Genomic DNA, 56,085 nt, shown 5'->3' with positions numbered 1-56,085 from the left:
CGCACGACGCCGTCCAGGGCCTGGTGCCGGGCCTGGCCGGCATGCACGACGTCGACGACTACCCGCAGGCCCGCACCGTCCCCGGCCTGCTCGTCTACCGCTACGACTCCCCGCTGTTCTTCGCCAACGCCGAGGACTTCCGCCGCCGCGCCCTGACCGCCGTCGACCAACAGCCCGACCCGGTCCGCTGGTTCGTCCTCAACACCGAGGCCAATGTGGAGGTCGACATCACGGCCCTGGACGCGATGGACGAACTCCGCCGCGAACTGGAGTCCCGCGGCGTGGTGTTCGCCCTCGCCCGCGTGAAACAGGACCTCCTGGACGACCTGACGGCATACGGATTGACAACCACGATCAGCAACGAACGAATCTTCCCGACCCTGCCGACGGCGGTATCCGCGTACAGGAACTGGTCGAGCGACCGTTAGACGGGAGTTCCGGTCACCGGTACCAGGCACGTGCCGTCCGGCATGACGCGCCGTTCCGCTCTCTCGATCCGCCACGATGAACACCCGCCTCGCAGCGACACCCGACGCATCAGGACCGTCGAGCCCACCGGCTCAGCCGGTAGGTCGTCGGATGCGTCAGGCGGCCGCACAGCATTTCCATGCGGACCGTCGTCCAGTCGATCTGTTCGTCCGATGCTCGCAGACGATGGATGTGAGCACGCCATTCCGACGCGTCCTGGGTCTCGAAGAGCACTTGCCAGTGACCAGCGTCCGGTGCGAAGCGAGCGTCGGCGCGCTGACTCTCCTCACGCTGTCTTCGTTTCCTCTTCCGCTGCCCTGGCATCGGCCCAGCATCGCCGCACCACGCTTCAGCGACAAGGCAATTGCCCGCAGACCGGCAGCAGTAGCGGCAGCGGCTGGACGCAGGCCGTGTCCACGCTCAACCGGCCACCGTCGCGCTCGGTACCGGGCAGTGGTCCGTCGCGGCCCTGGCCCGCCTCATCGATCATCGCTGCTGCCGGACGCCGAATGGTCGTGGTGGATCAGCGGGGCGATGAACAGCCAGAGCGAGGCGACGACGGCCGGTGCCTTCGCCCAGATCTCGTGCCGCTCCCCCACCAGCACCGGCGCCGCCAGCACCGCCGGCAGCGTGTACACGGCGATCCGGTGCGCCGCACTGCGTGGTGTCCAGGAGGCGTCGAGGCTCTTGTCGCGTTGGGGAGGGCAGAGCCAGGTGACGACGCCGGCGAGGACGGCTCCGACGAAGAGGACGGCTCCGGTGACCGGCCACCTCAGTGTCTCCACGCCCTCCGGCGTCGAGGAATGGACGAGGGTCAGCACCAGCGCGCAGGCGGCGAGGTCGGAGCAGAGCAGCACCGCGAACAGCACCGGCGGCCACCAGGTCTCCCCCGGGAACCAGAAACGGGGCCGCAGTCCACGGACCTCGGCCAGCCGTCGTCGCCCGTCCTCGTCGGTGACGATCTCGCGCCGCAGCCACCGGCGGACGCCGACGAGCACCAGCATCCAGGCGATCCCGCCGCCGAACGCCGTGCCGGCCGGCGCGAGCACCGCCGTGCTCACCGGAGCCGACGGACGCCACCAGGCGAGCGCCACCGCCGCCATCGCCGACACCGCCGACACGGTCCCGAACAACCGCGCCAGCCCGATCAGATCCGTCCCGACCCTGCGCGCACGCACCGGGTCCCGATGCAGCCTCTCGACCTCGCGCAAATCCAGCAACACGCACCTGCCCCCTCTCCACCCGGATCATCCGTCGCCCACGACGCCCCTGCCAACCCCCGAGCGGCACCCGCCGCCGCCCGGCCGCACCGCGAAAAAGTCGCACCGCACCGCCGTGAAGTTCGGTGCTCTTGGGGGGACCATGGAAGCCAGGCCGTCTGTCGGGCACAGGGCACCTTCCGGACCGGCACACGGCCGACGCGGCTTCTGCGGCTTCCGGTCGTCGGAAGGAGGGCCTGGGATGAGCGACGCCGAGCGGCCTTCCACCGACACCGGCCGGCACCCGGATCCCCCCGGCCCCACCGGAGACGACCCGCCCACCCTCTCCGCCCCCACCGGCCTCTCCGAGCCCAGCAGCCTCATGGATCTCCTCGGTGTCGCCGCCGTGCTGCTCGACGCCGAGGGGCGGGTCGTCCTGTGGAGTCCGCAGGCCGAGCGGCTGTACGGGTACGCGGCCGAGGAGGCGCTCGGACAGTACGCGGCGCGTCTGCTGGTGCGCGAGGAGCAGTGGGACTGGGTCGCCAAGACGTTCGCCGAGGTGATGGAGACCGGCCAGAGCTGGGCCGGCGCCTTTCCCATCCGCTGCAAGGACGGCAGCACCCGGCTCGTCGAGCTGCGCAACATGCGGCTCTCCGACGAGCAGGGCGACTTCTACGCGCTCGGGCTGGGCGCCGACTCGCCCCGTCTGCGCGAGCTGGAGCGGGACATCGCCCTGTCCACCCGGCTGATCTCGCAGTCCCCCATCGGCATCGCGATCTTCGACACCGAGCTGAGGTACCTGGCCGTCAACCCCACCCTGGAGCGCATACACGCCATCCCGGCGAAGGACCACCTGGGCCGCGCGTACCGCACGATCATGAGCGCGCCGGAGTTCGCACAGGCGGAGTCCATGATGCGGCAGGTCCTCAGGACCGGGTCCCCCCTGGTCAACCAGCCCGCGATCGTCGCCCGCACCCTGGCGGACCCGGAACACAACCGCGCCTGGTCGGTGTCGGTGTACCGGCTGGAGGACGCCCACGGCCGCGTCCTCGGTGTGGCGGAACTGGTGGTGGACGTCACCCGGCCCTACGAGTCGGCGCTCGAAGCCAGTCAGACGAGACGCCGGCTGGCCCTGATCGCCGACGGCTCCGCCCGGATCGGCACCACCCTGGACGTCGACCGCACGGCGCAGGAACTGGCCGGCGTCACCGTCCCCGAACTCGCCGACCTGGCCGCCGTCGACGTCCTCGACTCCGTGCTCGACGAGCACCGCCCCGCGTCCCGGGGCGGGGATCCCGCGGTCTTCCGCGCGCTCGCGGTGAGGGCGGCCTACCCCACCGACGCCGTCCGCGCCGCCGATCCGCCCGGCCACATAGCCGTCTACTCCGCCGACCGGCTGGCCACGCGCTGCGTGCGCACCTCCCGGCCCATCCTGATCCGCCGCACCCACGGCAACGACCTGACGCGCATCGCCCGTGACGACAACGCCGCCACCCTGCTGGCGCGCGCCGGGGTGCACTCCTATCTGGTCGTGCCGCTCGCGGCGCGCGGCTCCGTCCTCGGTTCGCTGAGCCTCGTACGGGCCCGCAATCCGCAGCCCTTCGACGAGGACGACCTCGCCATCGCCGCCGAGCTGGCCTCCCGTGCCGCGGTGTGCATGGACAACGCCCGCACCCACCAGAGCGTGCGCAACGCGGCGGAGACCCTTCAGCGCAGCCTGCTCCCCGATCATCCGCCCCGGCTTCCGGGCGTGCAGGTCGCCTCCCGCTATGTGCCGGCGCAGGCCGCCTACGAGGTCGGCGGCGACTGGTACGACGTGCTTCCGCTCACCGGCGACCGGACGGCGCTGGTCGTGGGCGACGTCATGGGCAGCGGCATCGAGGCGGCCGCCGCGATGGGCCGGCTGCGCACCGCCACCGCCGCCTTCGCCGAGCTGGACCTCGAACCCGCCCGGGTGCTCCAGCACCTGGACACCATCACCTCACGGCTGGAGCGGTACATCGCCACCTGCGTCTACGCCTCCTACGACCCCCGTCGCGGCGAGTGCCGCCTCGCCAACGCCGGTCATCTGCCGCCCGTCCTCCTGCGCGCCGGCAGCCGCCCCCGGCTGCTCGACCTGCCCACCGGCACCCCGCTCGGCGTCGGCGGCGTGCCCTTCGAGACCTCCGGCGTGGAGTTCCGCCCGGGCGACCGGCTCGTCCTCTACACCGACGGGCTGGTCGAGACCCGCCACCACTCCATCGACGAACGTCTCGACAACCTCCTGCACCTCCTCGACACGCCCGACGGCCCGCTGGAGACCACCTGCGACCGGCTCCTTCGCAGTCTGCGCCGCGCCGACGACCACGACGACGTCGCCCTGCTGATCGCGCGCGCGACGCCCTTCACCCCCGATCCGTCCCCCCGGTGACGGGCCTTTCCCGCCCGGTCAGTTGGGAGAGGTGTGGACGGTGGCGAGGTCGGCGAGTCCGGAGATGGTCAGGACGGGGGCCAGGAGCGGGCCGGCGATCAGCCGGAGGCGGTCGGCGTGGGCGAAGAGGAGGGAGAGGCCCGCGCTGTCGAGGTACTCGACCCCGGTCAGGTCGAGGACCAGGGGGCCGGGTGTGTCGTCGAGGGCGGCGGCCAGGGCGTCGGTGTTGCTCATGTCGATCTCGCCGATGGCGGTCAGCAGGGCGGTGCCGTCGGGGTGCCGGCCCTGGGTGAGGGTGAGCGGGGTGGTCATCGGGCGATCCTCGTGTGCATGTCGACAGTGGTGCCGGCGGGGCCGGGGGTGATGGTGACCTGCTGCATCATGGCGCGCATCAACGTGATGCCCCGGCCCCGGTGGGCGTTGATCTCGGGCTGCGGGGTCTTCCAGCGGCCGGTGTCGACGACGGTCAGGCGCAGGTTGTCGACGAAGGCTTCGGCGCGCAGGCAGATGGTGTCGCCGGGGGTGTGGCGGTGTCCGTGCTCGACGGCGTTGGCGCATGCCTCGCCGGCGGCGACGAGGATGTTCTGCGTGGTCTGCGGGGGAAGATGGCACTGGTCGAGCCAGGTGCGGAGGGTCTTGCGGACCGGCGCGAGCTGGGCCGACTCGGCGGGGAAGGTCATCTCCAGGGGCGCGGGGTGCCGGTAGAGGAGGAGGGCGACGTCGTCGTCGTAGCCCTCGGTGGGGGCCAGCCGGGTCATGACGACGGTGGCGAGTTCGTTGACGCCGATGTCACGGCCGTCCTGCACCGCTTCGCCGGCCTGGTCGATGCCGGCGCTCAGCGGGCGGCGACGGCGTTCGACGAGGCCGTCGGTGTAGAGCAGCAGGGTGGCGCGGGCGGGGATGGTGCAGGTGCTCTCGGGGCGCTGCCGGCCGGGGCGGACGGCGAGCGGGAGGGCGCGGCCGTCCTCCAGGAGACGGGTGGTGCCGTCCGGGTGGGCGAGGATGCCCGGTGGGTGGCCGGCGCTCGAATAGGTCAGCTCCCCCGTGCCGGGGTCGAGGACGCCGCAGAAGACGGTGGTGCACAGGGCGCCGGGGACGGTGGAGGCGAAGTGGTCCAGGGCCATGAGGGTGGAGGCCGGGCTCGCGTCCTGGAGGAGCAGGGCGCGGCAGGCGCTGCGCAGTTGTCCCATGACGCTGGCGGCCTGGAGGCCGCGGCCGACGCAGTCGCCGACGACGATGCCGATCCGGCCGTCGGGCAGGGTGATGGTGTCGTACCAGTCGCCGCCGACTTCCAGCGGCCGGGTGGCGGGCTCGTAGCGGACGGCGAAGCCCTCGGGCAGCCGGGAGGGGCCGAGGATGGCGCGTTGCAGGGCGAGGGCGGTCTCGCGCTGCTGGTCGATCTGGTGGACGCGGACGAGTCCCTGGGCGAGGTGTCCGGCCAGCAGGGACAGCAGTAGCTGGTCCTCGCCGGTGAAGGGCCGGCGGCCGCCCAGGTCCACCCAGAGGGCGAGGGGGCCGTCGGGGTGTTCGAGGAGGATGCCGGCGCCGGTGCGGTCGGCCTCCGGGGTGAGCAGGGGGCGCCGGCGCAGTCCGGAGAGCTGACGGCGGTGTGCGTCGGGCAGCCGGTGCCAGGTGAGTGCGGGGTCGGTGGCGGTGAGGGAGGGTTCGTCGCCGTGGTCGAAGACGGCGGCGAGCACGGACTCGGCCCGCCACAGCTCCTTGAGCCGGTCGAGCGTCCCGGACAGGGCGTCGGCGAGGCCGGTGGCCTGGGAGAGACAGGTGCTCAGGGCGGCGAGCGCGCTCTCGCGCTGGACGGCGTAGTGCTCGGCGGTGACGTCGCGGAAGGTGCCGACGATCACGCGGCGGCCGGTGTCGGGGTCCTGGGCCTCATTGAAGGTGGAGTTGATCCAGAGCCGGTGGCCGTCGCGGTGGGTGACGGGGACGGTGTGGTTGCCCCGGCCCTGGCCGAGCAGTCCGGCGAAGGCGTCGGCGACCTGCCGGTGGGCGTCCGGGTCGGTCTCGGCGTCCGGCCACCAGGGGTGGACCGGGGCGTAGGGCAGGTCCTCGGGGCCGTAGCCGAGGATGTCGGTGAAGGCCGTGTTGATCTCGATGACGGCGCCGCGCTCGTCGCAGACGAAGAAGGCCTCCTGGAGCGAGTCCACGAGCGCGGTGCGCCAGCGGGCGTGGTGGGTGCGCAGCCGGGCCAGCTCGACGTTGGCCCGTACGCGGGCGAGGAGTTCGGCGGCGGCGAACGGCTTGACGAGGTAGTCGTCGGCGCCGGCCCGCAGGCCTTCGATAGACGCCTCCTGCCCGGCCCGCGCCGACAGCAGCAGCACCGGCACGGCGGCCGTGCGCGGGTCGGTGCGCAGGGCGGCGACCAGGGCGAGGCCGTCCAGGCGCGGCATCATCACATCGCTGATCACCAGGTCGGGGGCGTCGGCGCGGACGGCTTCCAGGGCGTGCATGCCGTCGCCGACCGTCCGGACCCGGTATCCCGCGCCGGTCAGGATCCGGCTGAGGTACTCCCGCATGTCGGTGTTGTCGTCGGCGATCAGCACGCGCGCCGGGACGCCCGTGGCCCGGTCGCCGGCGTCGCCGGCCGGCGTCGGCTGCTCGTCGTGCTCCGCGCCTGGCAGCCAGCGCAGGGCCTCCTGCACATAGGGGTCGGCGCCGGCGGACACCCCGGTGGCCCGCGCCGCCGGTACGAGGGCGTCGGCGGGCAGATGGGCGGAGCCGAACGGCAGCCGGACGGTGAAGCGGGTGCCCTCGCCCTCGACGCTGTCGGCGGTGATCGTGCCGCCGTGCAGGCCCACCAGTTCGCGGACGAGGGCCAGGCCGATGCCGCTGCCCTCGTCGGAACGCGAGCGGGCGTTCTCGATGCGGTGGAAGCGCTCGAACAGGCGCGGCATCTCGTCGGCGGCGACGCCGATGCCGGTGTCGGCGACGGTGACGACCGCCTCGCCGTCCGCCGCGCGCACGGCCACGGTGATCGAGCCGTCGAAGGTGAACTTCAGGGCGTTGCTGAGGAGGTTGAGGATCACCTTCTCCCACATGCCGCGGTCGATGTGGACCGGTTCGCCGAGCGCGGGGCAGTCCACGGTGAAGGCGAGGCCGGCCTTGTCGACGGCGGAGCGGAAGACGCTGGCGAGTTCGGCGGTGACGCGGGCGAGGTCGACCGGCTCGTAGCGGGCCTGCATCCGGCCCGCCTCGATGCGGGAGAAGTCGAGCAGGGTGTTGACGAGCTTGCCCAGCCTCAGCCCGTTGCGGTGGATGACCTCGACCTCTTCGCGGATCGCCGGGTCGGACTCGGCCAGGTGGCCGCGGAGTTCGTCCAGCGGGCCCATGATCAGCGTGAGGGGGGTGCGGAACTCGTGGCTGATGTTGGAGAAGAAGGCCGTCTTCGCCCGGTCCAGTTCGGTGAGTTCCTCGGCCCGGCGCTGCTGCGCCTGGTAACTGCGGGCGCTGGCGATGCCGGTGGCGAGGTGTCCCGCGGCGAGTTCCAGGAAGCCGCGGTAGCCGTCGTCGAGCGGCCGGTACCGGTTCAGCCCCGCGATGAGGAACCCGTAGGGAGCTGCGCCCTGTTGGAGCAGCGGGAGGACGAGGGCCTGGACGGGGGGTTCCGGCCAGTCTCCGACGGGCAGTTCGGCCGGGGGCAGTTCGGCGAAGGGGCCGCCGTCGAGCGGCACGAGCACCGATTCGCCGCGGGCGGGGGCGGACAGCGGCCACAACTGCTCGGCGACGCCGGCCGACAGGCGCGTCGGGGCGGCCGGGAGGCGTGTCGGGGCGGCCGGGTGGCCGGCGGGGATCCCCGTGGCGTGGGCGAGCCGTGCGCCGCCGTCGTCGTCGTAGAGGTAGGCCAGGCTGAACGGCAGATCCTTGAGGTTGCCGCTCAACTGCCGTCCGGCGAAGGCCAGCATCTCCTGTTCGGTGCGGATGACGCTGGGGTCGGAGCCCAGGTCCCGCAGGGTCGTCATCCGCCGCTCGCCGATGACCCGTTCGGTGTCCTCGCTGACCACGCAGAGCATGCCGACCACACGGCCGTCGTCGTTGCGCAGGGGGCTGTAGGAGAAGGTGTGGTAGCTCTCCTCGGTGAAGCCGGAGCGCTCCAGGAAGAGGAGCAGCCCCTCGTCCCAGGTCGCCTCGCCGGTGGACAGCACGGCGTCGATGCGGGGCCCGATGTCGTCCCAGATCTCGGCCCACACCTCGCCGGCCGGGCGGCCCAGCGCCCACGGGTACTTCTGACCCAAGGTGTCGCGGCGGTAGGCGTCGTTGCAGAAGAACGTCAGCTGGTCCCCCCACGCCATCCACATCGAGAAGCGGGAGGACAGAAGGATGTCGACGGCCGTCTTCAGGCTCTGCGGCCAGCCGTCGGGCGGCCCCAGCGGCGTCGCGGTCCAGTCCACCGCGGCGAGGTCGCCGCCGACCCTCGCGTCGGCGGCGAACACCTCGGCGCCCGCCGCGGGCAGCGGCGTGCGGTCCTCGTCGTCACCGGTCACCGGTCGTCCTTTCCTCACGCCCGTCGCCCCTCGCGCCAGCGCCGGATGCGACGCAGTCCGTAGGATAGGACAGCCGCTCACCCGACCGGGTGCGGCGAGCACGGCCGGTGACGGGCGGGAGGCGGGGATGACGATGACGGTGACGGGCGGGACCCCCCACCACAGACCCCCGTCTCCCCCGTCCCCGTCGCCCTCCTCGGCTCCCCAGCCTCCCCCGACTCCCCCAACTCCCCCGCTCCTGTCGCCTCTTCCGTCTCCCGCTGCCGGGAGCGAGCTTCCGTCTCCCGCCGGGCGCGAGGAAGCTCGTCCGGCGGCGGCCGTGCACCGTTACGAGATCCTGGACACCGCGCCCGACGCCGCCTTCGACAAGATCGCCTCGCTCGCCGCGCGGCTCTTCGACGCGCCCATGGCCTGTGTCTCCTTCATCGACGCCGGCCGCGTCTGGTGCAAGGCCGCCCACGGCCTGGACGGCGTCCTCCGGGCGGGCGGGCACCCTGGCTTGCGCGTCCCGGCCTTACTCGACAGCGTTCCTCGTGTGGTGCGCGACGCGCTCGCCGACCCACGCACGGCGACCGACCCCATGGTCCTCGGCGAACCGGGCGTACGCTTCTGCGCCGCCGCCCCGATCGTCACCGCAGGCGGCGAACTACTGGGCACAGTGCAGGTGTTGGACACCCGCCCCCGGGACGCGACCGATGAACAGGTCGCCGGGCTTGGCGAGTTGGCCGCCCTGGTGATGGACCGGCTGGAGCTGCGGCTTTCGGCGATACGGACCGTCGCGGCCGAGCGCAGGATGCGCACCGGCGCCGAGCGCCTGGCCCGCACCCTCCAACGCACGCTCCTGCCGCCCGCGTTGCCCGAGGTGCCCGGCCTGGAGGCCGCCGCCGCCTACCACACGGCGTCCACCGACGAGGTCGGCGGCGACTTCTACGACCTGTTCCCGCTCGACGACGGCCGCTGGGCGTTCTTCCTGGGCGATGTGTGCGGCAAGGGCGCCGAGGCCGCCGCCCTGACCTCGCTGACCCGCTACACCCTGCGCGCCGCCGCGATCTACGACCCCGACCCCTGCGCCGCGCTGGCCAACCTCGACGCCGTCCTCAAAGGCGAGTACCAGGGCAGCGACCCCCGGTACTGCACCGCCGTCTTCGGAGTCCTCGAACCGCGGTCCGGCGGGTCCTTCCTGCTGACCCTGGCCGGCGGGGGCCATCCGCCGGCCCTGGCGGTGCGTTCGGACGGCCGTGTCGAGCCGATCGCCACCACGGGAGGCCAGCTCGTCGGTCTTCTGCCCGACCCGAAGTTCATCTCGGTCACCACTCGGCTCGCCCCCGGAGACAGCCTGCTGCTCTACACCGACGGCCTCACCGAGGCCCGCACGCCCGACGGGGCGATGCTGGGCGAGGAGGGGCTGGCCGACCGTCTGCCGGCGACCGCCGGCCGGGGCGCCGACGCCGTGCTCGGCGCGGTGACCGAACTTCTCACCGCCGTGGGCAGCGGAGTCAGCGACGACACCGCCCTGCTCGCTCTGTCCGTCCCCGCCCGCCGTCCCGCACAGGAGAACCGGTGACCGAACGCATCCTGACCGTCACCCGCCGGCCCCACCCCAGCGGCACCACCGTGCTGACTGTCGTCGGCGAGATCGACCACCACACCGCTCCGCGCCTGTCCGTCGTGCTGGACGAGGTCCCCTTCGACTCGGGCAAGCCCCTGGTGGTCGACATGGCCGACGTCACCTACTGCGACTCCACCGGCATCACCGTGCTCGTCACCGCCTACCGGCGGGCCCAAGCGGCGGGCTCCGACGTGACGTTGGCGGCGGTGCGCCCCGAACTGATGCACACCTTCCGCACGATCGGGCTGGAGGAGATCTTCGTCTTCCAGCCCACCACCGAACACGCCCTGGAATCCCGGCCGTTCTGAGGCGGCAGAGCCCGCAGCAGGTCGGCCCGCAGCAGGTCGGCGCGGTCCGGACGGCGGCGGGTCACAGCCAGTCCCGGCGCTTGAACACCACGTACAGGCTGACGCAGACCAGGGCCATCAGGGCGATGGCGAACGGGTAGCCGAGCATCCAGTGCAGCTCGGGCATGTGGTCGAAGTTCATGCCGTAGACGGTGCCGATGAGGGTGGGCGCGAAGAGGATGGCCGCCCAACTGGAGATCTTCTTGATCTCGTTGTTCTGCGCGTGGCCGGCCTCCGCGAGCGCCTTCATCTCCTCGTTCTGGGCCTGGGAGACGAGGGTGGCGTTGACGGTGAGGATGTCGCCGAGCATCTGCCGGAAGCCGTCGACGCGTTCGGCGACGGTGGTGGCGTGGTCGGCGACGTCCCGCAGATAGCGCTGTAGTTCCTCGCTGGTGCCGTACTTCACGAAGCCGGCCTCCAGTCCGCGCATGATGGTCAGCAGCGGGCGGGTGGCGCGCTGGAAGTCGACGACCTCACGTGAGAGTTCGTAGATGCGGCGGGAGACGTTCGGGTCGCCGCCGAAGACCTCGGTCTCGATCTCGTCGATGTCGTTCTGGAGGCCGGCCACGACGGGCGCGTAGCCGTCGACGACGGCGTCCAGGATCGCGTACAGCACCGCCTCCGGGCCCAGCGCCAGCAGTTCGGGGTCGTGCTCCAGGCGTTTGCGGACCGCGCCGAGGTCGGGTGCCTGGCTGTGGCGGACCGTGAGCACGAACTCCGGGCCGACGAAGATGTGGATCTCGCCGAAGTCCACTTCCTCGGTCTCGTCGAGGTAACGGGCCGAGCGCAGCACCACGAACAGGGTGGCGCCGTAGCGTTCCAGTTTGGGCCGCTGGTGGGCGACGATGGCGTCCTCCAACGCCAGTTCGTGCAGCCCGAACTGCTCGGCGGCCTGCCACAACTGCTCCGGCGTGGGGCGGTACAGGCCGATCCAGGCCATGGTGCCGGGCTCGGCGGGAAGCCGCTCGTAGATCTCCGCCAGGGACGCGGGCGCCTGGACCCGCCGTCCGGCGCGGTAGACCGCCGCGTCGACCAGACTGCGTTCCAGCGGCACGCGCGGCGACTCGGCCTCCGTCCACGAGTCCATGGAGTGCTCGGGGGCCGGGTCGCTTCCGCCGCGGCCCGGGTGGCCGGACGGGCGCAGCGGCCACTTGCCGGCGCGGGCCGCGCGGGCTCGCCAGTCGGACATGACCGCACCTCCGCGAGGAGTACCTGCACGAGCCTAGGTGCTGTCGCGGGGCCGCGCGACAGCGGCGGTCCCGATACAGCACCTGGAACGCGCCGAAATGCACCCGTTCAGGGCCATTGGTAGCTTCCAGGATGTGACGGTCGTTTTCTCAGACGGTCGTGTTCTCTGACGGTCGTGTTCTCTGACGGTCGTGTTTCAGCCCCGGGAGGACCCAGTGAGCTCCACCGAGACGACGCCCGACCACGCCGACCGGACCGACTTCGAGGACGCCGACCGCGGCCTGGTGGCGCGGCCCGCCTCGGCGACGGTCACCGCGGACGACGGCCGGGTGGTGTGGGACTTCGGTGCGAGCGCGTTCCTGGACGGCGAGTGTCCCGACACGGTCCATCCGAGTCTGTGGCGGCAGTCGCAGCTGTGCGCCCGCGCCGGGCTGTACGAGGTGACCGAGGGCGTCCTCCAGATCCGCGGCTACGACCTGTCCAACATGACCCTGGTCGAGGGCGAGCGCGGGGTGGTCGTGGTCGACCCGCTGGTGTCACGGGAGTGCGCCGCCGCCGGCCTCGCCCTGTACCGGGAGCACCGGGGCGACCGGCCGGTGACCGCCGTGCTGTACACGCACTCGCACATCGACCACTTCGGCGGTGTCCTCGGCGTCGTCGGCCCCGACGACGACGTGCCGATCGTGGCCCCGCGGGGCTTCATGGCGGACTCGGTCTCCGAGAACGTGTACGCCGGCACGGCCATGCTGCGCCGCGGCATGTACCACACCGGCACCGGCCTGCCGCCCGGCCCGACCGGACTGGTCGGCGTGGGCCTCGGCTACGCGGCGTCCCAGGGGCTGCCCAGCCTGCTGCCGCCGACGCTGGAGATCACCCGCACCGGCCAGGAGGAGACCCTCGACGGCGTGCGGTTCCGCTTCCAGATGACGCCGGGCACCGAGGCGCCCTCGGAGATGAACTTCCACCTCCCCGCGCACCGGGCCCTGTGCATGGCGGAGAACGCCACGCACACCCTGCACAACATCCTGACCCTGCGCGGGGCCCTGGTCCGCGACGCCCGCATGTGGTCCCGCTTCCTGTCCGAGGCCGTCGAACTGTTCGGCGACGACTCCGACGTCGTCTTCGCCTCCCACCACTGGCCGACCTGGGGCGCCGACCGGCTGCGGACGTTCCTGACGGACCAGCGCGACCTCTACGCCTATCTGCACGACCAGACGCTGCGCCTGCTCAACGAGGGGTACACCGGGACGGAGATCGCCGAGCTGATCGAACTGCCGCCGCGCCTGGCCGCCGCCTGGCACGCCCGCGGCTACTACGGTTCCGTCAGCCACAACGTCAAGGCCGTCTACCAGCGGTACATGGGCTGGTACGACGGCCACCCGTCCTCGCTGTGGGAGCACCCGCCCGCCGAGAGCGCCGAGCGGTACGTCGACTGCATGGGCGGCCTGGACTCCGTCCTGGCCAAGGCGCGCTCGTACCTGAACGACGGCGACCTGCGCTTCGCCGCCCAGCTGCTCAAGCACGCCACGTTCGCCGCGCCGGAGAGCGCCGAGGCCCAGGACCTGCTGGCGCAGGCCTTCGAACGGCTGGGCTACGGCGCCGAATGCGGGACCTGGCGCAACAACTACCTCATGGCGGCACAGGAGTTGCGCGGCGGGGTGAAGCCCACGTCCATCTCCGCCGGCAGCATGGCGTCCGCGCTCTCCGTGGAGCAGGTCTTCGACTCGCTCGCCATCCGCGTCGACGGCCCCAGGGCATGGGATGTGGACCTCGTCACCTCCTGGTACTTCACCGACCTGGACCGGCGGTACCGCGTGACCCTGCGCAACGGGGCGCTGACCCACACCCTGACGACGAGGCCCGTCGAGGACGCCGCACTCGCCCTCACGCTCACCAAGCCCCGGCTGATGGACATGCTGTCGTCCGGCGAACCCCTGACCGGCGTCGACCACACCGGCGACCCGGGCGTCCTGCGCGCCCTGATGTCGGTGCTGGACGCCCCGGACCCGGATTTCGCGATCGTCACCCCGTGAAGCCGTGTCAGTGGTGGTCGCCGAGCCGGCCGGAAATCGTCGCCCGTCTCAGTCGGGCAGGACGACGTTCCATTCGTGGTCGCCCGCCGCGGTGGCGGTGATCGGGGCCGACGCCTGCGGGTTCTCGGAGTCGAACTCCGAGACCACGCGGTGGACCATCTCCGGGCTGGTCCAGTACGGCTCGTTCTTGGTGAACCGGCCGCCCAGCTTGCGGCGGACCTTCCAGCGGAACTTGACCTCGTAGGAGCTGAGCCAGTAGCCGTCGGTCATCGCCATGCCGCCCGAGAAGCCGGGGTTGTCGATGAAGGAGATGTGGTCCGGCTCGTTGACGATGGTCCCGTCGTCCGTGTTGTAGGCCGGGCGGAAGGGACCGTCCACGGCCCACTGGCGCTTGGACCTCTTGGGACGGTAGTTCACCGCGTTCGGCGCGATCTGATGGTTCTCGTCGGTGACCTCCTGCCAGAAGTCGTACGCGTCCGCCGCCCGCGTCGTCATCCCGTCCGGCCGCAGCAACGTCGCCGTCTGCTCGAAGCCGATCTCCTGACGCCGGGCGAGCGACTGCGTGGCGGGACCCTGGTAGCCGGAGGTGAAGCGGAGGGTGGGATTGCCGATCTCCTCCGGCTCCTCCGCCTTCTCCTTGCCCTTCACCGACGTCCCGGCCCTTCCGCTGCGCGTGGACCTGGTCGGCTGCTCGTCCTTCTCGACCCGCCGCTGTTGCTGCGGCGGGCTCTCGCCCCGCTCGACGCCGGACTCCTCCTGGGTCCGCTTCGTACGCGTCGCCGGCGCGGCCCAGGGAGTCTTCGGTCCCGCTCCCGCGGCCTCGCCGAGCATCCGGCTCACCGCCGCGTTGCCCGCGGTGCGCTGGAGGGCGACCGCCTGAGCGGGTGTCATGGGGCCGGAGCCCGGTTCGAAACGGTGCTCGTGCGCACTGTCCTCGGGCGGCCGAACGATGTGTTCGGCGGCCTCGTCCTTGTCCCGCCCCTCACGCACACGCACAGCAGACGTTCCCCTCGCTTCCGCGGCGCACCTCGCGCCAGGAGGTCCGGCACTTCGTCGGAACACGGTCCACGCGACGGTAGACGGCCGAGGAGCGGGGCTTCAAGAGCGTCCGTACACGCGGCGGGGCAGCGGGGGTGGCCGCCGAGGGCAGCGGTGCCCCGGCGCGCGGGCACTGGGGGCTGAGGGGCTGGGGACTGAGGGGCTGGGGGCTGGGGGCTGGGGGCACGCCCCGTGTAGCCCACCGCACCCCGCGCCCGGCGGCACCCGCCGTCCGTGACTCAGCCGCGCTGGGCGGCGTCGTAGAGGGCCTTCGCCGTCTTGTCGAACGTCGGTCCGTACATCGGGGAGCCGCCCTTGCCCTCACCGTGGCTGTTGACCGAGACGACGGTGCCCTTGCCGGTGGTGGAATTGAAGCCGGCGAGCCAGGGGCCCCCGCTCGCGCCGCCCCCGAGGTCGCACGGGACGCGCTGCTCGCTCTGGGGGGCGCGCTGGTTGGTGCCGGCGCAGTACAGCAGCTGCTCGCCCCGCTGCGGAGTGGTCCCGGGGTAGCCGAAGACGGCGACCCGCTCGCCGACCGCACGGCCGAAGGCGATGTTCTGCGCCCCCACCGCGTCGGTGAGCCGCTTCCCCTTGGCCGGCGTCGCGACGACCATCGCCGCCACGTCGTTGACGGTGTCCTCGGCCCAGGAGCGGGGCGTCATGGTCGCCTTGACGACGTAACGGCCGTACGGGGCCTTGCCCTTGGCGTAGCCGGGGACGAAGACGAGGTCGCTGTAGGTGTTGACGGGCGACGAGCCGAGGCGGGCGCAGTGGGCGGCGGTCATGATGACCGAGCGGTTGGCGCTGGTGACGGCGCTTGCCGTGCACCAGGTGTCCTGGCCCTTGGAGTTGACGAAGAAGAGCCGGCCGATGCTGGGGATGGCTTTGCCGGTCCAGGCCTTGCTGAGCGGTCCGGTCGCGCCCAGGTCGACGGAGCGGCCGACCCGCTGCATGCGCGCGGGCGTCCAGTACGAGAGGGCGGCGGTCTGCTCCGCCGTCGTGTAGGCGACCTTGCTGACCTGCCCGGTTCCGGCGGCTGCCGCCGCGGGCGCGGCCGGGACCGCCAGGGGGCCCGCCAGGGCCAGCAGGGCGGTGGCGAGACCGGTGATGGTGCGGCGCGCACCTCGGGACGGGCTGTGCGACATGGATGTCCTCTCGGATGATCGGGTTCGGGCGATCATCCGGGAGGACGTGATTCCTGCGGGTGAGGTGCATCGGCCGCCGGATCCGGTGACTGTCGGGCAGACCGAGCGGGCGCGACGGGCAGCCGCGTGGGCCTCTCAGCCCTGGGCTCCCGTCTCTCAGCCCTGGGCTTCGATCTCCGCGTCGGCGACGGCGATGGCGATGCCGAGTGCCGTCGCGATGTTGCCCGCTGCCGTCATGACCCGGGCGGTGCCCACGATGGGCGCGATGGCGACGAGGACATCTTGGAGCTGCTCGGCGGTCAGGCCGGTCTGAAGGGCGGGGTCGACATGGGCCACGTAGGAGATGGGCGGGGCGTCCGAGGCGGCGAGTGCCGCGATGCGGGTGAGGACGAGCATGTCCGGCGCCATCCCGCACCGTTCGATCGAGTCGATCGTCATGGCGGCGAGGGTGTCCAGGACAGGGGTTTCCGAAGCAGTGGACATGTCGCATGCCCTCCTGGTGAGTTCGAGTCCGGGTGGCGAGCGTGAGTCGGGCGGGAGGCGGAAGGGATTGAAGTTCCGCAAGGGTGGGCCCGGTATCCCAAGCGTAGAACCCATTCGGTCCACGCGCATGAGCGCATGGGACGAGACGGTCCGCGCCTCCACACCGTCTCACCCGGCGGGCGCCGGAACGGCTGACCGGTCTCAGCCGTCCGTTCGGGGCCGCTGCGCGAGCGTCGCCCCGAGGAGCATGCCCACGGCGATCGCGGTGACGATCGTGACCATCTTCAGCAGATCCGCGAAGCCCTGGATCAGGTGGCCGCCGGCCGGCGTCGTCAGACCGCGCATGCCGAGCGAGCCGACGGTGAGCGCGAAGAAGCCGGGCAGCAGCAGGACCAGGCGGGGCGGCCGGTGCGGGGCACGGTCCAGCACGGTGGCCGTGGCCGCGAGCACCGCCGCGGCCACGAACGTCCCGCCCGTCTCGCCGATGAGCTTGGTGACGAGCGACTGCACGCCGACCGTGAGGTACACGAGGGCCAGCAGGTCGGCGTCCGCGGTGACGTCGAAGAAGGCGGGGGTGGAGGCGCCGGTCGCGAACACGCCCAGCGGCACGCCCAGATAGAGCTGGACGAGCAGGAAACCGGAGTGGACGAGGCGGATCGCGCCGGTCGTGATGTGGCCGGCGGCCAGCTCGGCGGTGGCCGCGCTCAGATAGTCGCCGGGCACGAAGAAGAACAGTGCGGGCAGCATGAGCAGCACGGGGCCGCCGTGGGCGGGGCTGCGGGCGAACACCTCGATCGTGACCACGGAGACGACCGTCGACACGACCAGCGGCAACACCGTGGCCAGGCGGGGGACGCGGTCGGCGGCCACGGCGAGGCACGCCGCGATCGTGCCGAGCGCCGCCGTGCTCGCCACCTCGTACCACGTGGGCTGCATCAAGGGTGCGAACCCCAGCGAGAACAGCACGATGCCGAGGAGTTTGGCCCACCGGGGATACGGCGGTGGGGACGCCTCGATCCGTGTCAGACGCCGCTCGGCCCCCGTCACGTCCAAACGGCCCGCCCTGAGGTCGGCGAGGAGCGGCTTCAGGGCCGTGACCTGGTCGAGCCGGAAGACCTCGGGGAAGCCGCGGACCGTCACCGTCCGGGTGCCGCCGCCGCGGTCGGTGACCGTGAGCGCGGCCCCGTCGGGAACGAGGAGGACACGGGCGTCGCCGCCGAGCGCGCGAGCGGAGCCCGTCACCGCGTCCTCGATGCGCTCGGCCCCCTCGCCGCTGGTGTTCAGCAGCAGCCGGGTCAGCCGGACCAGGAATCCCGTGAGCTCGTCGAGACCGGCCGCACGCATCTCCACGGACGCCCTCCCCCATGGTCCTCGTACCGCAGGTCCAGGCGTCCAGGTCGGACATGTCGAGGACGAAGCGGTAGCGGACGTCGTTGCGCCGGAGACGGTCGAGGGCCTCGTTGACTCGCGCCGACGGGAGCAATTCGATGTCGGCGGTGATGCCGTGCTCGGCGCAGAAGTCCAGCATGGCGGCGGTGGCCGGCCTGCCGCCGCTGCCGGCCGAGCTGAGCTTCTTGCGTCCGACGAGCAGATCGACGGTCTCCACGGTGACGGGTCCCAGGTGTCCGAGGTGGCTGAGCGTCCCGTCCATGGCGACCAGGCTCAGGTACGGGCCGAGATCGTGCGGGGCGGAGACGGTGTCGATGACGACGTCGAACCGGTCACGGGCGTCGGCCATCTGCTCCGGGTCCGTGGAGACGACGAGCCCGTGAGCGCCGAGACGACGGGCGTCGTCGGCCTTGGCCGGTGAGCGGCTGATCACCGAGGTGTCGGCGCCGAGCGCCAGGGCGAACTTGACCGCGAGATGCCCCAGCCCCCCGAGCCCCACCACCGCGACGCTGCTCGACGGCCCCGCTCCGAGGGCACGCAGCGGCTCCCAGACCGTGATCCCGGCACAGAGCAGCGGAGCGACGGCGGCCGGATCGAGGCCGGCGGGAAGAGCGTAGGCGAAACGGTCGCGGACGACGTACTCACGGGCGTAACCCCCCAGCGTGACCGATCCGTCTCGCGGACTGGGCCGTACGCCTCTACGACGAGTACTTGCTCCGCCCCGATCTCATCCGACTGGCCACCTGGGCACGCCTGGAGCGACGCCCGGCCGGCCACCTGGTCGACGATCCCGACCGCCTCGACGACCGCAAACTGCGCGCCATCGCCGAGGCGCAGGCCGCCGGACTGGTGCGTCGGGGCGACCCGTTCGACGTGATGGCCATGGTGATCGCGATGTCGATGGCGTGGTCACCGGTCAGCAATGTCTACGCGACGACGGCCGAGGAGCCCCCCGAACTGCACGAGCAGCGCCGCGCGCTGCTCCGTGAGAGCGTCCGCCGCGCGATGGCGGCCGACTGAGGCTGCGGATGGCCGGTGCCGCGGATGGCCGGTGCCGCGTGTGACCGGTGCCGTGGGTGGCGTCACCGCTTGACGGCCTCCGCGATCTCCAACGCGGCCTGGGCGGGCGTGAGATGCGTGGTGTCGACGACCTCGGCCGCGTCGTGCAGCCATGTGCGGGCCGCCTCCGCGTAGGGCTCGAGGTATCGGAGGCGGAACGGGGAGGGACCGAGGACGGTGTCCCCCTCGATGCGCCCGCGGAGGGTGTCCTGATCGGCATGGAGGACGAAGTGCCGTACGGGGACGGCATGGTGGGCGAGGCCTTCGCTGATCTCACGCCAGTACTGCTCGACCAGGACGGTCATCGGCATCACCAGCGTGCCGCCGGCGTAGTCGAGCACGCGGCGCGCGGTCTCCACGACGAGCGGCCGCCACGGCGGCCAGTGCTGGAAGTTGTCCGTCTCGGGCAGCCCCGGCGTGATGTCCATGAGCGTCTCGCCGACCTTCTCGGCGTCGAACACCCGCGAATCCGGGATCAGTTGCTGCACCAGCGCACTGGTCGTCGTCTTGCCCGCGCCATGGGTGCCGTTCAGCCATACGATCACGGTCCATAGGCTAGTCGGGGCGGGGAGCCGGAGAAGCCAGGAACCGGAAAAGCCCGCCGCGTCAGAGTGTTCAGGGGTGTTCATCGAGACCAAGGTCTGGGTCACGGACTAGGCATCGCCGGCGGCGTGCTGAACACCTCCCGCCAAGTGGGCGGCGCGCCGGCCGTCGCGGTCTCCGGCGCCCTGGTCGCCCAGCACTCCGCCTTCTTCCACGGCCTGCGCACCAGCCTCCTGACCGCGACCGCCCTGCTCCTGCTCACCACCTCCGCGAGCTTGCTGGTCAGGCCGCCCCGCAGCAGTGACCACTCCCGCCGCCGTACAACTGTCCCGGTCGGTCGAGGGTCTGAGCCGGGGCAGGCAGAACGATCGAAGGGAGGGCGGAGCGTGCTCGTGCACCGCGCCGGCCGAGCGGCAGACCGTGACGGGTCTCTCAAGCGTGTCCTGGCCAGATCCCTCGTGGTGGCGACGACGGCCGTGCAGATCGCGCTGGGCACGACGGCGGGCACAGCCGCGCACGCGTCCGAGCCCGGCGGCCCCGACTACGGCGTCGTGTTGAAGGAGACCTACCTCGCCACTGACGTGGGTGGAACGCTCACCGTTCTGCCCGAGGTCTACACCCTGCGGTCGGACGGTTCACGCGCCTACGTGCCGCAGGGAAAGCCTGTCGGGCCGGGCACGGGCATCGAGTACGCGCTGCCGTGGAGCACCTCGCCGGTCGACCTCGACGAGCGTGCGGGCTGCCGCACGGTGGAGGACAAGGGGGACAGCCGCCAGCACGTCCGCTGCGACCGGGTGGCCCCGGTGACGTTCCGCGTCGACAAGGCGTTCGTCGGCTACCGGGGTGAGGTGCGGTTCTTTCCTCAGGTGACCCCGGACGACGGCCGGCGGTGGCAGGACGACATGAGCTCGTTCGTCGTCACGGCCCCCGCGCCGCAGGAGGAGGGCGAGACCAAGGAGAGCCGGGCACGGCGGGAGGCCGTCGGCGTCAAACTGCTCGCTCTGGCCGGCGGTTTCGGTCTCCTCGCCCTGCTTCTCGCGCTGCGCCTCAAGCCCTCCCGCACGCGCCGGACGGCGTGGATCGCCGCGGGCACGGCCGCCGCCGTGTGTGCGGGGCCTGGCGTCTGGAGCATCGCGGAGGGTCCGCTGGTGGGGGCCAAGACCTACACCCGGTACCCCTCCGGTCGGCCTGTCCTCCAGATCCCCCACGGAATGTGGGACAACGCGGTGTTCCTGGAGAAGACGCGGCCGGACTACGTACCGCCCATCGCCACGGCCCCCGACCCTGGCCACGAGGACGTCACGGAGGTCTCCGGCGTCTACCTGCCCGCCCCTCCGCAGGACCCGAAGAACTGGGTGACGGTGAACGGCGCCTACGGCCGGATCGACGACCCCCGTCGGGCCCGCGACCACATGCTGAGGACGGCCGCCGAGGCCCCCGGCGTGAAGGTGTTGCAGGCACCGCGGCTCATCCTCCTGAAGGAGGACAGCGCCACCAGAGCCCTCGTGCTCTGCAAGTGCCAGGCGCTGTCCGTCCGGGGCCGCCCGGTCAGCATGTGCGCCTGGGCCGACGAGGGCGTCCGAGCCCTGGTCACCGTCCCCGGCACTCAACTGCCGGCGAGCTCCACGGTCAGTGTGCGCGACTACGTGCAACTGGGCACCGGCTTCTAGCGCGGCAACACCGAGAATCCCGGACTTACTTCACGTGGCCCGCGTCCGGTCCAGGACGTAGGCCGTGTGCGACGCGGCGAGCGGAACCTGGCGAGCGGGACGCGGCGCAGCTTCTGGAAGACGCCGGCCACACGGCCCGCAAGGCCGTTGCCCGTCCACGCGGACGGGCAACGGCCTTGCGGAATACGGTCACACGGCGGGACACCGCTTCGACGCCCCGCCGCCGGCGCCCGTCAGTCCACCCACCACTTGCCGCACTTGGTGATGCCGTCGAACTCCCCACAGGCGCGCGCGGCGTAGTTGGAGTTGTAGACGGACTGCGTGCGGCTGCCGGTGTAGGGGCCGCACATCTTCCAGCCCTCGCTCTTCGCCTGCTGGTCGGTGACGATGCCCTTGAAGTTGGGGAACGACTGGAAGCTGCGGTCGACCCACAGCCGGTCGCCGGACTTGCGGCCGGACTTGATCTCCGCGCGGCTGTAGCGGTCGAACGCCGACTCGTTCTGCAGCTCGACGCGGCGGCCCCTGAAGTCGAACGACGCTCCGGACTCGACGGCCCTGAAACGGCCGACGATGGCAGTGCCGTCGCAGTCGTCCTCGGTGGCCGAGGCCACCGACGCGGGGACGAAGACAATGGCGCCGCTGCCGATCAGCACGGCCGAGGCCGCGACCACGCGGCCCAGAAGGGGCTTGTTCACATGCGTTCCTTTTTTGGGTGACAGGTGCGGGTGGGAAGCTACCGCTGCGCTGGTCGGACCGAGACTCCGCGCCATGAAGTGCGTCGTCAACTCGGTTCCGCTCAGCGGCGTTCCGCGTTCCCCACCGAACGGTGCGCCACGGACCTTGTGGAAACCTTGCGAACCAGCTGTGAGCCGAGGCGGGCCGGTCCGTTGTCAGTGGGGTGTGCGACGCTCGGCGCATGGGCTTCTTTGATGATCTCGTACTGCTGGAGGAACCGGCCGCGGAACGGCCCGTGTTGGCCCGCCTGGCACCACCGAGCGGGGACGGCGAACGGTATGCGCCGCCCGTCGACAGGTTCGCGCCCGTCCTGCTGCCCCAGCTGGAGACGGTCGGCGTCGGCCCGGAGACCCGGGTGGTGCTGACAGGGTGGTCGGTGTGGCCGCGGTCGGTCACGTTGCACCTTGCGATCTTCCACAAAGCCCGTCGCCAGGACGGAAATACGAGAAGACAGTCCGGGCTGCGCGTGGGCCTGCTGTTCTCCGACGGCCGGCGCGTGACCTCGCTGGACGGCACGGTGACGCGTGGAATCCAGCTTCAGGGTCCGCGGGGACACACGAACTTGGCGACGACGGAGCAGGCGATCGGGCTGATCCCGTTGCGCACGGGCCTGGGCCTGGGACTGCCCGGCGGTTCCCTGTTCAAGACCGATGTCGACCTGTACCTGCCGGAACTGCCTCCCCCAGGCGACGCGCAACTGGTGGTCGAGTGGCCGGACGAGAAGATGACCGAGGTCCGCACGCCGGTCGATGTGACGGCACTCCATGCGGCGTCCAGTCGGGCACTCGAGGTCTGGCCCGGCCTCGAACCGCCGGCTCCACAGACACAGCCGGGTGTCCTCGCGATGGCGGGGACGTTCGGACCGCCGGCGTTCTTGGCGCCGCCGCTGACTCACGAGCAGCGCGAGAGGCTGCGTCGTGAGGAGGAGGCGCGGCAGCGCTATGTGCCGCGGGCCGACTGGGAGCGGATGGACCACGTGGGCTGGGGGGACTTGGCCCTGATCCGGGCCCGGCTGGAGGGAGGAGCGCCGCCCGGCGCGGCCGTCGGATGGCTTGGGGCCACTCCGTTGCACCTGGTGGCGGAGGAAGGCACGGCGGAAGCGGTGCCGGCGCTCCTGTCGCACGGTGTGGACGTGGACGTACGTGACGATGCCGGGCACACGCCTCTGTGGTACGCCGTCCACGGAATGAACGAGGCCGCGGTGCGTACGCTGATCGAGGCCGGGGCGGATGTGTGGGCACCGCAGTCAGGGCCCTGGTCGCCGGGTCGGCTGCTGCTGACCACGCCGCTCGCTCCGCTCGTCCAAGGCCTGCCGGGTGCAGTGGAGTTGACCCCCGAGGAGGTCGCCGCGCAACAGGCGGCGGATGCGCTCATCGCGGCGTTCGGCGAGGAGCCGTTGTGGACCGAGGGGCTCGGTGTCTGCTTCGTACGGGGTCTGAGCGAGGACGAACTGATCCGGCGGCTAGGCTCCGATCCCACGCAGTGCCCGACGGCGGACCTGGAGCACGCGCCCTTCGATGCGGAGGACTACTCGGACTACTCGGGCTACGAGGAGTCCCTGCGCCATGTGGGTGTGCGGACCGCAGAGGGAACGCCCGGCGGCTGCGTGATCGCACAGAACGGATACATGCCCAGTGACAACGCCGTGCTGAGAGCGATATCGGCGGGCACCACCGCCTACGGTGTGTACTTCAACCCCAAGGGCGGAATCTTCGGCGCCCTGGCCCGCGACGGCGAGATCGTCACATCCGAAGAGATCGGCCTCCCACCACACGAATCGGCCCCGCCCGCCCACTGGACCTTCCGCTTCTGGCAACGCAAGCACACCTTCCCCCACGACGCCAACACCCTTGCCTACGCCTGCGCCACAGCCGGCCTGAAAATCAGCGACGGCCGGGATGCGGTCGACCTCCACACCCCACACCGCTGGGTGCCACTGCCGACGCGACTTCAGCGCTGAGAACCTGTCAGTCGTCGTCATCCCTACGACAGTGGATTCCTCGACGCCAGAGACGGCAACCGCGTCTGGTACGAACCGCCCGGCAACCCCGAAGGCAAGCCGGCCCTCAACGTCCACGGCGGTCCAGGGTCCGGCACGCGCCGCCGGTCGACGAGGGCCTGGATCCCGAGCACCACCGCGCCGTCCTCCTCGACCAGCGCAACTGCGGTCGCATCGCAGCACCCCGCACGCCAGTGCCCCGGCGGCGAACATGAGCCTGAACACCACACAGATTCGCACTCCTCTTATTGCGTCATTCATCGATGCACGCTTCCGCCGCGTTCACCACGGCTCCCTCCGCATCCGTAACATCCTGCGTCACCTCCAGCCTGTCCACTGACTGTTCCGCTCAGGGGTCAGCGGCCAACGGCGGGCTGTCCCTGCCGAGGTTGCCAGTCCAGAATGCAGTCGTGACCGAAGACGAACAGAGCGGCACAGAACCGCGTTCATTCCTGATATGCGTGACGGAGATTGCCCGGCAGCTCAGTATCGACAACGTCGCCACGGAGCCGGACGACCGCCCGGCCCGCCACCTCGCCCATGCGGTGCGTCGACCACTGCTCGAACGTGCGCACCTGCCCGAGGAGTTGTTCGCCCCGCTGATGGCGGCAGCCGTGTACGACCCCGATCCCAGCTTCTGCCGCTGGTTCGTCGAGCCGGCGGTCTATGCGTTCGGACGCCGTCGCGTGATGGCGGCATTGGTCGAGTATCTACGGTTCGGCACGGATGCCGAGCGCGCGGGTGCTGTGCGGGCCTGGTACTGCGCCCATGTGCCTTTGCGCCCAGATCGGTCACCAGCGTACGCAGCCGGTGGGGTACGTGATCCTGCCCTGGACGAGTCGCAAGACGTGAAGGAGGCCTGGCTGGAGGCCTCTATGCGGGTGCTCGCCGAGGCAACCGATCTGCGGATGCGCCACCGTGTCCTGCACGGCCTGCCCACCTCCCGAGCGGCCTACCCACGACGCCTGCACAACCTCCTCGACAGCACAGTCGCGTCCGCCCAGGCCCACCCCGACCAGCACATCCGTCGCTGGGCCGCCGCAGCAGCAGACCACGACGCAGTCTGAGCCCGGCCATCACGCACCCCCCGGCAATCACGAGACACCCACGGCAAACCCAAGACTGGCCGGTGGTGCTCTTCAGCCACGGCGACGACGCCTGGACCCGCTTCGACTGCGGCATGACGGAATTCCTGTGCCGGGTGTTGCGGGCCGACGACCGAGCGGAGGCCATGCAGGACTCGTCGCTGTGGGAGCGGGCCTGCGCAGGCCTTGAAGCGGGGGCGGGGTCCGGCACCGTCACGGTGACAGGGAGGTTCTCGCTGCGATCACGTTCGTGGCCACCTCGGGACGCACGTTGCAGCAGCTCCCCACCACATCATTCGCCCCCTCATCAGGAGCCGCACTCCACCGCTCCGGTCACACCGCGGCCCACCCGGCGCCGCCGACACGGCGAGCTCTTGGTTGCGGCTGCGGGCGACAGTCCGGGGCGGTTGCGGCGCGCCTCCTGACGCTATCAGGAGAATGCGGTCATTCCTGCTCTTTTTCAACGCCCTGGGCCCACCTGCGCTGGAGTGCGGAAGCTCGCCTCGGGGAGGATGAACTGCCCCCGCTACAGGAGGACTTGGGTGGTGTCGACGTTGGTGGAGGACGTCGGCGCGAAAGCCGAGGCTGGAGAGCAGGTTGGCGGCAGGGACGCACTGGAAGGCGGTGGGCGTCGACGGGGACGGCAGCGGGCCGGGGAGATTGCCGCGCCGTCGGGGTTGCCGGGGATGTCGGTGAGTGAGTACTGGGCGCTGTCCGGCCGATCACGGTGGAGGGCGGTTCGGCATGATGCTCGGGTGAGCATCATCGTCGAGTTCTTCGCGGCTCCGGATGACGCGTCAGCGGCTCTGGTTCTTCAAACCGGGCCGCGACGCGCATTCAAGTCGCTCTCTTTTCGGCAACTTCGATCCCGAAGAAGCTGTGGTCGAGTGGGAGTGCCTTCTCGCCGGCGGCAGCTTCGAGGAACTCATCGAACGGTCCGAGTTGAAGGGATGCCGCGCAGAGGACGGTGAGGTCATCGACGCCGAGATCGCTTTCGTGATCCTGGGTGATCTGGCTGCTCTCGTCATGGGCGCCCGGTGCCAGGGCCAAGGTGTCTACTGCTGGGTCGCGTAGGGTTTTGGTCAAACATTCGGCCAGGATGCGCCAACTCCCCGGTCAGTCGCCTGCGTTCAGCAGCATGGCCCCCCCTACACGGACCTGCTCCCATGCCCGTCCCAGACCTTCGACCTCCAGGTCGAGATGGAACCGATGGGGCCGAGCGGGGCCCGGTCCGGCCATCGCGGCGGCAGGTGGTCGCCACCCCTTCGGATGCGAGCCCATACCCGCTGCCGCTACGGGAGTTCACCCAGCCGTCGCGCCCGGCGGCCACCGCGGATCCGGTTGGTTCACCACACCGGCCGGCAGCCACTGCGAGAAGCAGGACAGTTCCAGAACGTCGGCACAACCCAGGCACCCACACACTGCAACTCGGCGATCAGGAACGCAGCTTGGAGCAGCACGTCCGGAAAAAAGGATGATCCTTCCCTTTGCCCGGACTATAAGATCGACAAGTTCCTGGCTGCCGAAGTGTGTCGCCAGATGGCCGTCGCTGGTCTTGAAAGGACCTACGTGAGATTCCGCCGTTCCCTTGCCGTCGCCGCCACCGTGACGGTCGCCACCCCCATCGCGCTGCTCACCGCCGCTCCGGCCATAGCCGCCGGGACGTCCGCGGGGTCGACGCAGAACCAGCCGACGTACGCGGAGTTGGTGAAGGCGGCCACCGACGCGAAGAAGACCTTCGATGCGGCCGTCACCGCCGAGGCGGAGGGGCGCAAAGAGGTCGAAGCCGCCCTCGATGCCCTGAACTCGGACACACACCCGCTCAAGGCGGCCGTGATCGCCGCGGGCAAGGCGGCCAAGGAGGCCGCCGCCACGACGGACGCGGCCAAGAAGGCGGTCGCGGACGCCAAGGCCAAGCTCGAAGCGGCTGAAGGCGACACCGACAAGGCCGAGGCCCAGCGGGTCCTCGAGGCTGCCGAGGGCGACCTGACGAAGGCGGTCGCGACCCAGCAGGAGGCTGACGCGGAGGCAAAGCGGGCCGGCACCGCACTCGACGACGCCCGGGTGGCGGCCGTCCGCAAGTACAGCCAGCTCCAGCAGGCCCTGGCCAAGGCCCGGGCGGCCAAGGAGGCCGCCGACAAGGCGCTCGCCACCGCCAAGGAGTGCGTCCGGGAGAACGGGCTGACCTCGCTCGCGGTGGGGCTGCCGGCCAAGGTTGCCGCCGGCAGCACCGTCGACTTCACCTTGCGTATGACCAACGGCACCCAGCGCACGCTGACCGTGGATCGCCTGGTGTTCTTCTACGGGGCCGGGGAAGGCCCCGGTGCGAAGAAGAACCTCCTCAAGGTCGAATGGTCCGACGGCTCTGCCTGGCAGACCCTGACCGGTGAGAGCCCGGAGCACATCGCTCATGTCGATGCCATGAAGCCGGGCGAGCGCAGCGACGTGAAGCTGCGCATGACGGTCGACTCCGCGGCCAAGAACGTCGACGCCTTCGCCCTCCTCGCCGCTGACGCCTCCGACGCGTACAACCCCTGTGTACTGGGCCCGATGAAGCGCTACGACTTCAAGCTCACGCCTGTGGGCAGCAAGCCGGACCCGGCCGACGACGCCGAGCCCAGCCAGCCCGACCAGAACGACGACAAGCGACCTGTTGCGGCGAAGCCCGGCAACAATGCAGGCCTCTCGGCGCAGGGGGGCGCGTCCCAGCAGGTGATCGGTACGACGGCCACGGGAGCCGGTGCCGGAGGCAGCCTCGCCGAGACGGGCTCTTCCTCGGCGATGGGGCCGATCGCCCTGACCAGCGCCGCCACCGTCGCACTCGGTGCCGGAGCGGTCGTCGCCGCGCGCCGACGCAGGTCCACGGGCGACGCCTGACCGTCGGCCGTCAACCACAGGCCTGGCTCCACGGCACCCTCTGCAGACTGATGCGCTGGGAGACCTGTACGACATGCACGACCGAAGCCCCGCCGGAACATCCGGCGGGGCTTCGTCTTTCACGTGCTCTCACACGGCTGTCGCCAACTGCGCCGACCTCCTCGGATCAGGATGCCTTGCCTGCGCACGGGCTCGCGGTGCAGGCTCGTGCTCGCGCTTCGGGAGGAACGGCGCGATCAACCTCCACTGCCTTGAGTGAGTTGCCTGCGCGTCACAATCGCCGTTCCGGCAGAATCCGCCTTCCAGACAGATCCGGACCGGCTTGCCGCGCCCGGCCCGGGCCAACAGCCCCTGCCAGACGGCGCGGACGTCGCGGTCGTGCAGCGCGCAGTTGGCGGCTCCGTCGCACCACTTCACGAACTCCCGGAATAAATCCTCTGCCGTCGCCGCCTCGGACTCCAGGAAGTCACGGGTGCTCGGGACGCTGTGGTCGATGACGCTCTCCAGCACCATCGCGCGCACGCGGCGCGGGTAGGTCTCGGCGTACTGCGCGCCGAGCAGCGTGCCGTACGAGCTGCCGTGGAAGGTCAGTTTCCGCTCGCCGAGGGCGGCCCGGAGTGTGTCCAGGTCCCGGACCGTCTGGGCGGTGTCAAGGTGGTCGAACACCGGGCCGGTACGGGCCCGGCAGTCGGCACGGAGCCGCCTGTTGTACGCCATGATGGCGTCGAAGTCCGCCTGGCTCTTCAGCGCCGGTGACGGCCGCTCAGCAAGGAGGTCGCCGGAACAGGTCACGGGGTTGCTGCCACCCACGCCACGTGGGTCGAAGCTGACGATGTCGAACCTGCGGCGGACCTCGGGGCTGAACCGACTGATACGGCCGACCACCATCTCCACCCCCCGAGTCACCCGGCCCGCCGGGGCCGAACACCATCGAACCGACGCGTGCGCCGGGGTCGGCGGCCTTGCGGCGGGCCACAGCCAGGTTGAGTCTCGGCCCGTCCGGATGGGCCCAATCGACCGGTGCCGATAAGGTGGCGCACTCGGCTCCCGGCTTCTCCGGGGCGTCACACGGAGCCCACGGCAAGGTTCTTGTGGCAGGCGGCGACGCGTGGACCGCGGGAGCGGCGGCTACGCCGGTGATGACGACCATGGCGGCTCCCAGGGCCATGGCCGTGCCCTGCGCGGCGATGCGGCGCAGGGCGGATCTGCCCCTTGACGGCATCGATCCTCCTCGTGAAGAGAACGGGGCTGTGTCAGGCGTGCGGACCCGGCCGGGGCACCCTCGTCACGTTAGGTGCGCTGTCGCTCATGCAGCGCCCCTGTCAGGGGCTTTTCCGGGTCGAGTCGGGGACATATCAGGGTGATCGGGCGCAAGGGCAGAAGGTCAGGGCGGGTCAGGGCAGGGGCTCCATGACAGCCTCGGTCGGCCCGTCAGCCCCGACGCCACCTCTGCAAGGAAGAACACCGTCGAACGGCTGATCAACAAGCTAAAGGCCGCGGTATCGCCACCTACGCATCTCGATGATCTGAATCAAAGTCCTCACCCGGGCCGCCCATTGATCACGACTCAACGCGCCATAGCTGGAGGCCCTACAGATCAAGGATGTCGTCACGCGTCAGCTTGTCGTGCTGATCGTCCGGTGTGGTCAGCCTTCACAGTTGATCAGGAGTCGCTCCCCAGGCTCAGTGGCACCGACGATGTCGGACAGTTGACTCCTGGTCGCAGGTTTCGCAGGAAGGTTGCTCCGCAGGAAGTTCAGGAACATCGGCCTCAGGTGTCCCGTCCTGGAGGTCAATGGCACGCGCGCGCCCGCGTGGTGCTGGCGGCCGCGGCGCACAACGCTCCCCAGGTGGCGGCGGCCCCGGCGGCCTTGGCCCGGCCGGCTCGGTCGGGGAGCGCCGTGCCGAACAGGGCGGCATCGGACAGGTCGGCCGCGACGCGGCATGCCGTCGCGGTACGGAGCGACCGCAGGTCCGGTGCCAGCAGCATGGCCGTGCCGAGGGCCGCGTCGCGGGCGCCGATGGCTCGGATAAGCAGTGCGGTGGGCGCGGGCACCGTGCCGTCGGCGCGTGTGAGTCCGCATGGTCTGGCCAGCCACGCGGGCCGGATCATGATCGCCACGCTGTAGGCGGCGGTTGCCGCGCCCAGCACGCGTAGCAGCGTTGCGGACATGTCGGTGCTCCTTGTCGTTGAGTGCATGGTGCCTGCGCGTCCTGGCCGCATGTACCGGCTGCGGGCGCCTTGCCGGAACCCGGGTGCCGTTGCGACGTCTCGTCGATGGACGGCACCAGGCGGAGCCGCCCGCTGGTGAGGCTGCGTCAGTGTTCGGCGGCCTCGACGGCGCTCTTGATGCCGTGCAGTGCCTCTTCCAAGCCGTGGTCGACCTGGGCTCCCTCGGTGCTCTCGGTGTGCAGTTCCACGGTGAGGCGGGAGTTGGCCGGATCGTCGCCAGGTGCGACGTGGAGGCGGCCGCGGTAGTCGTGGGGGCCGGGTGCGCCCCACTCGAGGCTCTTGCCTTCTTCTACGACGCGGATCCAGGCTTCGCTGGTGACGTCCTGCTCGGGGGCGTCGGGCGGGTCGATGTGGGCGGTGACGGTGACGCGGTCGCCGTCGTGGGGGCGGGCGGAGGTCAGCCGGGGCATGTAGCGGGGCAGGTTCTGCACGTCGGCGAGGTAGGAGAAGAGCCGCTCCGGCGAGACTGCCACGGTGATCGAGTCGTCGTAGTTACCCATGGTGTTCGCTGTGCCCGCACCGGCGGCAGCCCGAAACGGAGTGCGACGTTCATCGCCCGGTAAGCGGCACCCGGTCTGACGGCCACAGGGGGTTTCTGGTCCGCTCGGGTGGTCACCGGCTACGCGTCGCCACGATCCTCAGGGTCTGCGAAGGGACGACTCCGAGTCACCTGTCACCGGGAAAGCAGCATCACCGCACGAACCGCCCCTCGGAATCGGCAGGTGCCCCAGGGGCGGGTCATGAGAGATTCGGTTCGGACCAGCAGAGGGGGAAAATGGGACTGACTTACAGCTACGACATTTACCTGCGTCCCCGGAACGTCGCCAGGACGCTCGCCCATCTGGCCGAGCTGGCGCCGCCGCCCCGTAAGGTGCCGCCGCTCGAACTCAGACTGCCCGGCGGCGAACAGCTCGTCCTCCCATTCACGTCCCACTTCAAGAGCGATCCGGTCGACTGCTCCGCCGACAGCACACTCGAGCTCGACACGTCCATCATGTGCGACGTCGATGACGCACTGCGCGAGTACGCGAAGACGAACGGCCCTGACCCCGAGGCGGACGGGCGCATCCAGATCGGGTACATCTACCTGACGATCCGGTTCCGGTCCTCCCTGCACCCTCATTACGCGTCCATGCGGTTCTGGGCAGCGACGTCGGAAATGAGCCGTATGTTCGCGCGGTCGGTTCACGTCAGGGACGCGTTCACCGGCCTCACCGCCGCCGGCGGCGGAGTGTGCTGCCTGTTCGACATCGGCGACGGCGGCCCCGAGCAAGTGTGCTGGCTCAACGGTGAGACAACGAACGAGATGATCTCCGGCCCCCGCTTTCCAGACCGGCGCGCCCTTGTGGCGACTTGGCCCGACCCTGACCAGTGAGCACCGCCCCCCGAAGAAAGCCATGCCGGCACATGCCGCTGCGCAGTCAGAGACTCGTAGATTCGAGCGTGGCAACATCACCTGCGGCATCCCTACCCTTCGGGCTCCGGCTCGGCCCTCAGGTACCGACCCCAAATCTGGGCCTTGCGATAGGGGCCGCCCCCGTCGCTGTCGTACTGCGGTGTGTCGAAGGTGACCCAGTACAGCAGCTCGCCACTGAACGCCTGTGCATGTTCGTTGGGTTCGGGTGCCCCCATGGCATCGATCGTTCCAGGAAACTCGACCTGCCAAGGACCGTCCCAGTCCGGGGCACGAACGACGGTAACCCGACTGCCGGGTGCCAACGCACCCGCCGGCCACGTCTCACTCAAAGGACGACCGAGGATGTGCTCTATCGCCTGACGGTCATCTGCATCCGCAGAAACAGAGTCGGAGCTGTCTGTCATGCCGCCCACCCTGCCCGCGCCACTTCACAAACGCCAGAAGATAAAAAAACAGGCTGAGCTTGTTCTTCAACCCTCTGGCTGCTGCGAGTATCGTCCGGTGGGACAAATTGCGATGTGCACCGGCGGAATGCCGGTCAAACTTGCTCACATGACTGCGAAGATCACTCGTATCAACCCCGAGCAACTGCACGAAACGCCTGGCTATCACCACATCACCGTGGTGGAGACCGGTCGTACGGCCTACCTGGCCGGGCAGTGCCCGCTCGATCGGAGCGGTTCCCTCGTTGGTTCCGGATCGCTCGAGGCGCAAGTCGACCAGGTCATCGCGAACGCACTCGCCGCCTTGGCTGCGGTGGATGCCGAGCCACAACACGTGGTGCGCTCGGTGATCTACGTGCGGAGCGACGACAGAGACGTTCTGGGTATCGCTTGGCGTCGGCTCACCGACTCGGCTCTCGGCCCGGCGTTCACCACCGCCAGCACGCTGTTGGGTGTTGCGCAACTCGGCTTCACGGGGCAGCTCGTTGAGGTGGACCTCACCGTGGCGCTGCCCGACAGGAGAGGAGCGCGCCGGGACGAGGGTGCCTGTGGCACCGAAGGTGTGGCGTGAACTCACGGCGAGGGCAGAGGAATTCGGCGTCACGCTCCCAGAAGCCGCCTCGTCAGCGTGACGCGGGCTGCCTCTTCCGCGTGACGCAGGGCGAATCGTCCCCGTGGCGCAGGGCGGCTCGCGACTCTTCCGCGTGACGCAGGGCGGCTCGCGACGCGGTCCCCGGCCGGAACCACATCAACGCGGGGTCACGGGGTGGGCGCCAGGCCGAACCGCGGCTCCCGGACCTGAGTGCGCGCTCGAACTCGCGCTGGCCCGTGCCTACTTCGCAGCCGATCCGTTCCGAGGGCCGCCTACGGTGGCCACGAGGTCTCCGGTGTCCGGTTCTTCTTGGTCGATGAACCCGTCCCGGAGACCTCACTCCTTCCCGATCAGGACACGCCGCCGCTCAGCTCCCTCACGACACGCCCTGGTCGCGCTTGGGCCAGATGAGGCCCTGATCGGTCCAGATGACACCCTTGTTGCGGCAGAGGCAGAAGGGGTGGCCGATGGGGTCGGTGTAGACGCGGAACCCGTAGCCGTCGGGGCCGGTGCAGTCCCGTTGCAGGGTCGCGCCGAGGGCCAGGAGGCGGCGCTGTTCGGCCTCGATGTCGTCGACTTCGAAGTCGAGGTGGAACTGCTTGGGGTGCTCGCTGTCGGGCCACTGCGGGGCGCGGTAGTCCTCCACCTGGATGAAGGCCAGTTCGATGTCGCCGAACTGAATACCGGCCCAGTTCTCGTCACTGCCCTCCTTGACCGGGAGCCCCGTCACCTCGGAGTAGAAGGCCGCCAGCTTCATCGTGTCCGGGCAATCGATGATGAAGTCGGTTAGTCGTAGCATCCGGCGATCTTGCCACAGGACCGATGGAGCCGGACCACTCGGCGCGCGCCGGACCGGCGCGGTCGGGTTGAGAGCGGCGGCGAATGCGGCCACGCGGTCGTGCGGGACGCCGCCGCTGAACGACGCCGCCCACAGGCGCGGTGCGCCTGGCGCGAGTGCTGCCCGCGCCTGCCACCCAGCCGGCCTCGCCTCGTTCACTCGGTGCGCAGGCCGTCCGGGCGCATCAGTCACAGCAGTGGTGGCAGGCTGAGTACGGTCACCAGCAGGACGACGACGGTGGCAATGCCGGTCATCGACAGCACGCTCGCCCAGTCCACGCCCACCGGCGTGTCCGTCATTTGCAGCAGCGCCGCGCCCAGTGTCAGTCCGACCGCCGTGGCCAGCGCCAGGCCGAGACCGATCGGGATCGCCGTCTGCCACAGCACGGACAGGCACAGCGTGCGGCGCCGGGTGCCGAAGGCGAGCAGCGACGACAGCAGCTTGCGGCGCTCGCGCAGCTGCTCCAGCTACTCCAGTTGCGACACCAGCAGGCTCGCGCCGATCAGCGCCAGCACGCAGGCGGCGCCGGCGAACAGACCGGTGCGGATGGAGTCGTAGGTCTCCGAGCACCCACGCCGTGATCGGCGCGGCCGAACGCCAGGGGCGCGAGACGACCAGCGCCTTCACCGCTTCCCGCATCAAGTTGCGGGACAGACCGAGGTCCATGGCGAGCTTTTGCTCGGGGGGCAGCTTGGCTCCCGGCGGGAGTTCACCGGACTGGATGAGCTCCCGAATGCGGTCGATGGCCTTGTCCGTGAGTGACATGCGTCGCCGTCCCTCCTTCGTGCGTGCGCAGCGGCACCGTAGCAACACATCCCACGTGTAGAGCCGTTCAGCGAAGTCCGCCGACTTCGCGTTCGTCCTCACCGCCCCGCCGACGACATGAGAGCCGACGTCACCCGCCGGTGACGGCCCGTGCGACCGCCTGGGCGACGGCGTCGGTGACCTCGGCCGTGTGGGACAGGTGCGGGGAGTGCCCGGACGGGATGCGGACGCTGTGGGCGGCGCGCTCGGCCCACTGTTCCTGGACGGCGGGCGGGAGCGCCGGATCCTCGGTGGCCACGATGTACGTCAGCGGAACGTCCGCCGGCGCGGCGCCCAGTTTCTCGGTGAAGGCGCGCATGCCCTGCCAGTTGAGGCGTTCCACTGCTTCCGCGGTCAGGGTGGGGTCGACACCGCTGAAGATGGATTGTTCCGCGTCTCCCGCCTTGACTGCGAGGCCGTCGGCGGAGCGGATCCAGGTGGGTGGGAAGTCGCCGCCCATCCACTCCAGCATCGAGGTGCCGGCTTGGAGTGCGAAGGCGGCGATGTGGACGAGTCCGGCTACCTGGGCGGCTTCGGCGGCGACCCAGGTGGCGGGCACACCGCCGTAGGAGTGGGCGGCGAGCACGACCGGCCCGTCGACGGACTCGACCGCGGCCCGGAGCACCGCGACGTCGTCGGTCAGTCCTCGGGCGGCGGCGCTGTCGGGGGCGCTGCTGGGGAGTTGCACGGCGTACGAGGCGATGCCGCGGGCGGTAAGCCGCTCGCGCAGCGGGTCGAAGATCCACGGAGTGTGCATCGCCCCGTGCACCAGCACGACGGTGGGGTTCATCAGCTGGATCCTCAGGTGGGGGGCCGTGGCCCACGGTGCGGCGCTTCTGTGTCGCGGGTCGCGGCCGGTGGTGCGGGCGGATCAGGCGGTCATCGCGTCGCGGACGTGCGCGGTGTCCACGAACTGCTCGAAGCGGACGATCAGGCCGCCGCGGACGGTGAAGTGGTGAGCGACGCGGACGTCGATCGGCTTGCCGGTGGCTTTGTTGGTCGCGGTGTAGCGGGCGAGGACGACGACGTTCTCGCCGTCGGCGACATAGGTGTCGTCGTGGGCGGTCCAGCCGTCCCACTCCTTGCCCAACTGCTCCATCACACCGGAGGTGACCCCGTCGGGGGTGCGGTAGGTGCCGGCCAGCGGGAAGCCGGCCATCTCCGTCCACTCCACGTCGGGGGCGAGGGTGGCGCGCAGCGCCTCCAGGTCGCCGGCCGCGGAGGCCAGGTACTGGCGGCGCACGACGTCGGCGGGCGCGGTGGAGGTGGCGAACTCGGCCTGGTTCAGCCCCACTTCATCTCTCCCTTGGCGACCTTCGCGCCGATCTGGGCGGCGATCAGCATGCCGTTGTCGGGATAGCGCTCGACCAGCGCCTCGGTCAGCGCCGCACCGTCGGCGGCCTTGCCCAGCTCCTCCTCGAAGGCGACGAGGTAGTCGCGGGTGGCGGTGATGGCGGAGGCGTCGGCAGGGGTGCCGGGCAGGCGGTGGCCGGGCACGACCAGTTCGGGCTGGAGGGCGGCCATCTCGTCGAGGAGGTCGATCCAGGCGGCGCGGTCGCCGGGGGTGGGGGTGTCGGCGACCCAGACGTGCTCCTGCTGGAACAGCAGGACGCCGCCGAGGAGGGCGCGGTGCTCGGCCTGCCACAGGTAGTGGCGGTCGGGCAGACCGGCCGAGCCTCCCCTGAGTTCGAAGCGGTGGCCCTCCAGCGTGAGGTCGCCGGTCAGCGGCTCGAGGTCGACCAGGCGGGTCGGCAGGTTGGGGCCGAGCGCCGCCCACGCCTTGAGCTTGCCCTCGTAGGAGTGCTGGATGTGCTCGATGACGGTCGGGGTGGCGACGAACGTCGCGTCGGGGAAGGCGTCGGCGAGCACTTCGGCCCCGAAGTAGAAGTCGGGGTCGGCGTGGCTGACGAGCACGGTGGTCAGCTTCTTGCCCGAGTCGAGGATCTCGGCGGCGAGACGATGGCCGTCGGCGCGGGTGAAGGCGGCGTCGACCAGCAGGGCGTCGTTCTCGCCGGTGACGAGGGTGGCGGTCTTGTTCTTGCTGCCGGCGGGGAAGTCCAGGTCGAGGACCTTGAAGGACAGGGTGCTCATGGCGGTTCCTTGGAGGGGGGACGGCGGACTGGGGACGGGGGTCGCGTCAGGAGGTACGGGAAGCGGTGAACGCCGCCGGCGGAGCGCTACGCCGGGGTCACCAGCGATAGCGCCCGCTCCACCTCGACGGCGCCGGCGTGGCCGCGAGCCAGGACGGCCGCACGGTCGCCGTCGACGGCGAGGAGGGTGGGGAAGGCGTGGACGCCCAGCTCTGCGGCGCGGACGCGGTCGGCTTCGGCCGCAGCCCGCGCCTTGGGCGCCTCGAAAGCGGCGGCGACGGCGTCGGCGTCCAGGCCGTGCCGCTCGGCGATCTTCCGGTAGGTGGCCGTCTCGGACAGGCTGAGGCCGTCGACGTAGAAGGCGTGCTGCACGGCGGCGGCCAGTTCGGCCGCTCTCGCGGGGGCGGCCTGACGCAGAGCGGCCACACCGCGGGCGGCGGCCTCGGAGTCCATCACGAACGATCCGTCGGCGATCAGCCGCTCGTACGCCGCACCGAACTCGGCGCCGGTCAGCTCCGCGATCTTGGCGTTCGCGCCCTGGACGTATCCGAACTCCCGGATCGGCACCCGGCGTTGACCGGTGAACAGACCGCCGGAGACCACCTCGACCGGGAGTTCCGGGTGCCGGGACACCACCTCGAGCAGTGTCGCGGAGAACCCGTGGGACCAGCCGCAGTAGGCATCGAAAACGTGGACGAGCTTCATGGAGGACCTCGGCGAAAGGTGTGGGACCCGCCTGATGCGGGCGGTTCACCGGACCAACGATACCTGACTAGTCAGATATTCCCATGATCGAACAGAAGGTGTCCCCGCTCGACGCACAGCGACCGCCCGTCAGGGGAGCCGGGGCAGCGTGTTGCGCGCTGTATGACTGAGTACGCGGAGGTTCTCCGCGAACCGGTCGCGTTCCTCGACCGGGAGGGGCGCCAGGAAGTACCGCCTGATGTTCTCCCTGTGCACCCGGGCCGCGGCCACCGTGGTCTCCTCCCCCAGCGCGGTCAGGCGCACCAGCCGCCCGCGCCGGTCGTCGGGATCCTCGACCCGGTCGACCAGACCGGCCGCCGCCATGCGGTCCACCAGCCGGGTCGCCCCTCCCGTGGTCAGCACCTGCTCCTGGGCGATGGCCCGCATCGGCAGCCCCGGCTTTCCCGCCCGCCCCAGGATGAGCAGCACCTCGAACGTCAGATGGCTGATGCCGCACTCCACCTCCAGCGCCCGGCCCAGAATGTACTCCAGCCGGTTCGCCGCGCCTTGCAGCCGCCCGAAGGCCAGGATCAGCGCGTTGTTCGCCGCCTCCGCCGGCGTCGAGATCTCCGCCTGCTCGTCCATGGTCCTGCGCCCCTTCCGCTTCTGCTCGCACCCCGCTCACCGATCATGTTCGCACCGGCACGGGACCGGCCGGTCACCGGTTCACCGCCGGCCCTGGTGAGCCAGCCGGAAGGCGCCGGGCGTCACGCCGGTGTGGCGGGCGAAGAACTTGCCGAAGTTGCTGGGCTCGGGGAAGCCCAGACGGCGGGCGATGGTCGCGACCGGTTCGTCGGTGTGGGCCAGCAGCCGTTGGGCTTCCAGAGCGACCCGTCCGTCGATGACGTGCTTCACGGGTTGCCCGGTCACGGCCAGGCAGGCGCGGGTGAGTGTCTTGACGGTGTATCCGAGACGGTGGGCGTAGTCGGCGGCGCGGCGGGTGACGGCGTAGGAGCGTTCCAGCTCGGCGCGGAAGCGGGCGTAGACCTCCCCGCCGGCGTGCGCGTCGCCGCCGTCCGGGTGGGGCAGCCTGTCGACCTGCAACAGCACCGTGGTGAGCAGGAGTTGGAGGATCTTCGCCGACACCGTGTGCTCCGGTCGGCCGTATTCCGCGCGGAGTCGGCCGAGCAGGGTGGACAGCACCGCGTACTCGGGACGGCCGCCCAGTTGCCAACACGCGGTCCCGTACCACTCGTTGAGCAGCCGGTCGGCGCTGCTGGAGTGGGGCGGGAGTTCGGCGTGAACAGCAGATGCGTGCCGTTCGTGGTGGCCGGTCGCACGAAGCGCTGTACCTGTCCGGGGCGGATCCAGAGCAGGGTGCCGGGGCGGCAGGGGTGGACGACGAAGTCGACGGCGTGTTCGCCGCTGCCCTCGGTGACGAGGGTCAGGGTATGGAAGTCGACCCGATGCACCGCGTCGAGCCGACCGCTTCGGCGTCGGCGGCGCTCGTGCAGGGTGGCCAGGTCGGTGATCTCGAATCCGGGGACGCGTTCCTCGGGGGGATCGAAGTCGAGCCGGGGGTCGCCCCGCCCCGGGAGGGGTCCGCCTCGTCAAGATCCACCGGATGCATCACTGGCTCCAGGATGTCCGCGATTCACCATGCCGGGTCTCCAGCGTATCTCGTCCGCCTGCGCTTTCGCGGCGATGGCGGAGGACATCAAGGCGACGCAAGGCCGCCTCCACCGCAGGGAGCACCCTCATGAACGGCACGGTCACGGTCCTCGACAAGGGCGCGGTCCGCATCCACAGCTACATGCAGACCACACTCTGCCAGTTTCCGAACCGTAATGGTCGGAAACCCCGGCGCCCTCACCTGCACCGCAGTACACCCCGGCATGAGCTAAACACCCGGTGTATACATGCCACGTATACACAGAGTGTAGAGTGCAGGTCATGTCCATCGGTCACACCCTTTTAGGGCTCCTGGAGTCCGGCCCGCGGCACGGATACGACCTGAAGCGGGCCTTCGACGAGAAGTTCGGTCACGACCGGCCGCTGCACTACGGCCAGGTCTACTCGACGATGTCCCGGCTGCTGAAGAACGGCCTCGTCGAAGTCGACGCCGTCGAGACCGGCGGCGGCCCGGAACGCAGGCGCTACGCGATCACCGATGCCGGCGTCACCGACGTCGAGCAGTGGCTCGCGACACCGCAGAAGCCGGAGGAGTACCTCCAGTCGGCCCTCTACGTCAAAGTCGTCCTCGCGCTGCTCACTCACCGGGATGCCGCCGACATCCTGGACACCCAGCGCTCCGAGCATCTGCGCAGCATGCGCGTCCTGGCCGACCGCAAGCGCAACGGCGATCTGGCGGACCAACTGATCTGCGACCACGCCCTGTTCCACCTGGAGGCGGACCTGCGCTGGCTGGAGCTGACCGCCGCCCGACTCGACAAACTCCGTGAGGCGGTAGCCCGATGACCACCTCTCCCCCTCGTTCCCTGCTCACCGCGCAGGACCTGCGCAAGACCTACGGGCACACCCACGCCCTCGACGGCGCCGGGTTCGCCATCCACCCCGGCGAGGTCGTCGCCGTCATGGGCCCCTCCGGGTCCGGCAAGTCCACGCTGCTGCACTGCCTCGCGGGCATCCTGCCTCCCGACTCCGGGTCGATCACCTACGACGGACGCGAGATGGCGACGATGAGCGACGCCCAGCGCAGCGCGTTGCGCCGCTCCGAGTTCGGCTTCGTGTTCCAGTTCGGGCAGCTCGTGCCCGAGTTGACCTGCGTGGAGAACGTCGCCCTTCCCCTGCGGCTGAACGGCACCTCCCGCAAGGAGGCCGAGCGGGCGGCGCTCAGGTGGATGGAACGCCTGGAGGTCGACGACCTGGCGGGCAAGCGGCCCGGCGAGGTCTCCGGCGGCCAGGGCCAACGCGTCGCCGTGGCCCGCGCACTGGTCACCGGCCCCCGGGTGCTGTTCGCCGACGAACCGACCGGCGCGCTCGACTCCCACAACGGCGAGCGCGTGATGCAACTGCTCACCGACGCGGCCCGCTCCACCGACGCCGCCGTCGTCCTCGTCACCCACGAGACACGGGTGGCCTCCTACTCCGACCGCGAGATCGTCGTGCGCGACGGCAAGTCCCGGAACATGGAGCGCGCCGTATGAGCCCGCGCCAGTGGTCTCGTGACCTGGCCATGGGAGCCCGGTTCGCCGTCACCGGCGGCCGCGAGGGCTGGGCCCGCATGACGCTGACAGCGGTCGGCGTCGGCCTCGGCGTGGCCCTGCTCCTGCTGTGCACCGCGATGCCCAACGTGCTCGCCTCCCGCAGCAAGGTGGAGGACGCCCGCTACGCCAACGTGTACTCCCTGACGGTGCCGCCCAAGGCCGACAACACTCTCCTGATCGGCGCGGCCGACACCACCTGGCACGACGACGACATCCGCGGCCGGTTCGTCGAACCCGAGGGCGGGCGGGCACCGCTGCCCCCGGGGGTCGACCGCTTCCCGGGCCAGGGCGAGATGGTGGTCTCCCCCGCGCTCAAGGACCTGCTGGACTCGGGCGACGCGAAACTGCTGCGGGAACGCCTGCCGTACAAGATCACGGGCACGATCGGCGAGAGCGGGCTGATCGGCTCGCACGAACTGGCCTTCTACGCGGGCGCCTCGGGGTTGAAGCTCACGGACTCCTCGCTGGTGACGCGGCTGGCCGCGTTCGGCAAACCGGACGCGACGCCCGAGAAGACCGACCCGGTGCTGCTGCTCATGGTCCTGGTCGTGTTCGTGGTGCTGCTGACGCCGGTCGCCGTGTTCATCGCCGCCGCCGTCCGCTTCGGCGGCGAACGCCGCGACCGCCGCCTGGCCGCGCTGCGCCTGGTCGGCTCCGACCGGGGCATGACCCGGCGGATCGCGGCGGGCGAGGCGCTGGCCGGATCCCTGCTCGGCCTGGCCGTGGGCACCGGCTTCTTCCTGATCAGCCGTCAGAAGCTGGGCAGCGGCGAGTTGCTGGGTGTGAGCGTCTGGCCCAGCTACCTCGACCCCGCTCCCGCGCTCGCCGCGCTGGTCGCGGTGGCGGTGCCGGTCGCCGCGGTGCTGGTCACGCTGCTCGCGATGCGCGGCGTGGTCGTCGAACCCCTCGGTGTCGTGCGCGCGGCCAAGCAGAGCCGCCGCCGGCTGTGGTGGCGGCTGCTGCCGACGGTGGCCGGTCTGGTGATGCTCTACCCGATGATCGGCCAGGGCCGCGAGAACGGAGACTTCAACCAGTACCTCGTCATCGGCGGCGTCCTGCTGCTGCTGATCGGGATCACCGCCCTGCTGCCCTGGGTCGTGGAGTCGGTCGTCGTCCGGCTCGGCAAGGGCCCGCTGTCCTGGCAACTGGCCGTGCGACGGCTGCAATTGAGCAGCGGCACTGCCGCCCGCATGGTCAACGGCATCGCCGTGGCGGTGGCCGGGGCCATCGCGCTCCAGATGCTCTTCACGGGAACGCAGAGCCAGTACACCGAGAACACCGGCCAGGACCCCGACCGGATCCAGATGCAGGTCTCCTTCAGCGACTCCAAGCCGCTGTCCGGCATCGAGCGCGAATTCACCGGCACCAAGGGTGTCCAGGCCGCGGTGGCCCTGGCCAGCTTGCCGTACGGGGACTCACGTCGCGACCCGGAGAACAGCAACGGCCTGACCGTGGGCAACTGCGCCGCCCTGCGCGAACTCGCCACATTGCCCTCCTGCAAGGACGGTGACGTGTTCATCACGCGGACGCGGAGCGGCTACGAGGACCCCAGCAACGCATCCGAGATCGCCCTGGTGAAGCCTGGTCGGCAGCTCTACATCGACCCGTCGTACGACGGCGGCGAACGCGGCATCGAGGTGCCCTGGACCGTTCCGGCGAACGTCCGGGAGGTCGACGCGCGCAAAGACTCACTTCAGGACTACACGAGTCTGCTGGTCACCCCCGCCGCCCTGCCCCGTGAGGCCGCGCCCGCGATGTTCTCGGACGGTGTCTACCTGCGCCTGGATCCCTCGGTGCCGGACTCACGGGAGTACATACGCAACGTCGCCGTCCGCGTCGACCCTCTGGCGCAGACCTTCGGCTGGTCGGCGACCGAGGAGGACGCCAAGTACACCTCCATCCGCACCGGCTTGTTCGTCGGCTCCGCCTTCGTGCTGGCACTGATCGGAGCGAGCCTGCTGGTCTCCCAGCTGGAACAGCTGCGCGAGCGCAGGAAGTTGCTCTCCGCGCTGGTCGCCTTCGGCACCCGCCGCCGCACACTCAGCCTGTCCGTCCTGTGGCAGACGGCCCTCCCGGTCGGACTCGGCCTCGTACTGGCCACGACGGTGGGCGTCACCCTCGGCTCGGTGCTGCTGAAGATGACCCGCACACCGGTGGTCATGGACTGGGCGAGCGTCCTGACCATGACCGGCGTGGGCGCGGCCGTGGTCGGCGCGGTCACCCTGCTCAGCCTGCCGCCGCTGCTGCGGATGATGCGCCCAGCGGGCCTGCGCACCGAATAGCCCCTCACCCATCCCCGAAGGACCAGATGGACAGGCTCGCTCAAGCCCGCGACGCTCTCGCCGACTTTCATTGACGCGGCCGAACGAGCGGGCGCGAGCTGTCCCCCCTTCGCGTCAGGCAGCCGGGTCGATGAGCCGGTAGGGCTCCACGGATCATCCATGGCCACCAGTTCCCCGTCTCGATTCCGCCGGTAGTTCAGTCAACAGGTCGGCGTCGGTGCCCGCGCTGGTACTCCACGATCACCGGCGCCCGGTTTCAGCACGACGTGGCACCTGCGGGTTGTTGGAAGGCCCGGGCGTGGGCGCGGCATCGACTGCGGCTACGGCTACGGCTGCGGCTGCGGCTGCGGCATCGGCATCGGCATCGGCATCGGCTGCGTGATCGCCGGCCCGGGCTTCCCGCTCGGGCCTGCGGCGTGGGCGGAGCCCGCCCAGCAGGCCGAGGATCAGCACTGCTATGCCCAGCCAGACCGATGCGCTCGGCATACCGCCGCCCGAGACGACGCCGATCGCCGCCGCCGCGAGCGGTGCGATGCCGGTGAGCAGTCCGGCCCGCCCGGATCCGACCGCGCCGACCGTCGAGTACCACAGCACGAAGGCGACCGCCGTCACCAGCAGTGCGAGACAGCCGACGGCCGCCCAGTGGGTTCCGGTCAACGACCGTACCGCCGAGGGCCCTTCGGTGGCCGCGCCGAGAACGGTCAGCATCACGCCGGCCAGCCACATCGTGTGCAGAGACACCCCCCACGGGGAGTGCCTTGGCAGGACCGGCACCGCGAGAAGGGTGAACGCCGCCTCACAGCCCAGGGCCACGGCCGCCCAGGCCACCCCCACGGCGTCGGTGCGGCCCGTCCCCTCCACCAGCACCGCGCCCGCCACGACGACAGGCGCCGCCAACAGGACCTGCCGGCTCGGGCTGCGCCGCTCCAGCAGCGGGCCCAGCACGCCGAGGATCACCGGTACACAGGCGACCGCGACGGCGATCGCCGCCGGCTCGGCGTGGGCGACGCCCCGGACCACCGCCACGTTGAACAGCACGAGACCGGTCACCGCGATCCCGGCCAGCCACAGCCACTCCCGTCCCCGTGGCCAGACCAGGCGAGCGCGGGCGAACCGGGCGATGACGAGGAGGATCACGGTCGCGGCGGCGTAGCGGACTGCCTGGGTCGTGAACAGCGGAGCGTCGACGAGCATGCCCGAGACGGGAACGCTGCTGCCCACCAGCGCCATCCCGACCATGCCGGGCACGAGCCGCGCGAGGGAAGCGGAAGGTGTGTTCATATCGCCCACCCTGGCCGCACCATGGACTTCATGGACAGGTCCACGAACACCCCGGCTGAGGGGTCCAAACAACCCGGCGGGTCCGCCGGCGGCTCGGCCCACGGCTCAGCCGTCGGCTCGGACTTCCTCCAGCTGGACATCGGACAGGCGCCGCCCGGCGGGCGTACCGCCTGGCTCGCCGACCGGCTGCGGTCCGCCATCGCCGACGGACGCCTGCCCATCGGAACGCGGCTGCCCGCCAGCCGGGTCCTCGCAGAGGAGCTGCACGTCACGCGGGGCGTGGTCACCGAGGCCTACCGGCGGCTCGCCGAGTCGGGACAGATCGCCGGTCGCGGTCGGCTCGGCACGGTGGTCGTGGCGGCTCCCGCCGCACGCCGCGACCACCGGCCCGACGCGTCGAGGAACGGATCCGGCCCCGAACCCGAAACCGGACCCCGACCCGGACCCCGACCCGGACCCGGACCCGGACCCGGACCCGGACCCACGGTCTTCGACTCCGGTGACCGCGAGGGCGTCGTCGACGTCCTGCGCACCATGCCGTGCGGGATCGACCTCTCCCCTGGCGTCCCCGACCTCGCCGCGTTTCCCCGCACCGGATGGTTGCGCGCCGAGCGCGCCGTCCTCGCGGACGTCACCCCGGCCGACTTCGGCTACGGCGACCCCCGGGGCACCCCCGCCCTGCGCCGGGCCGTCGTCGGCTGGCTCGCGCGCAACCGCGGCATCCGCGCCCACCCGGACGAGATCCTGGTCGTCGCGGGTGTGGCGCAGGCACTGGCTCTGCTCGCCCAGACCCTGCGGGCGGACGGAATCCGCCGTACCGCCGTCGAGGACCCCGGATCGCTCGGCGCGCGCCAGCAGTTGGAGTACTGCGGCCAGACGACCGTTCCCGTCCCCGTGGACGCGGGCGGCCTCGACGTCGGCGCGCTGCGCGCAAGTGACGCCCGGGCGGTGCTCCTCACCCCCGCCCACCAGTTCCCCACCGGCGTCGTCCTGGACGGTGAACGCCGCCGCGACCTGCTGAACTGGGCTGCCGACGGCGGCGTGGTCATCGAGGACGACTACGACGCTGAACACCGCTACGACCGGCCCCCGGTGCCGGCACTGCGCTCGCTGATGCCCGAGGGCGTCTGCTACACGGGCAGCGTCTCCAAGCTGCTCGCGCCCGCGCTCCGGGTCGGCTGGCTCCTGGTGCCCAGGGACCGGCTGGACGCCGTCGTCACCGCCAAGCGGTACGCCGACCTGGGCAACGGCATCCTCACCCAGCTGGTCCTCGCCCGGCTGATGGACTCCGGCGAGTTGGAACGACACCTGCGCCATGTCCGACGGCGCCACCGCCGACGCCGGGACGCGATGCTCGACGCGATCAAGGAGCATCTCCCGGGCGCCCGCGTCCACGGGGCGGCCGCCGGCCTCCATCTCACGGTCACCTTCGGCGACCCGTCCGAAGGCGCCCGCGGCCACGGCCCGCGCGACGTCGACCTCGCCGCAGCCGCCCTCGACCGAGGCGTCAAAGTCCACCCGCTGTCCTGGCACCGGATCGCCCCCGGCCCGCCCGGCCTGGTCCTCGGCTACGCAGCCGGCCCCGCCCACGAGATCGAGACGGGCATCGCCACCATCGGCGCCGCCCTGCGCGGGCTCGTCCCGTGAAGTCTCTTCGTCGGCCGCGTTCCCGCTCTCCACATTCATCCCTGTGAATGCGAATCAGAAACCTGACCATTGACGCGTACGGGGCGAGCATCTTAGGTTCGCCGCCAGAAAGCGCTTTCCCCGGCGCTCTCGCCGCACGCCGCACCGCCGCACCTCCGGTCAGACGAACCGACCCACATGGAGACGAACGATGAAACTGAGGTCAGTCATCGCGTCCGCCGGCCTCTTAGCCGGCGCGCTCGTCGCACTCTCCCCCACCACGGCGCAGGCCGCGTCCACCCGTTACGAAGCCGAGAGCTCACCGGCGGTCTGCACCGGCACCGTCGACTCCGACTGGGCCGGCTACTCAGGCAGCGGGTTCTGCAACGGCGCCAACTCCGTGAGCGGCTACGCCCAGTTCACCGTGAACGCCCCCGCCGCAGGCACGGCGACCCTCAAGATCCGGTTCACGAACGGGACCGGCGCCGCACGGCCGGCCACCGTCACGGTCAACAACGCGGCGGCCACGCCGGTTTCCTTCGAGGGCACCGGGGACTGGACCACGTGGACCACGAAGACGCTCACGGTGCCGGTGAGTTCGGGCAGCAACACGATCCGGCTCACCCCCACCGCCTCCGCGGGACTGCCCAACATCGACTGCCTCGACGTCGAGATGGGCGGGACCACGACACCGCCGCCGTCGAGCTCGGCCCTGTACGTGGCGCCCGGCGGCACCGACGGCGCGGCCGGAACGGAGTCCGCCCCCACGACGCTCACCTCCGCGATCAGCCGCATCACCCCCGGCGGAACGATCTACCTGCGCGGCGGCGTCTACCGCCACGCGCAGACGGTCACCGTGCCGGCCGGCAACAACGGCACCGCCGGCGACCGCACCGAACTGTTCGCCTACCCCGGCGAGACGCCCGTGCTGAACTTCTCCGCCCAGAGCGAGGCCGCGTCGAACCGCGGGCTCGCCGTGAACGGGTCGTACTGGCACGTCAAGGGCATCGTCGTCGAACGGGCCGGCGACAACGGCATCTTCGTCGGCGGCAGCAACAACGTCTTCGAGCGCACGGTGACCCGCTACAACCGTGACACCGGCCTACAGCTCTCGCGCATGCTCTCCAGCACCCCCAAGGACCAGTGGCCGTCCAACAACCTCATCCTCAGTGCCGAGTCCCATGACAACGCCGACTCCGACGGCGAGGACGCGGACGGCTTCGCCGCGAAACTCACCTCCGGACCCGGGAACGTCTTCCGCTACGCCGTGGCCCACAACAACATCGACGACGGCTGGGACCTCTACACCAAGTCGGACACGGGAGCCATCGGCCCGGTGACCATCGAGGACTCCCTCGCCTACGGCAACGGCACCCTCAGCGACGGCTCTCAGGCCGGCAACGGCGACCGCAACGGCTACAAGCTCGGCGGCGAGGACATCCAGGTCAACCACGTCATCCGGCGCAACATCGCCTACAACAACGGCAAGCACGGGTTCACGTACAACCGCAATCCCGGCACGATGACGGTGGCGGACAACGTCAGCATCGACAACACGCAGCGCAACTACACGTTCGAGGCCGGCTCGTCGGTGTTCCGCAACAACACCTCTTGCCGCAGCGGCAGCGGCACGAACGACAAAGTGGTCGGCAACGCCGACAGTTCGAACCAGTTCTGGTCCGGCTCCAACGACTCCCGGTGCTCCTCCTACGCCGGCGCCCTGAAGTGGTCCTTCGCAGCGGACGACCGCCTCGTGGTGACCTTCGGCGGCAACCGGACAGCACCGTAGACGAGGCCCGCCCAGCACATCGCCGTAAGCAACACCTCGCCGTCAGCAACACCTCGCCGGCCCCGTCCAGATCGTCAGGACGGGCCGGCGCGGACGAACACCGGCTTGAGGTGCTTCTCCGGCAGCGCGTCCGGCAGGTCCTCCCAGTCGATGACGTGGGAGACGACCTTCTCGGGGGCGACCGTGCCGGACATGGCGAGTCGGAGGGCGTCAGGGATGTGCGCGCGGACGTTGTCGCGGGCGATGCGCAGGGTGACGCCGGTGAGGTACATGTCGAGCAGGGGCAGCTCGCCGGGCCGGAAGTGGTTGCCCGCGCTCTCGCAGATCCCTTCCGGGGCAAGGGACTTCACGGTCAGGGCGAGCTGGTCGACCCGCCCCGTGGCCTCGACGGCGATGTCGAAGCCCTGCGGGAGCGGCTCCAGGGACTCGGCCGTGGCGGCTCCGAACCCCCGGGCGAGCTCACGGTGTTCGGCGTCGGGATCGACGTAGAGCACTTCGGAGGCGCCGAGCGCGCGGGCGATGTCGCACACGTACAGGCCGATGCTGCCGCGGGCGACGACCAGGACGCGGGCGCCGGGGCGGGTCTTGAGGTGCGGGGCGACCATGCGCCAGGCCAGGGACCAGTTGTCGCTCGCGGAGGCCATGGCGACCGGGTCGAGACCGGCGGGCAGCGGGACGAGCATCGCGTCGGCGTAGGGCACCCGGACCAGTTCGGAGAAGAGCCCGCCCCAGTCGCCGCCGATCGGGGCACCGTACATAGCCATGTACGGGACGGCCTCGCAGTGCGCGGTCAGCCCGGCCCGACAGCGGTCGCAGGTACCGCAGTTGATCGACCAGGGGACGACGACGAGGTCTCCGGGGGCTACGGCGGTGACGGCGTCACCGGTCTCGACGACCCGGGCGACACACTCGTGACCGAGGGCGAACGGCGGCTCGACGCTGTATCCGATCTGCGGCTGCCGCCGCGTGGCGTGCCCGGCGAGAATCGAGGAGTCGACGTCACACGGGGTGGCCGCCACCGGCGCGACGATCGCCTCCTGGTCGGAGCGGAGCTTCGGGTCGGGCGCCTCGCGCCACTCGACGGTGCGCCTGGCGACGTAGGTCAGCTCACGCATCGTTCCTGGCCTCCTTCCCCTGCTGAGCCAGGGCGACGAGGTCGGCGTAGCGGATGACGGAGCCGCCCGCGCCCCATGTTCCGTCGGGCTGTTCGTGCACCAGCACCCACACCCGCAGTGCGCCGTCCGCGCCGAGGCCGGCGGCGGCCAGCACGGTCTGCGTCGCCTCCTCGACCAGACCCGCAATCCGGTGCTCGTCCAGCGCGCCCTGCGGGACGGTGACCTCGACCAGGAAGCGCGGCGCGTCGTCCTCGGCGGTGGTCTGGGCGCCCTCGGGCAGTTCGACGAGGTAACTCCACGCCTGGGCACGGAAGAAGGCCGTGTCGGGAGCACCCTCCCAGCGCAGCAGGACGGCGGCCAGCTCCCGCTGGACGCTGCCGCGGCCCCGCTCGGTCAGGGCGCCGGCCGGGGCGGTGAGGCGGATCATCGGCATGGGCTTGCCTCTCTTCGGGTGCGTACGACGCGCCGGTCTATGACAGTCGTTATAGGCGACGGCCACGCTAGACTATGACGGCCGTCATAGACAATGGGTCCAGAAGGGATCACGTACGTGACCAAGCCCACCCCGACCTCGCGCGAGCGGATCGTCGCCGGAGCCGCCGACATGATCAGCCGGCGGGGGCTGAACGCGACCAGCATCCGCGACACCGCCAAGCACGCCAGGGCGCCGCTCGGCTCGACGTACCACTACTTCCCCGAGGGCAAGCAGCAGTTGGCCACGGAGGCGGTCCGGTACACGGGCGCGTGGACCTCGCGCAGCCTGCGCAAGGAGCTGGCGGCGGGCCCGGTCGCCGGGCTGCGGGCGTTCCTCGCCCTGTGGCGCAAGATCGTCGTGGACAGTGACTTCCGGGCAGGCTGCCCCGTCCTCGCCGTCGCCATCGAGGAGCCCCCGACCGACGAAACGCCCGCGCCCCTGGCGGCCGCCGCCGACGTGTTCACCGAGTGGGAGAGCCTGCTGGCCGGCTCACTGCGCGAGCACGGCGCCGACCCCGAGAAGGCGGCACAAGTCGCGACACTGATCGTCGCGGCCGTCGAGGGAACCGTGGCCATGTGCCGCGCCAAGCGCAGCACTCAGCCGCTCGACCACACCGCAGGACAGCTCCAGGCGATCGTCCTCGCCGCAATCGAGGACCGGAAGTGAGGCCACTCAGGCGCCCAGCGCGGCACGCACCGCCTTGCCCCGCTCCTCCGTGAACACGCCGCTCTCCAGCAGCGGAAGGACGGACAGCACGCCGCCGGACGCCCCCCAGCTGCCCTCGTCGATCACGCGGAAGTTGACCCACCAGGCTGGCGCCGGCTCCGCCAGCCCGCACGCCGCCGCCAGCGCCGCCAACACCCGCTCGATGACCTCGGCCCGCACCTCCGGCTGCCACGCGGCGTCCATGACCGCGACGTCGATGACCATCACGTCGAGTCCCGGCCCGGCGTCCGCCAGCAGCCGTCCGCCGATGGCCATTATGTCCCGCTCGCGCTCGACGAAGTGCACCTGAAAGCCGACCCGCGCAGCCGGAGCGGGCTGCCCCACCTCGGGCACCAGCACCGCATCCGTGAGCGTTTCGGCCAGCTGACGACGCTGCTCCAGACTCAGGCGGCCCTTCGGCGCGTTCACAGTGATGATCGTCACGACACTCTCCTATGACAGTCGTTATAGACGGCATCAGGGTACACCCCGTCTATAACGACCGTCCTAACGGCATGCAGATCCGCGAGACCGAGGGCGAGGTCTCTGACCCTGACGCCGGCGATGCGGGCGTCTCGCACCACCTCCGGGCGTTCAGATTCCCCGCGCGGGTTCGGGGACCGCGACGGTTCCCTGCGCCACCGCGCACAGGGTCTCCGCTCCCGTGCCGTCCACGACCGTCAGGTCGCAGCGGCACACGACCCGGGTACGGCCCGCCCGCACGACCTCCGCGTGGGCGCGCAGCAGGGTGCCGTCGGCGGGGCGCAGGTAGTCGATGGTGAAACCGGCGGTCAGCAGCCTCGGGCCGACGACCGTGCCGGCAGCGAACGTCAGCGTGTTGTCCGCCGCGTAGGCAAGCACGCCGCCGTGCAGGAAGCCGTTCTACTGGCGCAGCTCGTCGCGGAATTCCACCTCCAGCGTCGCCAGCCCTGACCGAAGGCCACAAGGCGGGCGCCGAGCAGGTTGCTGAAGGGCTGGGCGGCCAGCGCCATGCGCGCGAGGGCCAGATCCGGAGCGTCCGTCACATCACACCTGCTCTTCCGTGTTCGCCTGGTGGCCCGGGTCCTGCTCCGCGAGGGCGTCGACCCAGCCCTCGGCCCAGCGGGCGAAAGGGGTCAGGGCGCGGCAGGCGTCCTCGCCGAGGGCGGTGAGGGTGTAGCTGCTGTCGTCCCGCTGCGCGACGAGGCCCGCTTGGGCGAGTTCGACGAGACGCTGGCGCAGGACACTGGAGGACATGCCGTCGCAGCGCTGCCGCAAGGGGCGGAAGCCCGTGGGGTCCTGATGCCGCTCCCACACGATACGCAGGCTCCAGCGCCGCCCGAAGAGGTCGAGCGCCGCCATGATCGGGCGGCCACTGGTGGAGCCCCGGACCGGGCGCCCTGGCCTGGGGGCGACGGGGGTACCGGGGGCATCGCACGACCCTGACCACGGACCGACGGCTCTTCGAGCGGTTCTTCGGCGGAGGCCTGCTCGACCGCGGGCATCTGACGCTCAGGCAACGCGAGATCGTCATCGACCGCGTCACCGCCCGTTGCGGAAGTGAGTACGAGTGGGGCGTGCACGTCAGCGCCTTCGCGGAACAGGCTGGACTGACCCGCGAGCAGATCGCCTCGACACGCGGCGCGGGCCCCGAGGACGACTGCTGGACCGAGGAGGAGAGCTGCCTCCTGCGGCCGTGCGACCGGATCGACGCCGACTGCACACTGGACGACGCGGACCGGGCGGACGGCCTGAGGTTCTCACCCCGCACGCCGTCTTCGAGATCCTCATGCTCTGGGGCTACTACCGCACGGTCTCCCGCATCACCAACGGCCTGGACCTTCCCCTGGAAGCGTGGGCCGCCCGGTTCTCGCAGTACGGCCCGGCACTGGACGGCGCGTAACGGTCCGGGGCCTCACCGTGCTCAGTCGGACTGCTCAACCGTGCTGTGAGGCGGCCTCGCCTCCACGCCGCCACATTTCATAGTTCCCGCATTCCGCCGTGATCTCGGCCGTCGCCTGAGCCGCGGTGATGAAGTCGTCGACCACTGGCGAGGTGTGCGATGCCGCGACGGCGAGGCACACCTGTTCGGGCGCCAGATCCGGGATGGGCACGTAGACGACGTCCGGATGCGAGTAGAACACGGTCGCGGAACGGGCCAGGAACGAGATGCCCCGGCCGGCCGCGACATGCTCGAGCGTCTCGTCCACCCCGCGCGCCAGGTACCCGGAGTCCGGGTGCGGGCGCCTGGTGGGCTGGGTGCTCGGGTCGGCGTGCCAGACCAGCGGTTCGCCGGCCAGGTCGGCCTCGGTGACTTCCTCCTTGCCGGCCAGCCGGTGACCGGCGGGCAGCACCGCTACCCGCGGCTCGGTGTACAGCGGGGTGACACGCAGGCCGACCTCGTCGATGGGCAGCCGCACATAGCCGACGTCTATGCGGCCGTCGAGCAGCATCGCGGCCTGGTCGTCTCCTTCGATCCGCTGGACGTCCACGACCACGTCCGGGTGCCGGGCCTCGAACGCCCGCGCCGCCGGGATGACGGCGACGCCGGCCCGGAAACCGACCATCAGCCGCCGCTTGCCGCTTGCGGCCGCGGACACCCGGCGGCGGACGGCGTGCGCGGAGGCGAGCAGCGGACCGGCGTCGGCCAGCAGTTGCCGGCCCGCGTCGGTCAGCGCCACGCCGTGGCGATCCCTGGTGAACAGCGAGGCGCCGAGATCCTGCTCGAGCGCGCGGATCTGCCGGCTGAGCACCGGCTGCGCGATATGCAGTTCATCGGCGGCGCGGCCGAAGTGCAACCGGTCGGCCACGGCGACGAAATAGCGCAGTTTGCGCAGATCCAGATCCATGGCACGCCTCCCGGGTTCGGTGATGCCTTCAGGGTATCACCGCCACCGAAAGAGGTCTTGGACACCCAGCCGGGCCAATGACAATCTGAACAGGCCGTCATCAACAACTGGGTGGACATTGCGAGCGTCCTTTCCAGTACCAGAAAGCAGGCTCACCAATGAGCAGCATCAGCATTATCGGCCTGGGGAACATGGCCGACGCCCTGGCCGCCCGCGCGCTTGCCGGCGGCAATTCCGTCGAGATCATCGGCCGCGACTCGGCAAAGGCCGAGGAACTGGCCGCCGCGCTCGGCGGCGGTGCCACTGTCGGGACGTTCGGCGCCGCCCCGGCCGGGGACATCGTTGTCCTCGCCGTGCCGTACGCCGGCGCGGCGGCGGTGCTGGGCGAGTACGGGGACGCACTACAGGGCAAGGTCATCATCGATATCACCAACCCCGTCTCCCCCGACTTCCAGGGCTTCGTCACTCCCGACGGCAGTTCCGGCGCGCAGGAGATCGCCGAGGCCGCCCCCGCCGGCGCGCATGTCGTCAAGGCGTTCAACACCCTGTTCTCCCATATTCTCGCGGCCGGTCCGGCCGATGGTCGTCTATTGGACGTATTCATCGCCGGCGACGACGCGCAGGCGAAGACACGCGTGTCGGATTTCATCGAGAGCCTGGGAATGCGGCCGTTGGACACCGGGCAGCTGGCAATGGCGCGGACGCTGGAGAATGTCGCCCTGATGCAATTGGGTCTCGTCACCCACTCCGTCAAGCACACCGATTTCTTCCTGGGCGTCAGCATTCTCAGCTGAAAGCACCCGAACCACCACTCTCGCGCCAATATTCCCACATTCACGCATTCACCCCTTCAGAAGGAGCATCAGCGTGCACGTTTTCGTCACTGGCGGGACCGGCCATTCCGGTTCGTACATCATCCCCGAGCTCATCGCCGCCGGACATGAGGTCACCGGCCTGGCCCGGTCGGACACGGCCGCGGCGGCGGTGTCCGCGCTCGGCGCGAAGGTGCGTCGCGGCAGCCTCGAGGACCTCGACGGGCTCAAGGAGGCGGCCGCGGACGCCGACGGCGTCATCCACGTCGCGCACCGGCAGGACCTGCTTCCCTCCGGCGGGATCGACGCCGTGGCCGCCGCGGAGCTCCCGATCATGCTCGCGTACGGCGAGGCACTGGCGGGAACCGGAAAGCCGTTGGTCGCGGCGGGGAGCATTGGCTCGCCGGGGAACCTGGGCCGGCCGGTCACGGAGGAGGACCCGGCCCTTCCCGGCGGCGATGAGCACAAGGGCACCCTGCGGGTTCGCAACGTCGTGGAAACCGCCGTGATCGGCCTCGCCGAGCGGGGAGTTCGGTCTTCGGTCGTGCGGATCGCCAACATCGCGCACAGCACGACCGACCGTGCCGGCTTCCTCGTGCAGCTGATCGCGCTCGCGAAGGAGAAGGGTTTCGTCGGCTACCCCGGAGACGGCGCGAACCTGTGGAACGCCGTGCACGCTCGCGATGTCGCCTCCGTGTTCCGCTTGGCGCTGGAGAAGGGGCCGGCCGGCAAGTACTGGCACGCGGTCGGGGACGGGGCCATCCCGCTCCGCGAGATCGCCGAGGCCATCGGCAGCCGTCTGGGCCTGCCCGTCGTGAGCGTTCCCGCGGACGTACTGATGGTGCCGGGACACTTCGGGTTCCTCGCGAACATAGTCACGCAGAGCTACCCGGCGTCCAACCTCATCACCCGCCGCACCCTCGGCTGGGAACCCGCTCGGCCCGGTCTGCTCGCCGACTTGGACAACGGCCATTACTTCCCCGCCAGTTGACGGCAGGGATTCGCAGCGCAAGGAATCCGGCAGATGACAAAGGTACGGCTCTTCTGGAGGGGCCCGAGAACATGACGACGACTGTGGGAATCATCGGAAGCGGCAACATCGGCGGTGCCGTCGCGCGGCTCGCCGTCGAGGCCGGGCACCAGGTCGTGCTCAGCAACTCGCGCGGTCCGCAAACGCTCGCGGACACCGTCGCGGAACTGGGGCCGCGGGCGTCCGCGGCAACGAGCGGGGAGGCTGCGGCGGCCGGTGACATCGTCGTGGTCACGGTGCCGCTCAAGGCCTTCCCCGACATGCCCGCCGCGCCACTGGCCGGGAAGACGGTCATCGACACGTGCAACTACGGCCCCGAGCGTGACGGGCACATCCCCGAACTCGACAGCGGATCGCTCACCTCGAGCGAGCTGCTGCTGCGGTACATCCCGGACGCCGTGCTCGTGAAAGCGTTCAACAACATCTTCTTCAAGCACCTGCTGTCGCTCGCCCGCCCGGCAGGGGCGGCCGACCGCTCCTGCCTGCCGATCGCCGGGGACTCCGCGGAGGCGAAGGCGGCGGTGACCGAGTTCATCGAATCCATCGGGTACGGCGTGGTGGACGCGGGACCGCTGGCCGATGGCTGGCGGCAGGCGACGGGCACGCCGGTGTGGGGAACCCCGTACGGGCCGTTCTCGGACGAGAAGGGCCGGCCGGCCGGCGAGGACGCCATCCGCGCGGCATTGGCCACCGCGACGCGGTAACCACGAGTCGGCGCGGGCCACAGCATGGTCCGGCCGTGTCATGGCCCCGTCCGGCAGGCGTGCCGGGCGGAGCCATGACGCGGAACTCCCGCCGGGCCGGCTCGGGCAGCAGCTCGCCACGGCGAGCGACAGGGTTCGATCAGGTTGCCTTGAGTGGGGTCATGTCAGCAAAGGAAACACTTCTCGCCGTTGCCGACGCCCCGGTGGGAGCGGACCGCGGGACCGGTTCGAACAGAGTCGGCGGCACGGGGGGCGTGGCGAGGAGCGCTGCGATCCTCGGGATCTGCGCCGCCACTCTCGCGCTGTGCTCCCTGAACGCCTCGATCGAGGCGAACACTTGAATGACCAGCAGCGGTCCGTCGGTGTCGCCGCGCGCGCGGTGCACCGAGTAGTGCAGGCACCCGGGTTCGGCACGGATCTGCGTGGCGAGTTCGGCCAGCACCTCGACGAGGTCCTGGCCTCGTCCGTCCTCGGCCTGCATCGTGGACACGGCGACGACCGTGCCGATGCCGTCGGGCTCAGCGCTCTGGAACAGTGCCAGTGCCTGGTCCGCATCGGCCCGACTGCGCAGCCGGATCTCCCGGCCGTCCACCGCCGCTGCGGCCGAGGCCGCGACGGCGACCATGCCTACCTGGTCGGCGCTGACCCGCTCCGGATCGCCGGAGTCGGTCACGCGAGTCCTGACCGGCCCGAGCACCAGGGCGAAGACTCGCTGCTGTCCTGCGACCTCGGCCTGGAGGACCTGCCGCATCATCAGCAGGGCGGCCTGCTCCATGCTGACCAGGCTGCTGCCGGGCACCGGTGTGAGCGCGGATTCCCCGATGATCAGCGTGTAGGCGCCGCTCGCGTCCAGCCGGGGCAGGAAGGCCCGCCGTCGTCAAGGGACTGGGCGACGAACGGGTGCGCCAGGCGCTGAACTTCGCCATCGACCGCTCCGCCATCACCAAGCCACCACGCTCAAGAAGCCCACCACCTGGGCGGGACTGTTCCTCCTGGACCGGGAGGGCACGGCCGGCCTGAAGGCCCCGAAGAAGCTGGCCTCCGCGACCTTCGGCGCCGGACCGTCTACGACCAGTCCGCCATCCACTTCAAGAAGATCACCGTCCGGGTCGGCTTCTTCGCCTCCGCGGGCCTCGCCCGGATCATCCGCAGCTCCTGTCTCGCGCGGATCGCCTTGTCGCCCTTGACGGTCGGCGCCACGTCCGGGGTGCCGTACATGAGGTCGATCTGCCCGGATTTCAGTGGTGGTGCTGCCCGCCGGGGTCGGACAGGCCCACGGTGTGTCCGGCCGGGCAGGTCACGACAGCGTCTGCGGTGTCGATGGCGAAGTCGTCGAG

The 56,085-nt window shown here is 70.7% G+C and carries 50 protein-coding genes and 10 pseudogenes (1 of these 60 only partly in view); 25 read left to right on the top strand and 35 right to left on the bottom strand.

The genetic code is table 11. The features are described from left to right. Positions 1-428 carry the 3' portion of a SulP family inorganic anion transporter gene (locus ACFYX4_RS32145; RefSeq protein WP_389340658.1) on the top strand. 1,306 nt of this gene lie to the left of the window's left edge, so the window shows 428 of its 1,734 coding nt (coding positions 1,307-1,734); the start codon falls outside the window, past its left edge; its stop codon occupies positions 426-428. A 519-nt stretch (positions 429-947) separates the two neighbouring features. On the opposite strand, the gene ACFYX4_RS32140 is transcribed toward ACFYX4_RS32145, so the two are convergent. Then, complete coding sequence (locus ACFYX4_RS32140; protein ID WP_389340656.1) at positions 948-1,691, bottom strand: hypothetical protein; 744 nt, start codon at positions 1,689-1,691, stop codon at positions 948-950. A gap of 358 nt (positions 1,692-2,049) precedes the next feature. On the opposite strand from ACFYX4_RS32140, the gene ACFYX4_RS32135 reads away from it, so the two are divergent. Next, positions 2,050-4,077 carry a SpoIIE family protein phosphatase gene (locus ACFYX4_RS32135; RefSeq protein ID WP_389340886.1) on the top strand — a complete coding sequence of 676 codons (2,028 nt, stop codon included), beginning with the start codon at positions 2,050-2,052 and terminating at the stop codon, positions 4,075-4,077. Between the two features lie 18 nt (positions 4,078-4,095). On the opposite strand, the gene ACFYX4_RS32130 is transcribed toward ACFYX4_RS32135, so the two are convergent. After that, positions 4,096-4,389 (bottom strand): STAS domain-containing protein, encoded by a 294-nt coding sequence (locus ACFYX4_RS32130; RefSeq protein WP_389340654.1) that lies wholly within the window; start codon positions 4,387-4,389, stop codon positions 4,096-4,098. Then, complete coding sequence (locus ACFYX4_RS32125) at positions 4,386-8,387, bottom strand: SpoIIE family protein phosphatase (protein WP_389340883.1); 4,002 nt, start codon at positions 8,385-8,387, stop codon at positions 4,386-4,388. The genes ACFYX4_RS32130 and ACFYX4_RS32125 overlap by 4 nt, the downstream gene beginning before the upstream one ends. A 505-nt stretch (positions 8,388-8,892) precedes the next feature. On the opposite strand from ACFYX4_RS32125, the gene ACFYX4_RS32120 reads away from it, so the two are divergent. Both ACFYX4_RS32120 and ACFYX4_RS32115 read left to right on the top strand, forming a co-directional pair. Then, positions 8,893-10,137, top strand: a complete 1,245-nt coding sequence (locus ACFYX4_RS32120; protein WP_389340652.1) for a PP2C family protein-serine/threonine phosphatase — start codon at positions 8,893-8,895, stop codon at positions 10,135-10,137. Continuing rightward, positions 10,134-10,490 carry an STAS domain-containing protein gene (locus ACFYX4_RS32115; RefSeq protein ID WP_389340650.1) on the top strand — a complete coding sequence of 119 codons (357 nt, stop codon included), beginning with the start codon at positions 10,134-10,136 and terminating at the stop codon, positions 10,488-10,490. The genes ACFYX4_RS32120 and ACFYX4_RS32115 overlap by 4 nt, the downstream gene beginning before the upstream one ends. A 61-nt stretch (positions 10,491-10,551) precedes the next feature. On the opposite strand, the gene ACFYX4_RS32110 is transcribed toward ACFYX4_RS32115, so the two are convergent. Continuing rightward, positions 10,552-11,718, bottom strand: a complete 1,167-nt coding sequence (locus ACFYX4_RS32110) for a magnesium and cobalt transport protein CorA (protein WP_389340648.1) — start codon at positions 11,716-11,718, stop codon at positions 10,552-10,554. A 214-nt stretch (positions 11,719-11,932) separates the two neighbouring features. On the opposite strand from ACFYX4_RS32110, the gene ACFYX4_RS32105 reads away from it, so the two are divergent. Next, positions 11,933-13,750, top strand: a complete 1,818-nt coding sequence (locus ACFYX4_RS32105; RefSeq protein ID WP_389340646.1) for an alkyl/aryl-sulfatase — start codon at positions 11,933-11,935, stop codon at positions 13,748-13,750. 48 nt (positions 13,751-13,798) lie between these two features. On the opposite strand, the gene ACFYX4_RS32100 is transcribed toward ACFYX4_RS32105, so the two are convergent. The 5 genes and pseudogenes from ACFYX4_RS32100 to ACFYX4_RS32080 form a co-directional block, all read right to left on the bottom strand. After that, positions 13,799-14,746, bottom strand: coding sequence for a hypothetical protein (locus ACFYX4_RS32100; protein ID WP_389340644.1), 948 nt, complete (start codon positions 14,744-14,746; stop codon positions 13,799-13,801). A 281-nt stretch (positions 14,747-15,027) separates the two neighbouring features. Then, entirely contained in the window at positions 15,028-15,933 is a 906-nt protein-coding gene (locus tag ACFYX4_RS32095) for a trypsin-like serine peptidase (protein ID WP_389340642.1), read from the bottom strand. Between the two features lie 156 nt (positions 15,934-16,089). Further along, positions 16,090-16,416 carry a carboxymuconolactone decarboxylase family protein gene (locus ACFYX4_RS32090; protein ID WP_389340640.1) on the bottom strand — a complete coding sequence of 109 codons (327 nt, stop codon included), beginning with the start codon at positions 16,414-16,416 and terminating at the stop codon, positions 16,090-16,092. Positions 16,417-16,617: 201 nt separating this feature from the next. After that, on the bottom strand, positions 16,618-17,760 hold the full coding sequence (locus tag ACFYX4_RS32085; protein WP_389340880.1) for a threonine/serine exporter family protein: 1,143 nt from the start codon (positions 17,758-17,760) through the stop codon (positions 16,618-16,620). A 46-nt stretch (positions 17,761-17,806) separates the two neighbouring features. Next, a pseudogene (locus tag ACFYX4_RS32080) lies at positions 17,807-18,484 on the bottom strand (NAD(P)-dependent alcohol dehydrogenase); the annotation flags it as partial. Here ACFYX4_RS32080 and ACFYX4_RS32075 point away from each other — a divergent pair. Next, a pseudogene (locus ACFYX4_RS32075) lies at positions 18,481-18,825 on the top strand (TetR/AcrR family transcriptional regulator); the annotation flags it as partial. The pseudogenes ACFYX4_RS32080 and ACFYX4_RS32075 sit on opposite strands and share 4 nt — an antisense overlap. 62 nt (positions 18,826-18,887) lie before the next feature. Here ACFYX4_RS32075 and ACFYX4_RS32070 read toward each other — a convergent pair. Continuing rightward, complete coding sequence (locus ACFYX4_RS32070) at positions 18,888-19,409, bottom strand: AAA family ATPase (protein ID WP_389340638.1); 522 nt, start codon at positions 19,407-19,409, stop codon at positions 18,888-18,890. Between the two features lie 126 nt (positions 19,410-19,535). Here ACFYX4_RS32070 and ACFYX4_RS32065 point away from each other — a divergent pair, with 126 nt between their 5' ends. Further along, positions 19,536-21,077: a hypothetical protein gene (locus ACFYX4_RS32065; RefSeq protein ID WP_389340636.1), complete on the top strand. Its 1,542-nt coding sequence runs from the start codon at positions 19,536-19,538 to the stop codon at positions 21,075-21,077. A gap of 233 nt (positions 21,078-21,310) precedes the next feature. Here ACFYX4_RS32065 and ACFYX4_RS32060 read toward each other — a convergent pair whose 3' ends face one another. Further along, entirely contained in the window at positions 21,311-21,772 is a 462-nt protein-coding gene (locus ACFYX4_RS32060) for a hypothetical protein (RefSeq protein ID WP_389340634.1), read from the bottom strand. Between the two features lie 221 nt (positions 21,773-21,993). On the opposite strand from ACFYX4_RS32060, the gene ACFYX4_RS32055 reads away from it, so the two are divergent. The 5 genes and pseudogenes from ACFYX4_RS32055 (at position 21,994) to ACFYX4_RS32035 (ending at position 27,773) form a co-directional block, all read left to right on the top strand. After that, positions 21,994-23,772, top strand: coding sequence for an ankyrin repeat domain-containing protein (locus ACFYX4_RS32055; RefSeq protein WP_389340632.1), 1,779 nt, complete (start codon positions 21,994-21,996; stop codon positions 23,770-23,772). Positions 23,773-24,221: 449 nt separating this feature from the next. Then, on the top strand, positions 24,222-24,878 hold the full coding sequence (locus ACFYX4_RS32050; protein WP_389340630.1) for a hypothetical protein: 657 nt from the start codon (positions 24,222-24,224) through the stop codon (positions 24,876-24,878). Positions 24,879-25,092: 214 nt separating this feature from the next. Next, positions 25,093-25,182, top strand: a pseudogene (locus tag ACFYX4_RS32045) (IS5/IS1182 family transposase); the annotation flags it as partial. A 503-nt stretch (positions 25,183-25,685) separates the two neighbouring features. Next, positions 25,686-25,970, top strand: a complete 285-nt coding sequence (locus ACFYX4_RS32040; RefSeq protein WP_389340628.1) for a hypothetical protein — start codon at positions 25,686-25,688, stop codon at positions 25,968-25,970. A 495-nt stretch (positions 25,971-26,465) separates the two neighbouring features. After that, on the top strand, positions 26,466-27,773 hold the full coding sequence (locus ACFYX4_RS32035; protein WP_389340626.1) for a hypothetical protein: 1,308 nt from the start codon (positions 26,466-26,468) through the stop codon (positions 27,771-27,773). 321 nt (positions 27,774-28,094) lie between these two features. Here the strand turns inward: ACFYX4_RS32035 and ACFYX4_RS32030 are convergent. The 3 genes and pseudogenes from ACFYX4_RS32030 to ACFYX4_RS32020 all read right to left on the bottom strand — a co-directional run. Further along, positions 28,095-28,995 (bottom strand): annotated as a pseudogene (locus ACFYX4_RS32030) (alpha/beta fold hydrolase); the annotation flags it as partial. 570 nt (positions 28,996-29,565) lie between these two features. After that, positions 29,566-29,946: a hypothetical protein gene (locus tag ACFYX4_RS32025; RefSeq protein ID WP_389340624.1), complete on the bottom strand. Its 381-nt coding sequence runs from the start codon at positions 29,944-29,946 to the stop codon at positions 29,566-29,568. Positions 29,947-30,092: 146 nt separating this feature from the next. Beyond that, positions 30,093-30,506 carry an SRPBCC family protein gene (locus ACFYX4_RS32020; protein ID WP_389340622.1) on the bottom strand — a complete coding sequence of 138 codons (414 nt, stop codon included), beginning with the start codon at positions 30,504-30,506 and terminating at the stop codon, positions 30,093-30,095. A gap of 275 nt (positions 30,507-30,781) precedes the next feature. Between ACFYX4_RS32020 and ACFYX4_RS32015 the strand changes: the two genes are divergently transcribed. Beyond that, positions 30,782-31,381 carry a hypothetical protein gene (locus tag ACFYX4_RS32015; protein WP_389340620.1) on the top strand — a complete coding sequence of 200 codons (600 nt, stop codon included), beginning with the start codon at positions 30,782-30,784 and terminating at the stop codon, positions 31,379-31,381. A 92-nt stretch (positions 31,382-31,473) separates the two neighbouring features. Here the strand turns inward: ACFYX4_RS32015 and ACFYX4_RS32010 are convergent, their stop codons facing one another. Beyond that, positions 31,474-31,827, bottom strand: coding sequence for a ferrous iron transport protein A (locus ACFYX4_RS32010; protein ID WP_389340618.1), 354 nt, complete (start codon positions 31,825-31,827; stop codon positions 31,474-31,476). A 148-nt stretch (positions 31,828-31,975) separates the two neighbouring features. On the opposite strand from ACFYX4_RS32010, the gene ACFYX4_RS32005 reads away from it, so the two are divergent. Further along, entirely contained in the window at positions 31,976-32,437 is a 462-nt protein-coding gene (locus ACFYX4_RS32005) for a RidA family protein (RefSeq protein WP_389340877.1), read from the top strand. A 397-nt stretch (positions 32,438-32,834) separates the two neighbouring features. Here the strand turns inward: ACFYX4_RS32005 and ACFYX4_RS32000 are convergent, their stop codons facing one another. The 11 genes and pseudogenes from ACFYX4_RS32000 to ACFYX4_RS31950 all read right to left on the bottom strand — a co-directional run. Next, positions 32,835-33,257 carry a VOC family protein gene (locus ACFYX4_RS32000; protein WP_389340874.1) on the bottom strand — a complete coding sequence of 141 codons (423 nt, stop codon included), beginning with the start codon at positions 33,255-33,257 and terminating at the stop codon, positions 32,835-32,837. A 63-nt stretch (positions 33,258-33,320) separates the two neighbouring features. Continuing rightward, positions 33,321-33,452, bottom strand: a pseudogene (locus ACFYX4_RS31995) (DUF317 domain-containing protein); the annotation flags it as partial. Positions 33,453-33,484: 32 nt separating this feature from the next. Beyond that, positions 33,485-33,859: pseudogene (locus ACFYX4_RS31990) on the bottom strand (FtsX-like permease family protein); the annotation flags it as partial. Between the two features lie 109 nt (positions 33,860-33,968). Beyond that, a pseudogene (locus ACFYX4_RS31985) lies at positions 33,969-34,061 on the bottom strand (GntR family transcriptional regulator); the annotation flags it as partial. A 130-nt stretch (positions 34,062-34,191) separates the two neighbouring features. Further along, complete coding sequence (locus ACFYX4_RS31980) at positions 34,192-34,890, bottom strand: alpha/beta fold hydrolase (RefSeq protein WP_389340616.1); 699 nt, start codon at positions 34,888-34,890, stop codon at positions 34,192-34,194. 81 nt (positions 34,891-34,971) lie between these two features. Continuing rightward, the gene (locus tag ACFYX4_RS31975) at positions 34,972-35,394 is read right to left on the bottom strand and encodes a nuclear transport factor 2 family protein (protein WP_389340614.1); all 423 of its coding nucleotides are present in this window, start codon (positions 35,392-35,394) and stop codon (positions 34,972-34,974) included. Further along, positions 35,385-36,191 (bottom strand): MBL fold metallo-hydrolase, encoded by an 807-nt coding sequence (locus tag ACFYX4_RS31970; RefSeq protein ID WP_389340612.1) that lies wholly within the window; start codon positions 36,189-36,191, stop codon positions 35,385-35,387. Before ACFYX4_RS31970 ends, ACFYX4_RS31975 begins: the two co-directional genes overlap by 10 nt. Positions 36,192-36,277: 86 nt before the next feature. Further along, complete coding sequence (locus ACFYX4_RS31965; RefSeq protein ID WP_389340610.1) at positions 36,278-36,895, bottom strand: DsbA family protein; 618 nt, start codon at positions 36,893-36,895, stop codon at positions 36,278-36,280. A gap of 129 nt (positions 36,896-37,024) precedes the next feature. Further along, positions 37,025-37,519, bottom strand: coding sequence for a MarR family winged helix-turn-helix transcriptional regulator (locus tag ACFYX4_RS31960; RefSeq protein ID WP_389340608.1), 495 nt, complete (start codon positions 37,517-37,519; stop codon positions 37,025-37,027). 81 nt (positions 37,520-37,600) lie between these two features. Continuing rightward, the gene (locus ACFYX4_RS31955) at positions 37,601-38,077 is read right to left on the bottom strand and encodes a helix-turn-helix transcriptional regulator (RefSeq protein WP_389340606.1); all 477 of its coding nucleotides are present in this window, start codon (positions 38,075-38,077) and stop codon (positions 37,601-37,603) included. 185 nt (positions 38,078-38,262) lie between these two features. Next, positions 38,263-38,346: pseudogene (locus ACFYX4_RS31950) on the bottom strand (hypothetical protein); the annotation flags it as partial. A gap of 481 nt (positions 38,347-38,827) precedes the next feature. On the opposite strand from ACFYX4_RS31950, the gene ACFYX4_RS31945 reads away from it, so the two are divergent. From ACFYX4_RS31945 to ACFYX4_RS31935, 3 genes are read left to right on the top strand one after another with little or no spacing between them, the layout of a single operon-like run. Beyond that, entirely contained in the window at positions 38,828-39,352 is a 525-nt protein-coding gene (locus tag ACFYX4_RS31945) for a PadR family transcriptional regulator (protein ID WP_389340604.1), read from the top strand. After that, the gene (locus ACFYX4_RS31940) at positions 39,349-40,041 is read left to right on the top strand and encodes an ABC transporter ATP-binding protein (RefSeq protein WP_389340602.1); all 693 of its coding nucleotides are present in this window, start codon (positions 39,349-39,351) and stop codon (positions 40,039-40,041) included. Before ACFYX4_RS31945 ends, ACFYX4_RS31940 begins: the two co-directional genes overlap by 4 nt. Beyond that, positions 40,038-42,383 (top strand): ABC transporter permease, encoded by a 2,346-nt coding sequence (locus ACFYX4_RS31935; RefSeq protein WP_389340600.1) that lies wholly within the window; start codon positions 40,038-40,040, stop codon positions 42,381-42,383. The genes ACFYX4_RS31940 and ACFYX4_RS31935 overlap by 4 nt, the downstream gene beginning before the upstream one ends. A 240-nt stretch (positions 42,384-42,623) precedes the next feature. Here the strand turns inward: ACFYX4_RS31935 and ACFYX4_RS31930 are convergent, their stop codons facing one another. Continuing rightward, entirely contained in the window at positions 42,624-43,664 is a 1,041-nt protein-coding gene (locus ACFYX4_RS31930) for a DMT family transporter (protein ID WP_389340598.1), read from the bottom strand. A 21-nt stretch (positions 43,665-43,685) separates the two neighbouring features. Here ACFYX4_RS31930 and ACFYX4_RS31925 point away from each other — a divergent pair, with 21 nt between their 5' ends. Both ACFYX4_RS31925 and ACFYX4_RS31920 read left to right on the top strand, forming a co-directional pair. After that, the gene (locus tag ACFYX4_RS31925; protein ID WP_389340596.1) at positions 43,686-45,311 is read left to right on the top strand and encodes a PLP-dependent aminotransferase family protein; all 1,626 of its coding nucleotides are present in this window, start codon (positions 43,686-43,688) and stop codon (positions 45,309-45,311) included. Between the two features lie 190 nt (positions 45,312-45,501). After that, positions 45,502-47,079, top strand: coding sequence for a carbohydrate-binding protein (locus ACFYX4_RS31920; protein ID WP_389340594.1), 1,578 nt, complete (start codon positions 45,502-45,504; stop codon positions 47,077-47,079). A 74-nt stretch (positions 47,080-47,153) separates the two neighbouring features. Here ACFYX4_RS31920 and ACFYX4_RS31915 read toward each other — a convergent pair whose 3' ends face one another. Beyond that, the gene (locus tag ACFYX4_RS31915) at positions 47,154-48,194 is read right to left on the bottom strand and encodes a zinc-binding dehydrogenase (RefSeq protein ID WP_389340592.1); all 1,041 of its coding nucleotides are present in this window, start codon (positions 48,192-48,194) and stop codon (positions 47,154-47,156) included. After that, positions 48,187-48,627, bottom strand: coding sequence for a 4-oxalocrotonate tautomerase (locus ACFYX4_RS31910; RefSeq protein WP_389340590.1), 441 nt, complete (start codon positions 48,625-48,627; stop codon positions 48,187-48,189). Before ACFYX4_RS31910 ends, ACFYX4_RS31915 begins: the two co-directional genes overlap by 8 nt. 117 nt (positions 48,628-48,744) lie before the next feature. Here ACFYX4_RS31910 and ACFYX4_RS31905 point away from each other — a divergent pair, with 117 nt between their 5' ends. Beyond that, a complete protein-coding gene (locus ACFYX4_RS31905; RefSeq protein WP_389340588.1) occupies positions 48,745-49,335 on the top strand; it encodes a TetR/AcrR family transcriptional regulator in 591 nt (196 codons plus the stop codon). Positions 49,336-49,341: 6 nt separating this feature from the next. Here ACFYX4_RS31905 and ACFYX4_RS31900 read toward each other — a convergent pair whose 3' ends face one another. The 3 genes and pseudogenes from ACFYX4_RS31900 to ACFYX4_RS31890 form a co-directional block, all read right to left on the bottom strand. Continuing rightward, on the bottom strand, positions 49,342-49,818 hold the full coding sequence (locus ACFYX4_RS31900) for a 4-oxalocrotonate tautomerase family protein (protein ID WP_389340586.1): 477 nt from the start codon (positions 49,816-49,818) through the stop codon (positions 49,342-49,344). Positions 49,819-49,968: 150 nt separating this feature from the next. Next, a pseudogene (locus ACFYX4_RS31895) lies at positions 49,969-50,366 on the bottom strand (PaaI family thioesterase). Between the two features lie 34 nt (positions 50,367-50,400). Then, positions 50,401-50,715: a winged helix-turn-helix transcriptional regulator gene (locus ACFYX4_RS31890; RefSeq protein ID WP_389340584.1), complete on the bottom strand. Its 315-nt coding sequence runs from the start codon at positions 50,713-50,715 to the stop codon at positions 50,401-50,403. A 38-nt stretch (positions 50,716-50,753) separates the two neighbouring features. Here ACFYX4_RS31890 and ACFYX4_RS31885 point away from each other — a divergent pair. Beyond that, a pseudogene (locus ACFYX4_RS31885) lies at positions 50,754-50,981 on the top strand (carboxymuconolactone decarboxylase family protein); the annotation flags it as partial. Between the two features lie 68 nt (positions 50,982-51,049). After that, positions 51,050-51,256, top strand: a complete 207-nt coding sequence (locus ACFYX4_RS31880; protein WP_389340582.1) for a hypothetical protein — start codon at positions 51,050-51,052, stop codon at positions 51,254-51,256. 34 nt (positions 51,257-51,290) lie between these two features. On the opposite strand, the gene ACFYX4_RS31875 is transcribed toward ACFYX4_RS31880, so the two are convergent. Further along, positions 51,291-52,202: a LysR family transcriptional regulator gene (locus ACFYX4_RS31875; protein WP_389340580.1), complete on the bottom strand. Its 912-nt coding sequence runs from the start codon at positions 52,200-52,202 to the stop codon at positions 51,291-51,293. Positions 52,203-52,360: 158 nt separating this feature from the next. On the opposite strand from ACFYX4_RS31875, the gene ACFYX4_RS31870 reads away from it, so the two are divergent. The 3 genes from ACFYX4_RS31870 to ACFYX4_RS31860 all read left to right on the top strand — a co-directional run bounded on the left by ACFYX4_RS31870 (position 52,361) and on the right by ACFYX4_RS31860 (position 54,748). After that, a complete protein-coding gene (locus ACFYX4_RS31870; protein ID WP_389340578.1) occupies positions 52,361-52,996 on the top strand; it encodes an NADPH-dependent F420 reductase in 636 nt (211 codons plus the stop codon). Between the two features lie 73 nt (positions 52,997-53,069). After that, entirely contained in the window at positions 53,070-54,005 is a 936-nt protein-coding gene (locus tag ACFYX4_RS31865; RefSeq protein ID WP_389340576.1) for an SDR family oxidoreductase, read from the top strand. 53 nt (positions 54,006-54,058) lie between these two features. Then, positions 54,059-54,748: an NADPH-dependent F420 reductase gene (locus tag ACFYX4_RS31860; protein ID WP_389340871.1), complete on the top strand. Its 690-nt coding sequence runs from the start codon at positions 54,059-54,061 to the stop codon at positions 54,746-54,748. A 139-nt stretch (positions 54,749-54,887) separates the two neighbouring features. Here the strand turns inward: ACFYX4_RS31860 and ACFYX4_RS31855 are convergent, their stop codons facing one another. Together ACFYX4_RS31855 and ACFYX4_RS31850 are read right to left on the bottom strand one after the other, a co-directional pair. Further along, complete coding sequence (locus ACFYX4_RS31855; RefSeq protein ID WP_389340574.1) at positions 54,888-55,547, bottom strand: putative quinol monooxygenase; 660 nt, start codon at positions 55,545-55,547, stop codon at positions 54,888-54,890. Positions 55,548-55,813: 266 nt separating this feature from the next. Continuing rightward, positions 55,814-55,966, bottom strand: coding sequence for a hypothetical protein (locus ACFYX4_RS31850; protein ID WP_389340572.1), 153 nt, complete (start codon positions 55,964-55,966; stop codon positions 55,814-55,816). Between the last annotated feature and the right edge of the window lie 119 nt (positions 55,967-56,085).

The organism is Streptomyces sp. NPDC002328 (assembly GCF_042890065.1).
GTDB lineage: Bacteria > Actinomycetota > Actinomycetes > Streptomycetales > Streptomycetaceae > Streptomyces.
The sequence above is the reverse complement of the archived record's forward strand: the minus strand, read 5'-3'. Positions and strand labels throughout refer to the sequence as shown.

Excerpts from the sequence above, each read along its gene's own strand:
- ACFYX4_RS32135 (WP_389340886.1), top strand. The coding sequence starts at position 2,050 with ATGGATCTCCTCGGTGTCGCCGCCGTGCTGCTCGACGCCGAGGGGCGG.
- ACFYX4_RS32130 (WP_389340654.1), bottom strand. The coding sequence starts at position 4,389 with ATGACCACCCCGCTCACCCTCACCCAGGGCCGGCACCCCGACGGCACC.
- ACFYX4_RS32125 (WP_389340883.1), bottom strand. The coding sequence starts at position 8,387 with ATGTGGATGGCGTGGGGGGACCAGCTGACGTTCTTCTGCAACGACGCC.
- ACFYX4_RS32110 (WP_389340648.1), bottom strand. The coding sequence starts at position 11,718 with ATGTCCGACTGGCGAGCCCGCGCGGCCCGCGCCGGCAAGTGGCCGCTG.
- ACFYX4_RS32095 (WP_389340642.1), bottom strand. The coding sequence starts at position 15,933 with ATGTCGCACAGCCCGTCCCGAGGTGCGCGCCGCACCATCACCGGTCTC.
- ACFYX4_RS32090 (WP_389340640.1), bottom strand. The coding sequence starts at position 16,416 with ATGTCCACTGCTTCGGAAACCCCTGTCCTGGACACCCTCGCCGCCATG.
- ACFYX4_RS32085 (WP_389340880.1), bottom strand. The coding sequence starts at position 17,760 with ATGCGTGCGGCCGGTCTCGACGAGCTCACGGGATTCCTGGTCCGGCTG.
- ACFYX4_RS32055 (WP_389340632.1), top strand. The coding sequence starts at position 21,994 with ATGGGCTTCTTTGATGATCTCGTACTGCTGGAGGAACCGGCCGCGGAA.
- ACFYX4_RS32040 (WP_389340628.1), top strand. The coding sequence starts at position 25,686 with ATGACGCGTCAGCGGCTCTGGTTCTTCAAACCGGGCCGCGACGCGCAT.
- ACFYX4_RS32025 (WP_389340624.1), bottom strand. The coding sequence starts at position 29,946 with ATGTCCGCAACGCTGCTACGCGTGCTGGGCGCGGCAACCGCCGCCTAC.
- ACFYX4_RS32020 (WP_389340622.1), bottom strand. The coding sequence starts at position 30,506 with ATGGGTAACTACGACGACTCGATCACCGTGGCAGTCTCGCCGGAGCGG.
- ACFYX4_RS32015 (WP_389340620.1), top strand. The coding sequence starts at position 30,782 with ATGGGACTGACTTACAGCTACGACATTTACCTGCGTCCCCGGAACGTC.
- ACFYX4_RS32010 (WP_389340618.1), bottom strand. The coding sequence starts at position 31,827 with ATGACAGACAGCTCCGACTCTGTTTCTGCGGATGCAGATGACCGTCAG.
- ACFYX4_RS32005 (WP_389340877.1), top strand. The coding sequence starts at position 31,976 with ATGACTGCGAAGATCACTCGTATCAACCCCGAGCAACTGCACGAAACG.
- ACFYX4_RS32000 (WP_389340874.1), bottom strand. The coding sequence starts at position 33,257 with ATGCTACGACTAACCGACTTCATCATCGATTGCCCGGACACGATGAAG.
- ACFYX4_RS31980 (WP_389340616.1), bottom strand. The coding sequence starts at position 34,890 with ATGAACCCCACCGTCGTGCTGGTGCACGGGGCGATGCACACTCCGTGG.
- ACFYX4_RS31970 (WP_389340612.1), bottom strand. The coding sequence starts at position 36,191 with ATGAGCACCCTGTCCTTCAAGGTCCTCGACCTGGACTTCCCCGCCGGC.
- ACFYX4_RS31965 (WP_389340610.1), bottom strand. The coding sequence starts at position 36,895 with ATGAAGCTCGTCCACGTTTTCGATGCCTACTGCGGCTGGTCCCACGGG.
- ACFYX4_RS31960 (WP_389340608.1), bottom strand. The coding sequence starts at position 37,519 with ATGGACGAGCAGGCGGAGATCTCGACGCCGGCGGAGGCGGCGAACAAC.
- ACFYX4_RS31945 (WP_389340604.1), top strand. The coding sequence starts at position 38,828 with ATGTCCATCGGTCACACCCTTTTAGGGCTCCTGGAGTCCGGCCCGCGG.
- ACFYX4_RS31940 (WP_389340602.1), top strand. The coding sequence starts at position 39,349 with ATGACCACCTCTCCCCCTCGTTCCCTGCTCACCGCGCAGGACCTGCGC.
- ACFYX4_RS31935 (WP_389340600.1), top strand. The coding sequence starts at position 40,038 with ATGAGCCCGCGCCAGTGGTCTCGTGACCTGGCCATGGGAGCCCGGTTC.
- ACFYX4_RS31930 (WP_389340598.1), bottom strand. The coding sequence starts at position 43,664 with ATGAACACACCTTCCGCTTCCCTCGCGCGGCTCGTGCCCGGCATGGTC.
- ACFYX4_RS31925 (WP_389340596.1), top strand. The coding sequence starts at position 43,686 with ATGGACTTCATGGACAGGTCCACGAACACCCCGGCTGAGGGGTCCAAA.
- ACFYX4_RS31920 (WP_389340594.1), top strand. The coding sequence starts at position 45,502 with ATGAAACTGAGGTCAGTCATCGCGTCCGCCGGCCTCTTAGCCGGCGCG.
- ACFYX4_RS31915 (WP_389340592.1), bottom strand. The coding sequence starts at position 48,194 with ATGCGTGAGCTGACCTACGTCGCCAGGCGCACCGTCGAGTGGCGCGAG.
- ACFYX4_RS31910 (WP_389340590.1), bottom strand. The coding sequence starts at position 48,627 with ATGCCGATGATCCGCCTCACCGCCCCGGCCGGCGCCCTGACCGAGCGG.
- ACFYX4_RS31890 (WP_389340584.1), bottom strand. The coding sequence starts at position 50,715 with ATGGCGGCGCTCGACCTCTTCGGGCGGCGCTGGAGCCTGCGTATCGTG.
- ACFYX4_RS31875 (WP_389340580.1), bottom strand. The coding sequence starts at position 52,202 with ATGGATCTGGATCTGCGCAAACTGCGCTATTTCGTCGCCGTGGCCGAC.
- ACFYX4_RS31870 (WP_389340578.1), top strand. The coding sequence starts at position 52,361 with ATGAGCAGCATCAGCATTATCGGCCTGGGGAACATGGCCGACGCCCTG.
- ACFYX4_RS31850 (WP_389340572.1), bottom strand. The coding sequence starts at position 55,966 with ATGTACGGCACCCCGGACGTGGCGCCGACCGTCAAGGGCGACAAGGCG.